The organism is Thalassobacter sp. HA4-2 (assembly GCF_055693705.1).
In genome coordinates, this window is sequence record NZ_JBVFUK010000001.1 from 2,812,848 (window position 1) to 2,865,612 (window position 52,765).

The 52,765-nt window shown below is 64.6% G+C and carries 64 protein-coding genes and 5 pseudogenes (2 of these 69 only partly in view); 38 read left to right on the forward strand and 31 right to left on the reverse strand.

Translation table 11 applies throughout. From position 1 onward, the window contains the following. On the reverse strand, nt 1–265 hold the beginning of the coding sequence (locus ACZ1G0_RS14225) for a TlpA disulfide reductase family protein (protein WP_472737538.1). It extends 296 nt beyond the left edge of the window; the window shows 265 of its 561 coding nt (coding positions 1–265); its start codon is at nt 263–265; its stop codon lies beyond the left edge, outside the window. A gap of 25 nt (nt 266–290) precedes the next feature. On the opposite strand from ACZ1G0_RS14225, the gene argH reads away from it, so the two are divergent. The 3 genes from argH to ACZ1G0_RS14240 all read left to right on the forward strand — a co-directional run bounded on the left by argH (nt 291) and on the right by ACZ1G0_RS14240 (nt 3,402). Then, nucleotides 291–1,679 carry an argininosuccinate lyase gene (gene argH / locus ACZ1G0_RS14230; protein ID WP_472737539.1) on the forward strand — a complete coding sequence of 463 codons (1,389 nt, stop codon included), beginning with the start codon at nt 291–293 and terminating at the stop codon, nt 1,677–1,679. 216 nt (nt 1,680–1,895) lie between these two features. After that, nucleotides 1,896–2,363, forward strand: coding sequence for a transcription elongation factor GreA (gene greA / locus ACZ1G0_RS14235; protein WP_472737540.1), 468 nt, complete (start codon nt 1,896–1,898; stop codon nt 2,361–2,363). A gap of 61 nt (nt 2,364–2,424) precedes the next feature. Next, entirely contained in the window at nt 2,425–3,402 is a 978-nt protein-coding gene (locus tag ACZ1G0_RS14240; protein WP_472737541.1) for a hypothetical protein, read from the forward strand. Nucleotides 3,403–3,417: 15 nt separating this feature from the next. On the opposite strand, the gene ACZ1G0_RS14245 is transcribed toward ACZ1G0_RS14240, so the two are convergent. Together ACZ1G0_RS14245 and ACZ1G0_RS14250 are read right to left on the reverse strand one after the other, a co-directional pair. Beyond that, nucleotides 3,418–3,798, reverse strand: coding sequence for an HIT domain-containing protein (locus ACZ1G0_RS14245; RefSeq protein ID WP_472737542.1), 381 nt, complete (start codon nt 3,796–3,798; stop codon nt 3,418–3,420). A gap of 15 nt (nt 3,799–3,813) precedes the next feature. Further along, nucleotides 3,814–5,390: pseudogene (locus tag ACZ1G0_RS14250) on the reverse strand (DUF5928 domain-containing protein). Nucleotides 5,391–5,528: 138 nt separating this feature from the next. On the opposite strand from ACZ1G0_RS14250, the gene ACZ1G0_RS14255 reads away from it, so the two are divergent. Continuing rightward, on the forward strand, nt 5,529–6,347 hold the full coding sequence (locus ACZ1G0_RS14255; RefSeq protein ID WP_472737543.1) for a sulfotransferase family protein: 819 nt from the start codon (nt 5,529–5,531) through the stop codon (nt 6,345–6,347). Between the two features lie 91 nt (nt 6,348–6,438). On the opposite strand, the gene ACZ1G0_RS14260 is transcribed toward ACZ1G0_RS14255, so the two are convergent. Next, nucleotides 6,439–7,416, reverse strand: coding sequence for an adenosine kinase (locus tag ACZ1G0_RS14260; protein WP_472737544.1), 978 nt, complete (start codon nt 7,414–7,416; stop codon nt 6,439–6,441). Beyond that, on the reverse strand, nt 7,413–8,057 hold the full coding sequence (gene nth, locus ACZ1G0_RS14265; RefSeq protein WP_472737545.1) for an endonuclease III: 645 nt from the start codon (nt 8,055–8,057) through the stop codon (nt 7,413–7,415). Before nth ends, ACZ1G0_RS14260 begins: the two co-directional genes overlap by 4 nt. An 83-nt stretch (nt 8,058–8,140) precedes the next feature. Here nth and ACZ1G0_RS14270 point away from each other — a divergent pair, with 83 nt between their 5' ends. From ACZ1G0_RS14270 to ACZ1G0_RS14280, 3 genes are all read left to right on the forward strand, one after another. Continuing rightward, nucleotides 8,141–8,962 (forward strand): methylated-DNA--[protein]-cysteine S-methyltransferase, encoded by an 822-nt coding sequence (locus ACZ1G0_RS14270; protein WP_472737546.1) that lies wholly within the window; start codon nt 8,141–8,143, stop codon nt 8,960–8,962. A gap of 102 nt (nt 8,963–9,064) precedes the next feature. Then, the gene (locus tag ACZ1G0_RS14275; protein ID WP_472737547.1) at nt 9,065–9,718 is read left to right on the forward strand and encodes a YiaD family glycine zipper/OmpA-like lipoprotein; all 654 of its coding nucleotides are present in this window, start codon (nt 9,065–9,067) and stop codon (nt 9,716–9,718) included. Between the two features lie 54 nt (nt 9,719–9,772). Then, complete coding sequence (locus ACZ1G0_RS14280) at nt 9,773–10,543, forward strand: FadR/GntR family transcriptional regulator (protein WP_472737548.1); 771 nt, start codon at nt 9,773–9,775, stop codon at nt 10,541–10,543. Here the strand turns inward: ACZ1G0_RS14280 and ACZ1G0_RS14285 are convergent. Together ACZ1G0_RS14285 and ACZ1G0_RS14290 are read right to left on the reverse strand one after the other, a co-directional pair. Beyond that, nucleotides 10,540–11,771, reverse strand: a pseudogene (locus tag ACZ1G0_RS14285) (mandelate racemase/muconate lactonizing enzyme family protein). The gene ACZ1G0_RS14280 and the pseudogene ACZ1G0_RS14285 sit on opposite strands and share 4 nt — an antisense overlap. After that, nucleotides 11,768–12,811: an alcohol dehydrogenase catalytic domain-containing protein gene (locus tag ACZ1G0_RS14290; RefSeq protein WP_472737549.1), complete on the reverse strand. Its 1,044-nt coding sequence runs from the start codon at nt 12,809–12,811 to the stop codon at nt 11,768–11,770. Before ACZ1G0_RS14290 ends, ACZ1G0_RS14285 begins: the two are co-directional and overlap by 4 nt. 143 nt (nt 12,812–12,954) lie before the next feature. Here ACZ1G0_RS14290 and pcaD point away from each other — a divergent pair, with 143 nt between their 5' ends. The 3 genes from pcaD (at nt 12,955) to ACZ1G0_RS14305 (ending at nt 15,694) form a co-directional block, all read left to right on the forward strand. Then, entirely contained in the window at nt 12,955–13,725 is a 771-nt protein-coding gene (gene pcaD / locus ACZ1G0_RS14295; protein WP_472737550.1) for a 3-oxoadipate enol-lactonase, read from the forward strand. Further along, entirely contained in the window at nt 13,725–14,399 is a 675-nt protein-coding gene (locus ACZ1G0_RS14300) for a lyase family protein (RefSeq protein WP_472737551.1), read from the forward strand. Before pcaD ends, ACZ1G0_RS14300 begins: the two co-directional genes overlap by 1 nt. 71 nt (nt 14,400–14,470) lie before the next feature. Continuing rightward, complete coding sequence (locus ACZ1G0_RS14305) at nt 14,471–15,694, forward strand: TCR/Tet family MFS transporter (RefSeq protein ID WP_472737552.1); 1,224 nt, start codon at nt 14,471–14,473, stop codon at nt 15,692–15,694. On the opposite strand, the gene ACZ1G0_RS14310 is transcribed toward ACZ1G0_RS14305, so the two are convergent. The 3 genes from ACZ1G0_RS14310 to ACZ1G0_RS14320 are packed head-to-tail and all read right to left on the reverse strand — an operon-like array spanning nt 15,691 to nt 18,196. Further along, nucleotides 15,691–16,656 (reverse strand): threonine ammonia-lyase, encoded by a 966-nt coding sequence (locus tag ACZ1G0_RS14310; RefSeq protein WP_472737553.1) that lies wholly within the window; start codon nt 16,654–16,656, stop codon nt 15,691–15,693. The genes ACZ1G0_RS14305 and ACZ1G0_RS14310 overlap by 4 nt on opposite strands. A 42-nt stretch (nt 16,657–16,698) precedes the next feature. Next, nucleotides 16,699–17,517, reverse strand: coding sequence for an alpha/beta fold hydrolase (locus ACZ1G0_RS14315; RefSeq protein WP_472737554.1), 819 nt, complete (start codon nt 17,515–17,517; stop codon nt 16,699–16,701). Beyond that, nucleotides 17,510–18,196 (reverse strand): haloacid dehalogenase type II, encoded by a 687-nt coding sequence (locus tag ACZ1G0_RS14320; protein ID WP_472737555.1) that lies wholly within the window; start codon nt 18,194–18,196, stop codon nt 17,510–17,512. Before ACZ1G0_RS14320 ends, ACZ1G0_RS14315 begins: the two co-directional genes overlap by 8 nt. Nucleotides 18,197–18,275: 79 nt before the next feature. Here ACZ1G0_RS14320 and ACZ1G0_RS14325 point away from each other — a divergent pair, with 79 nt between their 5' ends. After that, complete coding sequence (locus ACZ1G0_RS14325) at nt 18,276–18,671, forward strand: VOC family protein (protein ID WP_472737556.1); 396 nt, start codon at nt 18,276–18,278, stop codon at nt 18,669–18,671. A 45-nt stretch (nt 18,672–18,716) separates the two neighbouring features. Here the strand turns inward: ACZ1G0_RS14325 and irrA are convergent, their stop codons facing one another. Continuing rightward, complete coding sequence (gene irrA / locus ACZ1G0_RS14330) at nt 18,717–19,163, reverse strand: iron response transcriptional regulator IrrA (RefSeq protein ID WP_472737557.1); 447 nt, start codon at nt 19,161–19,163, stop codon at nt 18,717–18,719. Nucleotides 19,164–19,279: 116 nt separating this feature from the next. On the opposite strand from irrA, the pseudogene fabA reads away from it, so the two are divergent. From fabA to ACZ1G0_RS14345, 3 genes and pseudogenes are all read left to right on the forward strand, one after another. Further along, a pseudogene (gene fabA, locus ACZ1G0_RS14335) lies at nt 19,280–19,788 on the forward strand (bifunctional 3-hydroxydecanoyl-ACP dehydratase/trans-2-decenoyl-ACP isomerase). A 7-nt stretch (nt 19,789–19,795) separates the two neighbouring features. After that, nucleotides 19,796–20,266, forward strand: a complete 471-nt coding sequence (locus ACZ1G0_RS14340; RefSeq protein WP_472737558.1) for a CIA30 family protein — start codon at nt 19,796–19,798, stop codon at nt 20,264–20,266. A gap of 27 nt (nt 20,267–20,293) precedes the next feature. Further along, complete coding sequence (locus ACZ1G0_RS14345) at nt 20,294–20,656, forward strand: hypothetical protein (RefSeq protein ID WP_472737559.1); 363 nt, start codon at nt 20,294–20,296, stop codon at nt 20,654–20,656. Here the strand turns inward: ACZ1G0_RS14345 and ACZ1G0_RS14350 are convergent. The 4 genes from ACZ1G0_RS14350 to ACZ1G0_RS14365 form a co-directional block, all read right to left on the reverse strand. Further along, complete coding sequence (locus ACZ1G0_RS14350) at nt 20,653–20,979, reverse strand: VOC family protein (RefSeq protein ID WP_472737560.1); 327 nt, start codon at nt 20,977–20,979, stop codon at nt 20,653–20,655. The genes ACZ1G0_RS14345 and ACZ1G0_RS14350 overlap by 4 nt on opposite strands. A gap of 26 nt (nt 20,980–21,005) precedes the next feature. After that, on the reverse strand, nt 21,006–21,617 hold the full coding sequence (locus tag ACZ1G0_RS14355) for a DUF998 domain-containing protein (protein WP_472737561.1): 612 nt from the start codon (nt 21,615–21,617) through the stop codon (nt 21,006–21,008). Nucleotides 21,618–21,732: 115 nt separating this feature from the next. After that, the gene (locus ACZ1G0_RS14360; RefSeq protein WP_472737562.1) at nt 21,733–22,605 is read right to left on the reverse strand and encodes an SDR family oxidoreductase; all 873 of its coding nucleotides are present in this window, start codon (nt 22,603–22,605) and stop codon (nt 21,733–21,735) included. A gap of 4 nt (nt 22,606–22,609) precedes the next feature. Further along, entirely contained in the window at nt 22,610–22,780 is a 171-nt protein-coding gene (locus tag ACZ1G0_RS14365) for a hypothetical protein (RefSeq protein WP_472737563.1), read from the reverse strand. Between the two features lie 102 nt (nt 22,781–22,882). Here ACZ1G0_RS14365 and ACZ1G0_RS14370 point away from each other — a divergent pair, with 102 nt between their 5' ends. Next, nucleotides 22,883–23,749, forward strand: coding sequence for a LysR family transcriptional regulator (locus ACZ1G0_RS14370; protein WP_472737564.1), 867 nt, complete (start codon nt 22,883–22,885; stop codon nt 23,747–23,749). An 80-nt stretch (nt 23,750–23,829) separates the two neighbouring features. Beyond that, nucleotides 23,830–25,059 carry a beta-ketoacyl-ACP synthase I gene (fabB, locus tag ACZ1G0_RS14375; protein WP_472737565.1) on the forward strand — a complete coding sequence of 410 codons (1,230 nt, stop codon included), beginning with the start codon at nt 23,830–23,832 and terminating at the stop codon, nt 25,057–25,059. Between the two features lie 19 nt (nt 25,060–25,078). On the opposite strand, the gene ACZ1G0_RS14380 is transcribed toward fabB, so the two are convergent. After that, nucleotides 25,079–25,648, reverse strand: a complete 570-nt coding sequence (locus ACZ1G0_RS14380; protein ID WP_472737566.1) for a hypothetical protein — start codon at nt 25,646–25,648, stop codon at nt 25,079–25,081. Nucleotides 25,649–25,887: 239 nt separating this feature from the next. On the opposite strand from ACZ1G0_RS14380, the pseudogene ACZ1G0_RS14385 reads away from it, so the two are divergent. Continuing rightward, nucleotides 25,888–26,672: pseudogene (locus ACZ1G0_RS14385) on the forward strand (enoyl-ACP reductase FabI). A gap of 211 nt (nt 26,673–26,883) precedes the next feature. Beyond that, a complete protein-coding gene (locus ACZ1G0_RS14390; RefSeq protein ID WP_472737567.1) occupies nt 26,884–27,330 on the forward strand; it encodes a hypothetical protein in 447 nt (148 codons plus the stop codon). On the opposite strand, the gene ACZ1G0_RS14395 is transcribed toward ACZ1G0_RS14390, so the two are convergent. From ACZ1G0_RS14395 to ACZ1G0_RS14415, 5 genes are read right to left on the reverse strand one after another with little or no spacing between them, the layout of a single operon-like run. After that, a complete protein-coding gene (locus ACZ1G0_RS14395) occupies nt 27,327–28,574 on the reverse strand; it encodes a molybdenum cofactor synthesis domain-containing protein (protein ID WP_472737568.1) in 1,248 nt (415 codons plus the stop codon). The genes ACZ1G0_RS14390 and ACZ1G0_RS14395 overlap by 4 nt on opposite strands. Then, a complete protein-coding gene (locus ACZ1G0_RS14400; RefSeq protein WP_472737569.1) occupies nt 28,571–29,458 on the reverse strand; it encodes a hypothetical protein in 888 nt (295 codons plus the stop codon). The genes ACZ1G0_RS14395 and ACZ1G0_RS14400 overlap by 4 nt, the downstream gene beginning before the upstream one ends. After that, entirely contained in the window at nt 29,442–29,933 is a 492-nt protein-coding gene (mobB, locus tag ACZ1G0_RS14405; RefSeq protein WP_472737570.1) for a molybdopterin-guanine dinucleotide biosynthesis protein B, read from the reverse strand. The genes ACZ1G0_RS14400 and mobB overlap by 17 nt, the downstream gene beginning before the upstream one ends. After that, the gene (gene mobA, locus ACZ1G0_RS14410; protein WP_472737571.1) at nt 29,930–30,538 is read right to left on the reverse strand and encodes a molybdenum cofactor guanylyltransferase MobA; all 609 of its coding nucleotides are present in this window, start codon (nt 30,536–30,538) and stop codon (nt 29,930–29,932) included. The genes mobB and mobA overlap by 4 nt, the downstream gene beginning before the upstream one ends. Next, nucleotides 30,531–31,394 carry a formate dehydrogenase accessory sulfurtransferase FdhD gene (locus tag ACZ1G0_RS14415; protein WP_472737827.1) on the reverse strand — a complete coding sequence of 288 codons (864 nt, stop codon included), beginning with the start codon at nt 31,392–31,394 and terminating at the stop codon, nt 30,531–30,533. Before ACZ1G0_RS14415 ends, mobA begins: the two co-directional genes overlap by 8 nt. A gap of 45 nt (nt 31,395–31,439) precedes the next feature. Between ACZ1G0_RS14415 and ACZ1G0_RS14420 the strand changes: the two genes are divergently transcribed. The 4 genes from ACZ1G0_RS14420 (at nt 31,440) to ACZ1G0_RS14435 (ending at nt 34,340) form a co-directional block, all read left to right on the forward strand. After that, nucleotides 31,440–32,153, forward strand: a complete 714-nt coding sequence (locus tag ACZ1G0_RS14420) for an AzlC family ABC transporter permease (protein WP_472737572.1) — start codon at nt 31,440–31,442, stop codon at nt 32,151–32,153. A gap of 38 nt (nt 32,154–32,191) precedes the next feature. Beyond that, nucleotides 32,192–32,479 (forward strand): AzlD domain-containing protein, encoded by a 288-nt coding sequence (locus ACZ1G0_RS14425; RefSeq protein WP_472737828.1) that lies wholly within the window; start codon nt 32,192–32,194, stop codon nt 32,477–32,479. A gap of 100 nt (nt 32,480–32,579) precedes the next feature. After that, nucleotides 32,580–33,950 carry a DEAD/DEAH box helicase gene (locus ACZ1G0_RS14430; protein ID WP_472737573.1) on the forward strand — a complete coding sequence of 457 codons (1,371 nt, stop codon included), beginning with the start codon at nt 32,580–32,582 and terminating at the stop codon, nt 33,948–33,950. A 93-nt stretch (nt 33,951–34,043) separates the two neighbouring features. Further along, the gene (locus ACZ1G0_RS14435; protein ID WP_472737574.1) at nt 34,044–34,340 is read left to right on the forward strand and encodes a hypothetical protein; all 297 of its coding nucleotides are present in this window, start codon (nt 34,044–34,046) and stop codon (nt 34,338–34,340) included. Here ACZ1G0_RS14435 and ACZ1G0_RS14440 read toward each other — a convergent pair. The 3 genes from ACZ1G0_RS14440 to meaB form a co-directional block, all read right to left on the reverse strand. Beyond that, entirely contained in the window at nt 34,322–34,744 is a 423-nt protein-coding gene (locus tag ACZ1G0_RS14440) for a low molecular weight protein-tyrosine-phosphatase (protein WP_472737575.1), read from the reverse strand. The genes ACZ1G0_RS14435 and ACZ1G0_RS14440 overlap by 19 nt on opposite strands. A gap of 105 nt (nt 34,745–34,849) precedes the next feature. After that, nucleotides 34,850–35,128: a 50S ribosomal protein L28 gene (rpmB, locus tag ACZ1G0_RS14445; RefSeq protein WP_472737576.1), complete on the reverse strand. Its 279-nt coding sequence runs from the start codon at nt 35,126–35,128 to the stop codon at nt 34,850–34,852. Nucleotides 35,129–35,293: 165 nt separating this feature from the next. Further along, a complete protein-coding gene (meaB, locus tag ACZ1G0_RS14450; protein ID WP_472737577.1) occupies nt 35,294–36,268 on the reverse strand; it encodes a methylmalonyl Co-A mutase-associated GTPase MeaB in 975 nt (324 codons plus the stop codon). A gap of 120 nt (nt 36,269–36,388) precedes the next feature. Between meaB and ACZ1G0_RS14455 the strand changes: the two genes are divergently transcribed. Together ACZ1G0_RS14455 and hrpB are read left to right on the forward strand one after the other, a co-directional pair. Further along, nucleotides 36,389–37,096, forward strand: coding sequence for a DUF3108 domain-containing protein (locus ACZ1G0_RS14455; RefSeq protein WP_472737578.1), 708 nt, complete (start codon nt 36,389–36,391; stop codon nt 37,094–37,096). Then, nucleotides 37,096–39,455, forward strand: a pseudogene (gene hrpB, locus ACZ1G0_RS14460) (ATP-dependent helicase HrpB). The gene ACZ1G0_RS14455 and the pseudogene hrpB overlap by 1 nt, the downstream one beginning before the upstream one ends. A 92-nt stretch (nt 39,456–39,547) precedes the next feature. Here hrpB and ACZ1G0_RS14465 read toward each other — a convergent pair. From ACZ1G0_RS14465 to ACZ1G0_RS14490, 6 genes are all read right to left on the reverse strand, one after another. Continuing rightward, nucleotides 39,548–40,321, reverse strand: a complete 774-nt coding sequence (locus ACZ1G0_RS14465) for an alpha/beta hydrolase (protein ID WP_472737579.1) — start codon at nt 40,319–40,321, stop codon at nt 39,548–39,550. A 217-nt stretch (nt 40,322–40,538) separates the two neighbouring features. Beyond that, nucleotides 40,539–41,096 carry a F0F1 ATP synthase subunit B gene (locus ACZ1G0_RS14470; protein WP_472737580.1) on the reverse strand — a complete coding sequence of 186 codons (558 nt, stop codon included), beginning with the start codon at nt 41,094–41,096 and terminating at the stop codon, nt 40,539–40,541. Between the two features lie 4 nt (nt 41,097–41,100). Beyond that, nucleotides 41,101–41,646, reverse strand: coding sequence for a F0F1 ATP synthase subunit B' (locus ACZ1G0_RS14475; protein WP_472737581.1), 546 nt, complete (start codon nt 41,644–41,646; stop codon nt 41,101–41,103). An 81-nt stretch (nt 41,647–41,727) separates the two neighbouring features. Next, nucleotides 41,728–41,952: a F0F1 ATP synthase subunit C gene (locus ACZ1G0_RS14480; protein WP_472737582.1), complete on the reverse strand. Its 225-nt coding sequence runs from the start codon at nt 41,950–41,952 to the stop codon at nt 41,728–41,730. A 60-nt stretch (nt 41,953–42,012) separates the two neighbouring features. Next, nucleotides 42,013–42,762, reverse strand: coding sequence for a F0F1 ATP synthase subunit A (locus ACZ1G0_RS14485; RefSeq protein WP_472737583.1), 750 nt, complete (start codon nt 42,760–42,762; stop codon nt 42,013–42,015). Further along, nucleotides 42,752–43,090, reverse strand: coding sequence for an AtpZ/AtpI family protein (locus ACZ1G0_RS14490; protein ID WP_472737584.1), 339 nt, complete (start codon nt 43,088–43,090; stop codon nt 42,752–42,754). The genes ACZ1G0_RS14485 and ACZ1G0_RS14490 overlap by 11 nt, the downstream gene beginning before the upstream one ends. 223 nt (nt 43,091–43,313) lie before the next feature. Between ACZ1G0_RS14490 and ACZ1G0_RS14495 the strand changes: the two genes are divergently transcribed. Beyond that, nucleotides 43,314–43,637, forward strand: a complete 324-nt coding sequence (locus tag ACZ1G0_RS14495; protein WP_472737585.1) for an ArsR/SmtB family transcription factor — start codon at nt 43,314–43,316, stop codon at nt 43,635–43,637. On the opposite strand, the gene ACZ1G0_RS14500 is transcribed toward ACZ1G0_RS14495, so the two are convergent. Beyond that, nucleotides 43,634–44,527, reverse strand: coding sequence for a LysR family transcriptional regulator (locus tag ACZ1G0_RS14500; RefSeq protein WP_472737586.1), 894 nt, complete (start codon nt 44,525–44,527; stop codon nt 43,634–43,636). The genes ACZ1G0_RS14495 and ACZ1G0_RS14500 overlap by 4 nt on opposite strands. Before the next feature lie 149 nt (nt 44,528–44,676). Here ACZ1G0_RS14500 and ACZ1G0_RS14505 point away from each other — a divergent pair, with 149 nt between their 5' ends. From ACZ1G0_RS14505 to rpmE, 13 genes are all read left to right on the forward strand, one after another. After that, nucleotides 44,677–45,258: an FMN-dependent NADH-azoreductase gene (locus tag ACZ1G0_RS14505; protein WP_472737587.1), complete on the forward strand. Its 582-nt coding sequence runs from the start codon at nt 44,677–44,679 to the stop codon at nt 45,256–45,258. An 85-nt stretch (nt 45,259–45,343) separates the two neighbouring features. Then, nucleotides 45,344–45,853 carry a hypothetical protein gene (locus tag ACZ1G0_RS14510; protein WP_472737588.1) on the forward strand — a complete coding sequence of 170 codons (510 nt, stop codon included), beginning with the start codon at nt 45,344–45,346 and terminating at the stop codon, nt 45,851–45,853. Nucleotides 45,854–46,049: 196 nt separating this feature from the next. Then, nucleotides 46,050–47,540 (forward strand): signal recognition particle protein, encoded by a 1,491-nt coding sequence (ffh, locus tag ACZ1G0_RS14515; protein ID WP_472737589.1) that lies wholly within the window; start codon nt 46,050–46,052, stop codon nt 47,538–47,540. Then, the gene (locus ACZ1G0_RS14520) at nt 47,541–48,128 is read left to right on the forward strand and encodes a GNAT family N-acetyltransferase (protein ID WP_472737590.1); all 588 of its coding nucleotides are present in this window, start codon (nt 47,541–47,543) and stop codon (nt 48,126–48,128) included. Next, the gene (locus ACZ1G0_RS14525; RefSeq protein WP_472737591.1) at nt 48,125–48,649 is read left to right on the forward strand and encodes a GNAT family N-acetyltransferase; all 525 of its coding nucleotides are present in this window, start codon (nt 48,125–48,127) and stop codon (nt 48,647–48,649) included. The genes ACZ1G0_RS14520 and ACZ1G0_RS14525 overlap by 4 nt, the downstream gene beginning before the upstream one ends. Further along, complete coding sequence (locus ACZ1G0_RS14530) at nt 48,649–49,254, forward strand: GNAT family N-acetyltransferase (RefSeq protein WP_472737592.1); 606 nt, start codon at nt 48,649–48,651, stop codon at nt 49,252–49,254. Before ACZ1G0_RS14525 ends, ACZ1G0_RS14530 begins: the two co-directional genes overlap by 1 nt. A gap of 118 nt (nt 49,255–49,372) precedes the next feature. Further along, entirely contained in the window at nt 49,373–49,669 is a 297-nt protein-coding gene (locus ACZ1G0_RS14535; RefSeq protein WP_472737593.1) for a chorismate mutase, read from the forward strand. A 48-nt stretch (nt 49,670–49,717) separates the two neighbouring features. Next, on the forward strand, nt 49,718–50,092 hold the full coding sequence (gene rpsP, locus ACZ1G0_RS14540) for a 30S ribosomal protein S16 (protein WP_472737594.1): 375 nt from the start codon (nt 49,718–49,720) through the stop codon (nt 50,090–50,092). Nucleotides 50,093–50,141: 49 nt separating this feature from the next. Further along, a complete protein-coding gene (gene bluB, locus ACZ1G0_RS14545) occupies nt 50,142–50,723 on the forward strand; it encodes a 5,6-dimethylbenzimidazole synthase (RefSeq protein WP_472737829.1) in 582 nt (193 codons plus the stop codon). Further along, nucleotides 50,720–51,238 carry a ribosome maturation factor RimM gene (gene rimM / locus ACZ1G0_RS14550; RefSeq protein WP_472737595.1) on the forward strand — a complete coding sequence of 173 codons (519 nt, stop codon included), beginning with the start codon at nt 50,720–50,722 and terminating at the stop codon, nt 51,236–51,238. Before bluB ends, rimM begins: the two co-directional genes overlap by 4 nt. After that, nucleotides 51,228–52,061 carry a tRNA (guanosine(37)-N1)-methyltransferase TrmD gene (gene trmD, locus ACZ1G0_RS14555; RefSeq protein ID WP_472737596.1) on the forward strand — a complete coding sequence of 278 codons (834 nt, stop codon included), beginning with the start codon at nt 51,228–51,230 and terminating at the stop codon, nt 52,059–52,061. The genes rimM and trmD overlap by 11 nt, the downstream gene beginning before the upstream one ends. Before the next feature lie 171 nt (nt 52,062–52,232). Further along, the gene (gene rplS / locus ACZ1G0_RS14560; protein ID WP_472737597.1) at nt 52,233–52,607 is read left to right on the forward strand and encodes a 50S ribosomal protein L19; all 375 of its coding nucleotides are present in this window, start codon (nt 52,233–52,235) and stop codon (nt 52,605–52,607) included. A gap of 11 nt (nt 52,608–52,618) precedes the next feature. Continuing rightward, nucleotides 52,619–52,765, forward strand: partial view of a 50S ribosomal protein L31 gene (gene rpmE, locus ACZ1G0_RS14565; RefSeq protein ID WP_472737598.1) — the 5' portion only. The gene runs 75 nt beyond the window's last position; 147 of the gene's 222 nt are visible here — the first part of the coding sequence; the start codon lies at nt 52,619–52,621; the stop codon falls past the right edge of the window.

Genomic DNA, 52,765 nt, shown 5'->3' on the forward strand with positions numbered 1-52,765 from the left:
TCAGCATGGGCATTTCCTTGCGGCACGGCACGCACCACGTGGCCCAGAAGTTGATCAGCACATGTTTGCCCTGCCAATCCGCCAAATCCAAAGGCGCCCCGTCGATGGTCTGAAACCCCGTCACGGCGGGGACAGTGGGGTCCATGAACTGCAACTTCACCATGTCGCCTGTGCGCAGGGCCTTGGCTGCGTCCACATCGGCGTGGGCGATGTTTGCAACCCATAGGGCTGCCACGTATAGAACCGACCAAAGCGCCGTGCGCATGACGTTTACCTTTCAGGGGCCAGCGATGACCAAGACTTCGAACAAAATGTGGGGCGGCCGTTTCAGCGAAGGCCCGGATGCGATCATGGAGGCGATCAATGCCTCGATCGGGTTTGACAGGCGCATGGCGCGTCAGGACATCGAAGGCAGCCGGGCCCACGCCGCAATGTTGGCCGCGACAGGTATTGTGACAGATACCGATGCTAGGGCCATCCGGGAAGGGCTGCTCACGGTCTTGTCAGAAATCGAGAGTGGGACCTTCGCATTTTCCACCGCCCTTGAGGATATCCACATGAATGTGGAGGCGCGGTTGACGGATCTGATCGGCGCGCCTGCGGGGCGGCTGCACACGGCCCGGTCGCGCAACGATCAGGTGGCGCTGGATTTCCGCATGTGGGTGCGGGATCAGGCGGATGCGGCGATTGACGGGTTGCAGGCCCTGATGGCGGCCCTGGTCGCCCAGGCAGAGGCGGGGGCGGACTGGGTCATGCCCGGGTTCACCCACCTGCAAACCGCGCAACCCGTGACATGGGGCCACCACATGCTGGCCTACCGCGAAATGTTCAACCGCGACATGGGCCGGATGCAGGACGCGCGCAAACGGATGAACGAATGTCCCCTGGGGGCGGCGGCGCTGGCCGGGACCAGCTTCCCGATTGATCGGGACATGACGGCGCAGACCCTGGGCTTTGACCGGCCCTGCGCCAATTCGCTGGATGCTGTGTCGGACCGGGACTTTGCCCTGGAATTCCTGAGCGCGGCCAGCATCTGTGCCATGCACCTGTCCCGCCTGGCCGAGGAATTGGTGATCTGGTCGTCGGCACAATTCCGGTTCGTGACCCTGTCGGACAAATGGACCACAGGGTCCTCGATCATGCCGCAAAAGAAAAACCCCGATGCCGCCGAATTGCTGCGCGCCAAAATCGGGCGGATCTTTGGGGCGCAGACCGCGCTGCTGATGGTGATGAAGGGCCTGCCCCTGACGTATTCGAAGGACATGCAGGAAGATAAGGAACAGGTGTTCGACGCGGCCGATTCGCTGATGCTGGCGTTGGCGGCGATGACCGGCATGGTCAGCGACATGACCGGCAACCGCGCCGCGTTGGAGGCGGCGGCGGGCTCGGGCTTCTCGACCGCCACCGATCTGGCGGACTGGCTGGTGCGCACCCTCGACATGCCCTTCCGGCAGGCGCACCATGTCACCGGCGCGCTGGTCAAACTGGCCGAGGATCAGGGATGCGATCTGCCGGACCTGACCCTGGACCAGATGCGCGCGGTCCATGACGCGATCACGGACGATGTGTTCTCGGTTCTGGGGGTGCACAATTCGGTCGCCTCGCGCACCTCTTACGGCGGGACGGCTCCGGCGAATGTGCGGGCGCAAATTGAACGGATAAAAGGCGACTTGCTGTGAAACATGCACGAGTCGCGGGGGATTGGTCATGAAACTTGCACGAGTCGCGATCCTGCTGTTGGCCCTGTCCGCCTGCGGGGTCGATGGTCCACCGGTGCCTCCGCAACTCTTTGCCGACGGGGCCGTTAACCCGATGTAAGGGACGTTGCGTGCAAGGGTTCGCGGACCTACAGTCACGGGCAACACCCCGGAAGAAGTCCGGGAAGGAGTATGACAATGGAAAAATTTCCTATGACCCCCAAGGGGTTCGAGGCGTTGAACGTCGAATTGAAGCAGTTGAAATCCGTGGAACGCCCCGCCATCATCAAGGCTATCGCCGAGGCGCGCGAACATGGGGACCTGTCGGAAAACGCCGAATACCATTCCGCCCGCGAAAAGCAGTCCTTCATCGAAGGCCGCGTGAAGGAGTTGGAGGGCATGATCGGTTTGGCCGAAGTCATTGATCCCGCTAAACTTTCTGGCGCCGTGAAGTTCGGGGCGACCGTCACGATCGTGGACGAGGACGACGTGGAAAAGACCTATCAGATCGTGGGCGAGGCCGAGGCGAACATCGAGGGCGGATTGCTGAACATCAAGTCCCCCATCGCCCGCGCGCTGATCGGCAAAGAGGAAGGCGACAGCGTCGAGGTGCGCACCCCCGGTGGCCTGAAGGACTACGAAATCCTGAGCGTGGTCTACAAGTAGCCCCATGACGGACACTCCGACCCCTGCCCCGCCGACACCCCCCACCCCCAAGGGGTTGGACATGGGTGTTTACGGGCGACCCAAACAGGACGGCTGGATTTCCACTGTCGAGATTGTGGCGCTTGTCCTAAGCGCTATGTGGTTGATTGCAGTGGGTTATGTGTTCCTTGGCACCGATGCAGGATCGGAAATGGAGTCCACCCCGCTGGGGTTCGTGATGACCATCATGGCGGTGTTCTTGCCCGTGGCGTTGATCTGGGTCGCGGCCTCTGCGGCGCGCACGGCCCGCACCATGCGCGAGGAAAGTGCCCGCTTGCAGGCCGCCATCGACGCCATGCGCCACGCCTATGTGGAACAACAGCAGATGGCCGGCATGTCGATCCGCCGATCCGTCGAGGACAAGATCGAAAGCCTCGCCCAAGCCCAGCAACGCGCAGACGCCGCCATCGCGGGCATGGCGCAATCGGTGGAACAGCCCGCCGTAACACCCGCCGCAGCCCCCGCCCCCGCCGACACGCAACCGGGCTTGGCGCTGGAAACCCCCTCGGACGCCGCCGCCGGATTGGAACCCATGGAGGTGGCCGAAATCATCAAGGCCGTGAACTTCCCCGAAAACGAGAACGACAAGGAGGGGTTCCGCACCCTGCGCCGCGCCCTCAAGGATCGCGGCATCTCGCGCCTTGTGAACGCCAGCCAAGACGTGCTGACTCTGATGAGCCAAGACGGCGTCTACATGGACGATCTGGTGCCCGACCGCGCAAAACCGGACATCTGGCGCAAGTTTGCCCAAGGCGAGCGGGGGCGCGAGATCGCAGCCCTTGGCGGTATCCGGGACCGATCCTCGCTGGCGCTGTGTGCCGGACGGATGCGGTCGGACCCTGTGTTCAAGGACGCCGTTCACCACTTTTTGCGCCAGTTTGACCGCAGCTTTGCGGACATCGCAAACCGCGCCACGGACATGGAGCTGTCGCAGTTCGCCAACACCCGCACGTCCCGCGCCTTTATGTTGCTGGGGCGCGTGACGGGGACGTTTGACTAGGGCGACTGGGGTCGCCTAGGCCGGTTGCAGGATGCGACCCAAGGGGCGCCCACCCAAGATATGTACATGAAAATGCGGCACTTCTTGCACGGCATCGGCACCCGCGTTGGCAATCGCACGGAACCCGTTGCCCCCCGCGCCCGGCTGCACCCCCATGATACGGCACACCTCGCCCACGGCACGGGTGAAGCCGATGATCTCGGCATCCGACGCCTCTTGTGCGAAGTGGTCGTAACAGACGTAAGCGCCTTTGGGGATCACCAGCACATGGACGGGGGCCTGTTCGCTGATGTCGTGAAAGGCCAACGCATGTTCCGTATCCAACACGGTCTTGTTCGGGATTTCACCGCGCAGGATTTTGGCAAAGATGTTCTGATCGTCGTAGGTGTAAGGCATGCAGCCTCCGGCAGGTTAGTCTTGGAAAAGATGGGGCGTCTGGGCCAGCAGGTGGGCGTCCGCCTCGGTCACGCCAAAAAACTTGCCCATCACATCCGCCCATACGTCCGGGCCGTCGGACTGGTTGATCCGGTAGACCTGCGGAAACTCGGCGCTGCGCAAACGCTCCGCCTCGTAGGCGAAGTCATAGCGCAGGGTGGGCAGTAGGCGATCAATGGTGTCTTGCGGCGTCTTGTCCCCGGCCAGCCCGACCCTTTGGGCGTGACCGCTGAGGTAGGCATCATCGAAATCACAGGCCAGTTCCAGCGTGCGCACAGTGGCGCTGTCGGCATAAAAGTCCTGCAAAACCGCAAAGTTGGCCGGATCAAGACACAGGATCATCCGATCCGATCCCTGCATCTGAAACACCATGCGCATCATGGCGCGGCGGTGGCGGTTGCGCTTGGCCAGGTTCGATTCGATTCCACCTAGGGCGGGTAAGGGCGACCCGTCCTCGTCAAACACATATTGGTAGGTGGGGATGCCCGTCACCTCGGCGGCCCGGCGGGCAAGCCGTTTGGCCACGTGCCACTTCTTGCACACAAGGATCAAAAGCTCGCGGTCCCGGCCAAGGCTGGTCTCATTCTCCCAGAAACGGGGCGCGAAACGGCGCCCAACCCGCCCCCGCCCGGTCAGGAACGAAAACAACCGCCGCCCATCGCCGGAGATCGGGAAATCCGTGCGTTCACTTTCCCACAGATCGCCAAGGCGCTGCTTCAGGTCCATCGCCTCGGGCGAGATTTTGCGGGCGAACAGAAAATCCTGACTGAGCAGCAGATCGTAGTGGTCGTTGTAGAAGGTGGCAGGCATCCCGTAGTCCGTGAACATCAGGAACGTCAGGGTGCGGGTGTCGATTTCATCCCGGGGCACGAGGTGGCGCACGATGGTTTGAAAGAACGTCTCGTCCGGAATCCATGTGGTTTTGAAGAAGCGCATGACGTCCCGACGGGTGCGGGCAAAGTCCAGCACCGCTTCGATCGTGGCGCGGCGCAGGCACCACCATTGAGACCCGATCATCATTTCCAGATCGGCGGGCACATTGCGCGACAGGCCCAGTTTCCGCTGCGCGTTCAGCAGCCAATAGAACAGGCCCTTACTGTTGCGTTCGTTGACGAAGTGGCGATAGATCAGCCGGTCTTCCTTCATGCCGGTCTTGATCCAGTCGGACCGGAAAAAGTCAAAGCTTTCAATGTAGTCCACATCGCGGCCATCAAGGAACGCATGGGCGAAGGCCGCCGATTTTGTGGGTCGGCAATCGCCCGACAGCATGTAGAAATGCGTGGCCCTTGGGAAGGCCTCGACGGCTGTTTCAAGGGCATTCAGGGTGGCGCGGACCAAGGACCACTCCCCCAGCCGCATTTCACCCGCTTTGCGGCAAAAGCCACGCCGGGATTGTCCGCAAGGGTGCTGGTGATTTCGTCGTAAGCTTTGGCAGACGCCCGTCCGTCGAAATGGATCGACACGAAATCCCCCATTGCCGTCAGGCGTTGGGCTTGGGCGATGATCGCCTCGGGGTCCTTGTGACATAAAAGGATGAACGCGATGCGTGCCATTAACGAAACAGATGCTCTGGTTATGATTTATTGTTTCCATACCTAAACCAAAGGTATGTTGAAAAAACAGTGCACATTTGGTTAGCCTAGGCACAAAAAGCGCGAGGGCACGGCCCCGCCACAAGTTGGAGCAGCAATATGGGTTTCCCAGGCACCTGGATGACACAGTCCGAAAGCGTCGTGTACCGCGTGGTGCCCAAGTGCGCCTGTTCGAGTATCGGGCAGATCATGCACTACAGCGACAAGGGCCGGTTCTTTGACGGCGACATCCACGACGACGAAGAGGGCCTGCACAAATGGGCCCTGGAGGCCAGCCAGCCCGTGATCTCGGCCAATGTGAAGGCGCACAAAAGCTATGCCTTTACCTGCGTGCGCAACCCCTACACCCGTATCCTGTCGTCGTTTTTTGACAAGATTTGCGGCATCCAGCGCAACGGCAAACGCTATCGCGGCAAGATGGTGCCGATGTTGATCCAGAAGTACGGGATTGAGGTAGGCGACCCTGAAACAGGGTTCGAGTTCGACCAAATCCAGAGCTTCCGGCGGTTCTTGTTATTCGCCCGGGACACCATCCGATTCCGTCGCCCCATGGATCCAGACATCCACTGGTCCGCCATGTCCGGGCATGTCTCGACCTTCATTGCGAACGGCGGGACCTACGACAACATTTTCTTTACGGAAAAGTTCAACGAAGGGATGCAGAGCGTTCTGGACGCCATCGACACGCCCCATCCCGTTGATCTTGCCAAAATCCCTCGGTTCAACGAATCCGAAGGCCACGGTCCCAAACGCGCCCATCCGGTCGAGGATTATTTCGACGACCTATCCCGGCACCTTGTGTGGGAAATGTATCACCGGGATTTCAAACTGTTCAAATACAGCTTTGACGACCCGTCGAACAAAATGCCCGTAGGCGAAATTGATCTGGACGAGGTCCACGCCAAGCTGGGGTCCTGATGGTTTTGCGCTGCGCCTGCGGCGCACCGCGACGTTGGGGGAGGCGCTGCCTCCCCCAAACCCCCACCGGGGTATTTGTCACCCAATGAAGTTATAGGCCGGCCTGCTTGAAAAGCGTTTTGATATCCACTGCCGGACGCGGACCGATGTGGCCGATCACCTCGGCGGCGCAGACGACACCCATACGGGCGGCGGTTTCCAGATCGCGGTCCGTGGCGAGGCCATATAGGAAACCTGCCGCGAACTGATCACCTGCACCCGTGGCATCCACAGGCGTGACTGGGGTCACGGGCGCCTCGACCCGTTGGTCCCCGGACCAGACCCAGACCGGGTCACCGGACCGGGTACAGGCAACGATATCGCAAACGGCGGCAGCTTGGGTCAATGCAGCCTGTAGGTCGTCGGTTTCGTAAAGGGTCATCCACTCGGCGTCATTGCCGATGGCGATGTCCATATCCTCGGCGATCAGGCGTTTGAAATCTTCGCGGTGGCGTTCGGCACAGAACGGATCGCTGATGGTGATGCAGGACCGGCCTCCGGCGGCTTTCATCTTGGTGGCTGCCTCGGAGAAGGCGGTTTTGCCTTCGTCCTTGTCGAACAGATAGCCTTCGAGGAACAGCAAGCCGCCGCCCGCGAAAACGTCAGGCACATCGGCCGAGGAGATATCCGCCCCTGCGCCGAGGTAGGTGTTCATCGAACGCTCTCCATCCGGGGAGACGAAGATCATGGAGCGTGACGTGGGCAGGTCGGTGTTTTGCGGCGGCAGGGGAAAGGCGGTCCCGGCCTTGGCCAGCGCATCGGCGTAGAATTGCCCCAAGGCGTCGTCCTTCACCTTGCCGATGAAGGCCGTGTTCAGGCCAAGCGCCCCGATCCCTGCGATGGTGTTGGCCACGGACCCACCCGGCGCCTCGGTCCGGTCAGACATCGACGCATAGAGCAATTCGGCACGGTCTCTCTCCACCAACTGCATGATGCCTTTTTCGATGCCCATCTGGTCGAGGAACGTGTCGGGTGCCGTGGTGATCACGTCGACCATGGCGTTGCCGATGCCGATAATGTCGTAGGTCATTGGGTTTTATCCTCGTAGGGGCAAAGATCATTGATAATGCAGGTGCCGCACATGGGTTTGCGCGCCTTGCAGACGTAGCGCCCGTGCAGGATCAACCAGTGGTGGGCGTGGTGCTGATAGTTGACCGGCACGTGGTCTTCAATGGCGCGTTCGACCGCATCCACGTCTTTGCCCGGACAAATGCCGGTCCGGTTGCCGATGCGAAAGATGTGCGTGTCCACGGCCTGCGCCGGGTGACCCCACCACATGTTCAGCACCACGTTGGCGGTCTTGCGCCCCACACCAGGCAGGGACACAAGGGCTGCGCGGCTGTTGGGCACCTCGCCGCCGTAATCATCGACCAGAATCTGCGACATCTTCATCACGTTCTTGGCCTTGTTGCGATACAGGCCAATGGTCTTGATATGCTCGGTCAGGGCCTCGATCCCCAGATCCAGCATCTTTTGCGGGGTGTCTGCGATCGTGAACAATTCGGCCGTGGCGCGGTTGACGCCCACGTCCGTGGCTTGCGCGGACAGGGCCACGGCCACCACAAGCGTGTAGGCGTTGGTGTGGTGCAGCTCGCCCTCCGGCTCCGCCTCTTGGGCCTCGAACCGTTGGAACACTTGCTGCAGGGTTTGGAAATTCATCTGTTTTGCCATGGCGCTTTGTGCCCCGGGGCGACCGCCAGTGCAATGCGCAGGTTCCGGGTCGCGCAAGGGCCCCGGGGACGGTAAGCAGGGGCATGGATGAAGACCGTTACCACTATCACGTCATGGCCCGCGCGATCGAAGAGATCGACGCCGCTGGCCCAGACCTGACCTTGACCGAATTGGCCGCCCGGATGGATATGAGCCCGGCGCATTTCCAACGGGTGTTCAGCGCGTGGGCGGGTGTGTCGCCCAAACGCTATGCCCAGTACCTGACACTGGACCACGCCAAGACCCTGCTGCGCGACCGCTTCACGACCCTGGAGACGACGCAGGCCACGGGCCTGTCCAGCCCGGGCCGCCTGCATGATCTGTTCCTCCGGTGGGAGGCGATGAGCCCCGGCACCTATGCCTCGGGCGGGGCGGGTCTGGTGATCCGGTGGGGCTGGGCAGAGGGGCCGTTTGGTCCCGCGCTTGTCATGGCCACGGAAAAGGGCATTTGCGGCATGGGCTTTGCCGCCGAGATGGGGCGCGACGCGACCTTTGATGACCTTGCGCGGCGCTGGCCCAACGCCACCTTTGTCGAGGACGCCGCCCATATCGCGCCACTGGCATCGGAGGCGTTCGGCGGCAAGGCAACGTTGGCCCTGATTGGCGCGCCGTTTCAGATCAAGGTGTGGGAGGCCTTGTTGCATATCCCCTCTGGCCACGTGACCACCTATTCCGCCATTGCACAGGCCGTGGGCAACCCCAAGGCCGTGCGCGCCGTGGGCACCGCCGTGGGCCGCAACCCGATCAGTTGGCTGATCCCCTGCCACCGCGCCCTGCGCAAATCCGGCGGCTTGGGAGGCTATCATTGGGGCCTGCCCCTGAAGCGCACGATGTTGGCCTACGAATCCGCCCGGGCCGAGGACTAGGCAGAATCCCATAGGCAGAAACCCGCGTGACGCGAGGGCGTGGCTGGAACCCGAACGCCCCCTCGGGCATTGTCTGTAAAACAGCCACGAAGGGCCCCTACCATGAGCAGCCGCATCCTGATCCTCTCTGCAACTTGCCTGTCCCTGACAGCCTGCGCCGATTTCGCGGAAACCACTGGCACGAACCCCGCCAACGAACGCGCCAACATCGGGGCGCTTGTGGGCGCGGCGGTCGGGGCTGTGGTGGCCAATGATTCTGGCAACAATGGCGGGCTACAAACGATTGCCGGGGCCGCCATCGGGGCAGGCATCGGCGGGGCCATCGGCAACGCGCTGGACCGGCAGGCCGCCGATCTGGAACGCGAGCTAGGAAACCCTGACGTCAAGATCGTGAACACCGGGGATCGCCTTGTGGTGACCCTGCCCCAAGACATCCTGTTCGCCTCGAACAGTGCCGCCCTGCGGCCCGACCTGACCAACGACATCCGCGCCTTGGCCCGCAACCTGCAGGCCTACCCCAACACCAATGTCCGCGTGCTGGGCCATACGGATTCCACCGCCAGCGCGGAATACAATCTGGACCTGTCTGCACGTCGCGCGGCGGCTGTGGCGGCGGTTCTGTTTGACAACGGCATCCCCTCTAGCCGCGTGCGCGCCATTGGCCGGGGCGAGGAAGAACCGGTTGCGACGAACCTGACCGAGGCGGGCAAGGCCCAGAACCGCCGGGTCGAGATCGTGATCATCCCGACCACCTGACCCTTGCCGACCTTGCGAATTGGTCATACCATTTGACCAATTCGCGGAGGTTCCATGCCATTCACCAAGATCGAAGCTGAAAAGCTGTCCAGCGCCGTGGTGCGCCAGATCGAGCAGTTGATCCTGCGCGGCATCCTGCGCCCGGGCGACCGCCTGCCATCAGAGCGGGAGCTGGCAGACCGCCTTGGCGTCTCGCGTCCCTCTCTGCGCGAGGCTGTCGCGGAATTGCAGACTACCGGGCTGTTGACCGCCAAGGCAGGGGCCGGGATTTTTGTGGCCGATGTGCTCGGCTCTGCCTTCTCGCCCGCGCTGACCCGCCTTTTTGCCAGCCATGACGAGGCCGTGTTCGACTACATCGGATTTCGAAGGGACATGGAAGGGCTGGCCGCCGCCCGCGCCGCCCGCAAGGGCTCGGACACGGATTTGGCCGTTGTCGACACGATCTACAAAAAGATGGAGGCCGCCCATGGCAAGCGCGACCCGTCCGACGAGGCCGCGCTGGACGCCGAGTTCCATATGGCCATTATCGAAGCCAGTCATAACGTGGTCATGTTGCATATGATGCGGTCCATGATGGACTTGCTGCGCGAGGGGGTGTTTTACAACCGCCAGATCATGTTCCGCCAACGCACGACCCGCGACACCCTGTTGGGCCAGCACCGCGCCATCAACGACGCCCTGCAGGCCCGCGACGCGGGCGCCGCGCAACAGGCCGTGGTGACCCATCTGGATTATGTCCAAGGATGCCTGAGGGACGAACACGCCGCCGCCGCGAACGAGGAAATCGCCCGCCGCCGCTTGCAACACGAACAGGCCAAGGCCTAGTCGACCTTTACGGGCGATCCCCCGGCGAACAGGTTGCCGCCGGTGTAGTTGCACGGGGCCTCTTGCATGTTCAGGTGCAGGCCCGTGCCCGTCCAAGGGTGCGCGCGGGCAAGGTCTTCGTCAAAGGTAATGCCCAACCCCGGCGCCGTGGGTGCGGTGACATAGCCCCTCTCGACCCGGAGGGTGCCGCCAATCAACTGGTCATGGAAGGGCGTCTCGATGGTTTCGGCCATCAACAGGTTCGGGATCGACACGGCCAGCTGGATGTTCGCCGCCCATTCCACGGGCCCGGCGTACAGGTGCGGGGCCATCTGCGCGGTGAAGGCCTCGGCAAGGATGGCCAGTTTCTTGCCTTCCCAAATGCCGCCAAGCCGACCCAAGGCCGGTTGCAGGATTTCGGCGCCCCCCGCGCGCAGCAGGGTGGCGAATTCGGCCTTGGTACACAGGCGTTCCCCGGTGGCGATGGGCACGCGCACAGCCCCTGCCACACGCGCCATGTCGAGCGGGCTGTCTGGGGGGATCGGCTCTTCGTACCAAAGGGGGAATAGGGCTCCAGCGCTTGGCCAAGGCGGATCGCCCCGGCCACGTTGAATTGGCCATGGGTGCCGAACAAAAGGTCCGCACGGTCACCCACCGCCCCTCGGATCGCTTTGCAGAACGCCACCGACAGAGAAATGTCGGACATGGCAGGCATATGCCCACCCCGGATGGTGTAGGGGCCAGCGGGGTCGAATTTGACCGCCGTGTAGCCCTTTTCGACCATGGCCAACGCCGCCTCGCCCGCCATCTCGGGGCTGACCCAGAAATCAGGCAACACGTGTTCGGGCTGCGGGTAAAGGTAAGTATAGGCGCGCACCCGGTCGTTCATCTTGCCGCCCAGCAGTTTCCACACGGGCACATCGTGGGCCTTGCCCAGAATGTCCCAACACGCGATCTCCAACCCCGCAAAGGCCCCCATGACCGTGGGGTCGGGACGTTGGGTGAAGCCTGCGGAATAGGCACGGCGGTACATCAACTCCACGTTGGCAGGGTCCTCGCCCACCATGTGGCGCGCGTACACGTCCTCGATGACGGCCACCATCACCTCGGGGGCGACGGTGCTGGCATAGCACTCGCCATAGCCGACGATGCCACAGGCCGTGGTCAGGCGCGGGAATATCCAATACTGCCCGCCCCAGCCCGGGGCCGGGGGTGCGACGACAAAGACTTCGAGATCTGCAAGTTTCATGTGTCGAACACGATCACATTGCGCCGCGCCGCGCCAGAGCGGGTGGAGGCAATCGCCTCATTGATCTGGTCCAGCGGGTAGCGTGCGGTGATCAACTCGTCCAGCATCAGCCGGCCCTGTTGATACATATCCACCAGCCACGGGATATCCCGGGCCAGCACTGTGTCCCCCATGCGCGTGCCTTTGATCGCCTGCCCATAAAACCCATAGTTCACCGGGTCATAGGTCGCGGTTGCGCCCACATGGGGCAAGCCCACCAGATAGACCGTACCATGGGGGGCAAGGTAGTGCGCCGCCGCCTCGATCGCCGGGACAGAGCCTACGGAGACGAACACATGATCCGCCTTGCGGGTCAGCGCGCCCCACGGGTCGGGATCACTGGCCAGCGCCACATCCGTTGCACCAAAGTCGCGGGCGGTATCCAGCTTGTCCGGCACCATGTCCACGGCCCAGATGCGGGCGGCCCCGGCGATGCGCGCGCCCTGGATGGCGTTCAGGCCCACGCCCCCTGCCCCAATCACCACAACGTGGTCGCCCGGGCGCACCCGCGCGGTGTTCACCGCAGCGCCCAGCCCTGTGATAACCCCACACGACAGCAGGCTGGCGGCATCCATGGGCATATCGGCGGGGATCGCGGCAAGTTGGCTTTCGTCGATCACCACCCGTTCGGCAAAGGCGCCGCAGTTCATGGCCGCCAGAACCGGGGTGCCATCGGGCAAGGACAGGGGGGCCTGCCCGCCTTGGTCGTCGCATTGGGTGGGCCGTCCACTGGCGCAGGGCGCGCAGTGCCCGCAATGACGGATCAGCGTTACCAACACCGCATCCCCCACGGCATAGCGGCTGCCCTCGGGTGCGGCGGTGACATGGCCCGCAGCCTCATGCCCATAAACCGCTGGCAGATCGCCGCCAAAGCCCCCGTCCAGATAGCTGATGTCGGAAAAGCAGATGGCGCAGGCCTTCAGGGTCACTTCGACCTCACCCCGCTGAGGGGCGCGCAATACGACGTCTTCGATGGTCAGGGGGTGCCGAACGCCCGGCATACGGCGGCTTTGATTGTGGTCATGGTCTTCTCCCGTTTGGGACAGGTTGCGACGGCGCGCGGCCCGTGCCCATCCCAAAAACGACTTGTGACGCCGCGAAAGTCCTATGGACCTGGGGCGTGTATAGGGGCACAAGCCGGGCCATGGATTTGGCCTTTGACGATGTGACCTTGCGGGTGGACAGCCGCGGCGACGGGCGGCCGGTGGTCTTTGCCCACGCCCTTGGCCTGTCGGGGGCCATGTGGGAGGCTGTTTGGGACCTGCTGCCACCGGGTCTGCGCCTGATCCGCTGGGATGCGCGCGGACATGGGGCGTCCAGCATACCGCCCGCGCCCTACGCCATGGGGACCCTCGTGCGCGATGCAGAACGTGTCTGCGACGCGCTGGAGGTGCGGGACGCGATCTGTGTGGGCCTGTCCATGGGCGGGCTGGTGGCGCAGGGGCTGGCGATCAAGCGCCAGGACCTGATCCGCGCGCTGATCCTGTCGAACACGGGCCTGAAGATCGGGACCAAGGCGCAGTGGGCCGACCGGGCGGACACGGTTTTGCGCGACGGGATGTCGGCATTGGTGGAGCCGACCCTGGACCGCTGGTTCCCTAAATCCTTTGCCGACCGCGCGGCCACCCACGCGGCACTGACGGCCTGCGCACCCGAAGGCTATGCCGGGTGCTGTGCCGCGATCGGCGGGGCGGATTTCATCACGCCGACCTCGGGCCTACGTCTGCCCACACTGGCGATTGCCGGGGGGCACGACCGATCCACCCCACCCGACATGGTGCGCGAGCTGGCGGATGTGATCCCGGGCAGCCGGTTCAAGCTGATCCCCCGCGCAGGCCACGTGCCGCCCATCGACCAACCTGCCGCCTTTGTCACCGCCCTGACCGAATTCCTAACCGCTCAAGGACATATCTGATGGCCGTCACCCCCTTTGACAGCGCGATGTACCGCGACACCTACCGCGATGCGGAACTGGGCACCCTTTTCACCGACACTGCCGCCGTGCGCGCCATGGTCCTGACCCTTGGCCGTCTGGCCAAGGTGCAGGGCGATCTGGGCCAGATCCCCGAAACCGCCGCCGCCTTCATCGCCCGCGCGGGAATGGAGGTGCAGATCGACCCCGGCGGGTTGGCCGCTGGCACGGCACAGGACGGCACGCCGATCCCGGCCCTGATCGCGGCCTTTGGCAAAGCGATGGAGGCCCCGGACTTTGCCCCCTACCTGTGCCACGCCACCCCGGCCCAAGCGGTCGAGGACACGGCCCTTGCCCTGCGCCTGCGCCAAGCGGTGGCCCTGCTGGAACAGCGCGCAGGGCGGGACGCACCGACCGACGCCCGCGCGGGCGCCCTTGTGGCCAGCCACCCGGACCCGGCGACCCGCGCCGCACTGGCGGGCGCTTTGCGTCTTGGGGACGGGACACAGGACTTGACCTTGCTGGGCGATTGGCTGGCAGCGCTGGCCCAGAACGGCGATCCGGTTTTCGGCCTGCATGCCACCGCCCTGAACGTGACCCTTGCCAGCGGCGCGCCCGGCGCGCGCACACTGGTGCTGGGGCAGTTGGTGATGACGGCGGCGGCCGCCTTGCGCTAAAGCCGCGAAAGCCCCTTCGCATCGCGCAAAAAACACTGTAGCTGTCGCGCAGATTGCAGGAACCTATCAAGATGACCAAGACCGCCCCCACCACATTCATCCTTGTGACGGTGGTGCTTGACGCCATGGGCATCGGTTTGATCCTGCCTGTCATGCCTGACCTGCTGGCCGAAATCCAAGATGTAAGCATTGGCGAGGCCGCCGTCTGGGGCGGTATCCTGTCGGCGATCTTTGCCTGCATGCAGTTCCTGTTTTCGCCCACCGTTGGCAACCTGTCCGACCGGTTCGGGCGGCGCCCCATCCTGCTGGTGTCCACGGCGATCCTGTGTCTGGACTACATCCTGATGTCCGTGGCCGGCACCATCTGGTTGCTGATCGTGGGCCGCATCATCGGCGGGATCTGTTCGGCCACCAATTCCACGGCCAATGCCTACATGGCCGACATCTCGCCGCCGGAAAAGAAATCCGCCAACTTTGGCCTGATCTCGGCGTGCTTTGGGCTGGGGTTCATCCTTGGCCCCGTGGTGGGCGGGCTCTTGGCCGAATTCGGGCCCCGCGCGCCGTTCATCGCCGCCGCCATCCTTGCTGGGCTGAATTTCATGTACGGGTATTTTATCTTGCCCGAGACCTTGCCCGTCGAGAAACGCCGCCCCTTTTACTGGCGGCGCGCGAACCCCTTGGGCGGGTTCAAGTACATCGGGGCCATCCCCGGGGTCGGCGCGCTGTTGGTGGTCTTTCTGTTCTACCAGCTGGCCAACATGGTCTATCCGGCGATCTGGGCCTACTACACCAAAGAGGCCTTTGGCTGGGACCCCGCCATGGTCGGCATCTCGCTGGCGGTCTACGGCATCTCGATTGCCGTGACCCAAGCAGGCCTGATCCGCGTGATCATCCCCAAACTGGGCGAGGCGCGCACGGTCTATGTGGGGTTGGCCTATAACGCTGCGATCCTGTCGATCATCGCCTTCATCTGGGAAGGCTGGGTTTTGATGGCTCTGATCCCCCTGTCCGCCGTGGGGGCCGTCGTCGCCCCCGCCCTGCAATCGGTCATGAGCCAGCGGGCCAGCGACGACCAACAAGGCGAATTGCAGGGCGTGCTTTCGTCCCTGTCGGCGGTGGGCACCATCATCACGCCGCTGGTGATGACCTACATCTTCTTTACCTTCACCGCCCCTGACACGCCGATCTACCTGCCCGGGGCCAGCTTTCTGGCGGCAGCGGTTCTGATGGTGGTCAGCTTTGTGATCTATGCCGCCTCCGTGCGTGTCCCCACGGGGACATCCAGGGCCGGCTAGGGCTGCGTCGCCAAGGCCCGCGCAAAGACATCCGTGTCCACGTTCCCGCCCGAGGCCACGCAGATGATGTCGCTGTCGCCGGTGCTGTGGAACAAGGCCGCGGCCAGCGCGATGGCCCCGCCCGGCTCTAGCGTGACCTTCAGGCGGTCCCACGCCAGCGCCATGGCGCGCAGGCAATCCGCCTCGGGCACGACAACGCCCGGGCCGGACAGGCGTTGCAGGATCGGAAAGGTGATCTGCCCGGGGCTGGGCGTGATGATCGCATCGCAGATCGAGCCGGAGGTGCGAGCGTTCACCTCGCGCCGCCCGCTGATCAGGGAGCGTGTGACGTCGTCGAACGCCACAGGTTCCACGGGGCGGACGGTCATGGGGGTGTCAGCCAAAGCGATGGCAATGCCGCTGGTCAACCCGCCACCGCCGCAACACACCAGAACCTCGTCGGCCTGCACGCCCGCCTGTGCTGCTTGGTCCGCAATCTCCAGCCCCACGGTGCCCTGCCCCGCGATCACCATTTCGTTGTCGAAAGGTTTGATCAGGGTCAGACCGCGCTCCGCCTGTAGGCGCGCGCCGATGGCGTCGCGGTCGTCCCCGCCGGGACGGTCATAAAGCACCACCTCGGCCCCGAAAGCGGCGGTGTTGTCGATCTTTACCTGCGGGGCATCGTTGGGCATGATGATCGTGGCGGGCACCCCGTGGCGGGCGGCCGCCAGCGCCACCCCTTGGGCGTGGTTGCCACTGGAAAAGGCCAGTACCCCACGCGCGCGGGTGTCGGGGTCCAACGCAGAGACCGCCGACCACGCGCCGCGAAACTTGAAACTGCCGGTCAGCTGCAGCGCCTCGCATTTCACGAAAACCCGCCGCCCCGCGATCCGATCCAGCATGGGATCGTTCAACAGGGGCGTCACCCGTGCGTGTCCCATCAGGCGGACGGCGGCGGCATGAATATCAGCGATTTCAACCATGTACGGACCCCCGGTAGGGCGGGACTTGTCCCGCCGCCCCGTTCACAGAACCATAAGCCATTCGTTCAGCGCATCCAGCGCTTCGGGCTCGTCCAGAAACGGCACATGGCCCCGGCCCTTGACCTCGGCAACGATCATCTCGGGGTGGGCTTTGCGCATCTTTTCTACGGTGATCATGGACAAAAGGTTGCTGTTCACACCCCAGATCAGGGCCGTGGGCACGGCGCGCAGCGCCTCGAACAGGGGCCAAAGGTCGGGCACAGGCTGCGCGCCTGCCTCCAGCACGGCATCGCGCAATTTGGGGTCGTAGTTGATGCTAAGCCCTTCATCCGTCTCGATATAATGCCGCTCCGCCTCTTCGCGCCAGCGGGTCTCGGGCACGCCGTCGAAGCCGGGCAGGCGCGCGCCGGCGGCTGCCGCCTCGTCCAAGGTGGCAAAGGTGGGCGGCTCGCCCAGGTAATCCTTGATGCCCTCCAACCCCTCGGCCTCGATCACCGGGCCGATGTCGTTCAGGCAGACGCCCAGGATGCGGTCGGGAAAGGCCATGGCCAGCCCCATGGCGATCAGCCCCCCGCGAGAGGTGCCAAGGATCGCCACTTGCTCAAGGTCCAAATGTGCAAGCAATTCAAGCACATCGCGGCTTTCCACCGGGATGGAATAGCTGGTGTAATCCTTGGCCCAGTCCGATTGCCCCCGCCCGCGATAGTCCAGCCGGATGATCCGGTGCCCCTCCAGGTAGGGTGCTACATAGTCGAAATCGCTGCTGTTGCGGGTCAGGCCCGCAAGGCACAGGATCGGCGTGCCCTCGCCCTCGTCCGTGTAATACAGGGACAGACCGTCGGATGTTTTGAAGTCAGGCACGGGCGATCTCCGCTATTGTGGTCAGGTCTGGAAGGACGGTGCGCGGGGCCGGGTCCAACCGGTCCATGGGTAGGCCAGCGCGGTTCACCCAGACCGTGTTGAACCCATAGGCCGTGGCGGCCCAAGCGTCCCAACCATTTGAACTTACGAACAAAACTTGTTCCGGCGTGCAATCGAACGCGGTGCCGACCATGTCGTAGACCGCGCGCGCGGGCTTGAACACGCCGACACTTTCGACGCTCAGGACATGGTCCAGATGCCGCGCAATGCCCGCCGATTGCACCGCCCCCGCCAGCATGTCGGGCGACCCGTTGGACAAGATGCCCGTGGCCAGCCCATCGGCCTTCAACGCCTCCAGCATGGCGGGGACCTCGGGGTAGGATTGCAACTCCCAATACAGCGCCATCAGCCGCTCACGCAGGGCCACATCCCCGCCGAACCCGGTATGTTCCAGCGCCCAGTCGAGACTATCCCCGGTGATCGCCCAGAAATCCCGGTGGTCCCCGGACACCGCACGCAGCCATGTGTACTGCAACTGCTTGTCCCGCCACGCGTGCGCAATCTGGGGCCAATCGTCTTTGACTCGTGCATAGTCTGGATCAAGTGCCGCCTGCCGCGCCGCTGCGGTGACATCGAACAGGGTGCCATAGGCGTCGAAGATACACGTGGTGATGGTCATGGGCGCACCATGGACAAATCGCGCCATTGGTACAAGCACGAGGTGTGATAGATTGAGCCAATCAAAGAGGAGGCCGATCATGGCAGCACATGGGACCATCGTCTGGAGCGAGGTGATCACCCGCGACCCCGAAGGGACAATGGAGTTCTACACCAAGACCGCAGGGTGGGACATCCAATCCATGCCCCTGCCCGGCACGCCGGAGGAGGCGGGTCAGCAGTACCACATGGGCATGGTGGGGGAAGAGATGGTGGCCGGCATCATGGACATGAACACCATGGAAGGGATGGAGGGCGTCCCCGACCATTGGATGACCTACATCGCGGTGGATGACGTGGATGTTGCAGCCCAGGCCACAACTGCGGCGGGGGGCGAGGTGATCCAGCCACCCATGGACGTGCCCGGCGTGGGGCGCATTCTGATGGTGAAGGATACGGGCGGCGCGGTGATCGGGATGATGACGCCTAGCGACTGAAAGCGGGGGCGCGACGGGGGCGGCGGGACAAGTCCCGCCCTACCGTTACCCGTTGCGCTTGGGGCGCAGGCGGATCACGACGTCGACCTTTGCGATCTCCATCCCCTCGGGCGGGGTGGGCAGCTCTGCGATGCGCAGCTGATCGGCGGGGGCGTCGGTCAGGCGCTGGTCGTCTTCGAGGTAGAAATGCGGGTGATCTTCGGTCCGGGTGTCGAAGTAGGACCCTGACCCATCCACGGTGATTTCCTGCACCAGACCCGCATCCGTAAAGGCACGCAGGGTGTTGTAGACCGTGGCGAGGGACACTTTGTCGCCAGAGGCCACGGCCGCGTCGTGCAGCCATTCCGCCGTGACATGGCGGTCCTGTCCGTCGCCCTTCAGCAGACTTGCCAAAAGGACGCGCTGGCGCGTGGGGCGCAGGCCAGCGGTGGACAGCCATTCGGTGCCGCGGCGGCGGGCGTCGTCGCCCGTGGGGATCGTGTGTTCCGTCATGCCCTACATATATCGCCACTTGCGACCGATTTTCAATGGTGGCCTGCAGACTTGCGGCCAAATGCGCGCCGGTGGTACGCACGACCCAACCAGATAGCCCTAAGGATACCAGTGCAATGACAACCTTCCCCACCTCTTTCGACAAGGACGACCTGCTGAAATGCGCCCGGGGGAGCTGTTCGGCGCAGGCAACGCGCAACTGCCCGCCCCGCCCATGCTGATGATGGACCGCATCACCGAGGTCAGCGCGGACGGCGGCGCCCACGGCAAGGGCCACATCACGGCGGAATTCGACATCACCCCGGACCTGTGGTTCTTTGACTGCCACTTTCCCGGCAACCCGATCATGCCCGGCTGCCTGGGCCTGGATGGCCTGTGGCAGCTGACGGGGTTCAACCTGGGCTGGCGTGGCTGGCAGGGGCGCGGCTACGCGCTCGGCGTGGGCGAGGTCAAACTCACGGGCATGGTACGGCCCGACCGCAAGATGCTGACCTACAAGATCGACTTTACCAAGGCGATCCAGACCCGCCGCCTGACCATGGGCGTGGCCGATGGCATCGTCGAGGCGGACGGCGAAGTCATCTATCAGGTCAAGGACATGAAAGTGGCCCTGAGCGAAAGCTGATCCCGCGATGGACCTGCAACCGGACTGGGAATACGTGTCGGACGGTGTGATGGGCGGGGTGTCGCGGGGCAGCCTGCACCAGATGGCCTACCTTGGCCGCCCGGCCACGGTCCTGCGCGGGCAGGTGTCCTTGGACAACAACGGCGGGTTCGTGCAGATCGCCTTTGACCTGCGCCCCGGGGGCGGGCCGTTTGACGCCAGCGCCTGGACAGGGTTGGAGTTGGACATGGCGGGCAATGGTGCGGCCTATGACGTGCGCCTGCGCACCTCGGACCTGGCCCGGCCCTGGCAGTCGTTCCGCCAACAGGTGACCGTCGCGCCCGGCTGGTCCACCTACCGCCTGCCCTTTGCCGCGTTCGAGGCGCACCGGACCGAGGCCACCTTTGACCCCGCGCAGCTGCGCCGCGTTGGCATCCTTGCCATTGGTCGGGAATTTCAGGCCGAGGTGGCCGTGGGGGCGGTGCGTCTGCTAGAGTGATCCAAAACGGGCCAAAAGGAGCACAACATGAAAATCAAGTACCGTCAAATGCGCCTGATCGCCGTGGGCCTTGCCGCCTGCGGTGTCTGGGCCTGCAACACGATCGAGCCGCCGGTGCCCCATACCTTGGGCTATGGGCCAGAGGCGACGCGCACCGATTACACCCCGCCCGCGGCGTCGGGTCTGCGTGCCGTGCGCCCCTACCCCGGTCCGCGCGACGTGTGTCAGGTGGTGGGCGAAAACGATCTGACGATTGATTTTCTGGACCACACCGCCACCCTGATCGCCTGCCCGAAACACGAACGCGGCGCGATCGCCAACCGCATGGCAGAGGGCGGGCAGGTCATGGGCCACGCCCGTCATTGGACCCTGATCAGCATCCCGGACTAGGCGTCCACGCTCCAGACTGCCATGGCGGTGCCGCCGGGTTCGCGGAATTCAAACCGTTTGCCGCCGGGAAAAGCAAAGATGTCCTTGGTGATTTCGGCCCCGGCGGCGCGGACCTGGGCCAGCGCCCCCTCCAGATCATCGGAGCGCAGCACGATCAACGGAGCCGTCAGGGGCGCGCGTTCCACCCCGCCCCCGACCCCGGACCCCTGAATGTCGCGGTAGTCGGGGCCGTAGTCGATGAACGACCAGCCAAAGGCCTTGGCAAAGAAATCCTGCGTTTCTTCCAACTTGGGCGAGGCGAATTCTACATAGTCGATGTGCATGGGGCGGCTCCTTTTTGTGCGCCACCCTAGCCGCGCATCCGGCGCAGAAACAAGCGCGCCAGCAACGCCACGAAGACAAGGGCGATCAGGCCCAACCCCCGTTCGTAGATGCCATCCACCGTATCTGGCAGGATAAAGAACACCGGGGCGCACAGGGTCCACACCACCGCGATCCACCGAAACGCGCGACCGTATCCAATGGCCATGCGCCGCGCCCCGTGGGACATGACCCACGGCACAACCGCCATCAGCAGACCAATCCCGTAGACGAGGTAAATATGGATCACCACGCCCTCGCTGTCGTTGTCGCCATATTCGTTCCGCGCGCCCACCAGAAACACGATCAACCCCAGCAGGGCGAGGCCGCACAGCCCAACGCTCCAGCCCCGGCCACCGGGGTGCACATGGGCTGCGGCCAGCGCAAGGCAGACCAGACCACCGGAAAAGGCATAAAGGCCCGTATCCACGATGAACTCATACCGCCCGGCCCCAAGGTCGCTGATCGTATCGGCGATCCAATCGTGATCGGGCACGACCGCATCGGCAATCAGGACGCTGGCGACAAAGGCCACGCAACCGGCAAGGGCACAACAGGCAAGCGTCCGGACAAGGCCGGGGCGGATTTCGGTGGTGTGCATCGCAGGCTCCTTTCGGGGTGAACGCCCCTGCGCCCCGCCCCGTTCCCGCCTGCGCATACGGCATAGGGTGCGCCCGCCACCGCGCGCGCACCCTTACGTGTCTGCAAAGATCCACCTACCGCGTCAGGTAACCGCCGTTGACGAACAGGGTCTGACCATTGGTCCACTGCCCCTCTGGCACGACAAGGGAGGCCAGAACCGGCACCACATCCCCCACGGCGCCCAAGCGTCCCTCGACCGCCAATCCGGTCGCAAAGGCCGCGCTTTGGGGCGTTTCGGCGGCGTGGAAGAATGGCGTGTCCAACGGCCCGGGGGCAATGTTGTTGACCGTGATCCGCCGCGCGCCCAGCTCTTTGGCCAGCATCCGGGTGAATTCCTCCACCGGGGCCTTGGTGCCGCCATAGGCGGCATAGCCCGGGGCCGCACCTGCCGTCAGCGACGTGCCCACCGCGATGATCCGACCGCCGTCGCGCAGGCGGCGCGCGCCTTCGCGCATGGCGTAGAAGGTGGTCTTGGTGTTGTCGTTCAAAAGCTGCTCGAACTCGGCGTCGGTGAAATCTGCCACAGGTTTCTTGATGATCCGGCCCGAGGTGTGGACAAGGATATCCACGCCGCCAAATTCAGCCTCGGCCAGATCGAACAGACCCGTGACCGTGGCACTGTCGCCCAGGTCGCCGGAATAAAGCACCGCGCGGCGGCCGGCCTCGCGCACCAGACGGGCGGTTTCCTCGGCCTCGTCCCGGGTTTCTGTGCGGTGGTAATGCACGACCACATCAGCCCCCATCTGGGCCATACGCCGGGCAAAGCCCCGGCCCAGATTGTTGCGTGCGCCGGTGACGATGGCGACCTTGCCATCCAGCGGCCCGGAGGGCGTGGAGGTCTGGGCGGCGGCACCGGTTGCGGCCAGCCCGCCAGCGGCGGCGGCACCGGCGGCCATGATCATTGCACGGCGGCCCATCTTGATCGAAGAAACGGGAGATTTAGTCATCAGTTCAGTCCTTTGTTGCAAGTGTGGATTGCGGCGCAGCGCACAGGCAGATGATCGTGACGCCCCCGATCAGGGTGATGGTGCGCTGACCTTCGACCTTGGCCTGCACGGGGGCGAAGATCGCGCCCGTGACCAGCACGGTGAAGGCAAGTGTCAGAGCGAGGGCGGTTTGCATGGCGCTGTCCTTGGTCTTGGTTTCGATGGACAGACTATGGCCGTTGCGATATTCGCAGTATATTCCCGCAATAGACCAAACAGAATTGCGAAATGCGCACGAATGGATGATGACGCCCTTTTCCTCGCCGTTGTGGATGGCGGCAGTTTTCGCGCCGCCGCGCAGACCTGTGGCCTTGATGCCAGCCGGGTCAGCCGCCGGATCGCCGCGCTGGAGGACCGCCTTGGCGTCAAGCTGTTGAACCGGACCACGCGGGCCTCTTCGGTGACAGAGGCCGGGGCGCGATATGCCGCCGGGTTGCGCCGCCTTGTGGCCGCGCGCGCCGCCCTGCTGGCCGAAGTGACCGAGGGCAAGGACACCCCCAAGGGCCGCCTGCGGATCACCGCCCCCGTCGATTTCGGCACCCGGTTTGTGGTGCCCGTCGTCTCGCGCATGGCGCAGGACTTTCCCGATCTGTTCGTGGACCTGCGCCTTGGGTCCGCCAACCTGAACCTGCTGGCCGAAGGGATCGACATCGCGGTGCGTGTGGGCACCCTGGGCGACAGCGGACTGACCGCGCGCCGCCTGGGCCTGTCGCGCAGGGTCTTTGTCGCCACGCCTGAACTGGCCGCCCGGATCAAGGACCCTGCGGATCTGCCGACCCTCAACATGGTGTCCTACCGCCCCGGCCTGACGGACGTCCCCGCGCGCTTTACCTATCAGGGGCAAGAGCATGTGGTGCGGATGCCCTGCCAGATCGGGGTCAATTCCATGTCCGCCGTGCGGGCCCTTGTGCTGGCCGGGCGCGGGGCGCACCTTGGCCCGGTCTGGGCCTTTGCCCCGGATCTGGAGGCCGGGCGCCTTGTGCATCTGCTGCCCGGGGCCAGCTATCAGGCCTTTCCCGTGCACGCGCTTTGGCCGCCCACGCCGTTTCTGCCCGCCGCCGCGCGCACCTTTGTGGATCGGATGGTCGCGGAACTCGGCCTTTAGCCACGGGCCTGCGCCCTTGCCCCCCACGCGCCCCTCCCATAGATGTGTGACGGACCGGAACACGCCCCGAGGAGGCCCCCATGCGCAGAGTCGTCGTTACAGGTATTGGTATCGTATCCCCCATCGGCAATACGCCAGACGAGGTCGAGGCGTCCCTGCGCGCGGGCAAATCGGGCATCACCTTTTCCGACAGCTATGCCGAACACGGGTTCCGCAGTCAGGTGCACGGTGTGCCGGACATCGTGCTGGAAGATCACATCGACAAGCGCCAGCTGCGGTTCATGGGGCCGGGGGCGGCCTATAACTTCATCGCCATGGAGCGCGCGATTGCCGATTCCGGTCTGGCCGAGGATGAAGTATCCAACGAACGCACGGGGCTGGTCATGGGCTCTGGCGGGCCGTCCACGTCAAACTTTTTCACCGCCTTTGACACGGTGATCAACAAGGGCAGCCCGAAACGCATGGGCCCCTTCATGGTGACGCGCTGCATGTCGTCCACGAACTCCGCCTGTCTGGCCACGCCGTTCAAGATCAAGGGCGTGAACTATTCCATCACATCCGCCTGCACCACGTCCCTGCACTGCATGGGCAACGCCACGGAACAGATCCAGTTCGGCAAGCAGGACATCGTGTTCGCTGGCGGCGGGGAGGAGGTCGACTGGACCCTGTCGTGCCTGTTCGACGCCATGGGCGCGATGTCCAGCAAGTACAACGACGCGCCCGAAACCGCCTCCCGCCCCTATGACGCGACCCGCGACGGGTTCGTGATCGCCGGCGGTGCCGGTGTTGTGGTGCTGGAAGAACGGGAACGGGCGATTGCGCGCGGGGCCAGGATTTACGGCGAGGTCACGGGCTATGGCGCGACATCGGACGGGGCGGACATGGTGGCCCCCAGCGGAGAAGGCGGGGAGCGTGCGATGCGCCTTGCCCTGTCCACCCTGCCCGAAGATCGCAAGATCGACTACATCAACGCCCACGGCACCTCGACCCCCGTCGGCGACATCAAGGAAATCGTCGCCTGCCGGAATATCTGGGGCGAGGGCAACACGCCCCCCGTCGGCTCCACCAAATCCATGACCGGCCACTCCCTGGGTGCGACTGGCGTGCAGGAAGCGATCTATTCCATGATCATGATGAACAAGGGCTTCATCGCGCCGTCGATCAACGTGACGCAACTGGATGAAAACCTGGCCCCGGCCGAGATCAACACAGAGCTGAAAGAAGGGGCCGAGATCGACAGCATCCTGTCCAACTCCTTCGGGTTTGGCGGGACCAACGGGACGGTGATCATTTCAAAGCACCGGGGGTGAGCGGAACAGGCGCGGCTGGCTAGAGGCCCCGCCGCGCAACCTCTTCGTCAAGAAGGCGTAGCCGCTCAATTCCGAACTCTTGATTTGCAATAGAATGATCCAAATAGTCGGCGGGCGTGGACATATTCAATGACGCGTTGTTTAGCGTCGTTTGGACACTGCTTACGGGGATATTCAACGCAGTTGCCAGTTGCTCTACCGTCACTGTATCCGGATTGAGGGCGACCAGATTGTCGTACCTTTCCTGATACGAAGTAAGTGACTTGTAAAAATTATGATACGCGAGCAACGAGGAATCGTTCAAATTCAACAAAGCAATCGTGTTGTCGAAGTGCGAAGACATGACATTGCCCAGACCATTCATGCGGTGGTCAATCCGGGAGACGATCGCATAAAGGTCGCTGTATTCCATCTGCTCGAAGGACGTTGCAATCAATTGCGATGAAAGCTGTGTGTTTACATCCTCGCTCGCATCTTCCACGCCGCCGCTCACTACAGACATCGCCGCCAACCCTAGGCCCACAAGCCCCGCCGTCAGCACGACCCAATCCACGGTTACTGCACCGGATTCATTTACAAAAAATTTCATTGTTCTTCTCTCAACTCAGTGTTCAGTATGCGCGCAAATCGTGGCGTCATTGGGGCAACGTGTGCGAAACATCATGTTCCTGCCAGTTTTGCACGCACTGCGACCGAGTCACTTACAGTAAGTGCGACGAACGGGGTCCGGGGCGGTTTTGCGGCCATGGGCAACGTGTTCACGCGCCAAAACCTTGACCATGCGTCGCCCCTCGCCTAAGCCCGCCCAAAGAAATGAAGGAGCGTCCCATGGGCCTGTTAACCGGAAAACGCGGACTGATCATGGGGGTCGCGAACGAGCGGTCCATCGCCTGGGGCACGGCAAAGGCCATGGCGGACGAGGGCGCGGAGCTTGCCTTTTCCTATCAGGGCGAGGCGTTTGGCAAACGGGTGCAGCCCCTTGCGGCCTCGGTCGGGTCGGACATTCTGGTGGACGTGGATGTGACCGACGAGGCCAGCGTGGCCGCCCTGTTCGACACCCTTGGCACCCATTGGGATAGCCTTGATTTCGTCGTCCACGCCATTGCCTTTTCTGACAAAAACGAACTGACCGGCCAGTTTCGCAACACCAGTCGCGCGAACTTTCTGAACTCCATGGATATCTCGTGCTTTTCTTTGATTGACGTGGCGCGGCGGGCGGCCCCGATGATGGTGAACGGTGGCACGATCCTGACCATGACATTCCAGGGCGCGCGCAAGGTGACCCCGAATTACAACGTGATGGGCGTGGCCAAAGCCGCGCTGGAGGCGTCGGTGATCTATCTGGCCAACGACCTTGGCCCCGAGGGGATCCGCGTGAACGCCATCAGCCCCGGGCCCATGAAAACGCTGGCGGGTGCGGCCATAGGGGGGCGCGCAAGACCTATCGCCACGCCGAGGAAAACGCCCCCCTGCGGTCCAACGCCGCCCTGTCCCACGTGGGCGGTACGGCTGTTTATCTGGCGTCAGACTACGGCGCGGCCACCACCGGCGAGACGATCCACGTGGACGGCGGCTATCACGTCATGGGGATGCCTGCGGCGGATAATCTGTAAGGACACCAACGCCGCACGCCGGGGCATGGGGCCGAGTCGCCCCGGCGGAATGCCTTTGGCACTATTCGGAAACAATCCGATCCGGTGAGATTGATCGTTTCCACAATACCCCCCGCAGCCGCAAAATTTACCCAAATTGAGCCCCGCCGCGCCTCATTACCGCCCCGCCTGCCCGTTAGAAACATGCCAAGTTAACCTTAACGAGGCAGTCATGGGTATCGACAGTTTCATTCAAGACGACAGCGGCGGCGTGACCGTGGACTGGGTCGTTCTGACCGCCGCGCTTGTGGGCACCGGTCTGGCTGTGATGTCGACGGTCAGTCAGGGCATTTCCAACCTGACGTCCGATGTCAGCGGGTCCATGCGGGGGCAGATCATCCGCACCACCTTCAGCCAAGACCTGTGCGAAGGCGGTCTGTACAAGCTGCAACTGCGCGAAGACGCCCGCGTGGCCTCGGCGATTGCGCGGGGCGAAGATCCATCGGCAATTGACGTGGACCAGTGGATGTCCGTGGCGCACGGCAACTCCGACGATGACGATCTGATCAAAGAGTATCAGGACGCCTTGGCAAGCATTGATCCCGATGCCGATTGGGACCGCGCACGCACGATCCTGGGCACCATGGAATGTGAACTGGCCAAACGCGGCTTGCTCTAGAGCGACAGCAGCTCGCCGTAGGGTAGAAATCGCACGGGCGCGCCCGGTGCGATTTTGACGCCTGCGTCGGGCAGTTCCACCAACCCCTCGGCCCATGTCAGGCCAGAGACCCGGCCCGAACCTTCGCTCTCGAACCGCTCTGCGCCGTCCGGGCCAAGACGCGCGCGCAGGTATTCCCGGCGGCCCGGTTTCTTGGATTTGGCAAATGCGGCGGGCACCATGATGCCGCGCGCCGCGCGCCAACCTGCGCCCGCCAACAGCCCAAGGGCCGGGCGCGCAAACAGCATCGCCGTGACGCCAGCGGCCACCGGATTGCCCGGCAGGCCGAACACAGGCACGCCGTTCCACAGGCCAAGCGCCAAGGGCCGCCCCGGTTTCACCGCGATCCGCCACAGGACCTGGGTGCCCGTGGATTGCAGCAGGGCAGACATGTGGTCTTCGTCCCCGGCGCTGGCCCCGCCGCTGGTCAGGATCGCGTCGCAGCGGGTGGCGGCGGCGTCCAGCATGGCGCGCAGGGTGTCCCGGTCATCGGGGGCGCGGCCAAGGTCCACGGCCTGCATCCCCCACCCGGCAATCAGCGCGCGCAGCATCGGGCCATTGGCGTCAAAGATCTGATCCCCGCGCGGGGTGGACCCCGGCGCGGCCAACTCGTCCCCCGTGGACAGGACACCGACCCGCAGGCGTTTGCGCACGGACACTTGCCCATGCCCGGTGGCGGCCAGCGTCGCCAAATCCGGCGCGCGGATGACATGACCGGCGGGCAGGACCAGATCACCGACCTGTTTATCCTCGCCTGCCTTGCGGGTGTTGGCACCGGGCTTGACCGTGCCGGGGATGTGCAGGGTGGTGCCTTCGACGGTCACATCCTCCTCCAGCACGACCGTATCCACCCCTTGCGGCAAAGAGGCCCCGGTAAGGATCCGCACCGCTGTCCCCATGGGGACAGGCTGGCCCAAGGGGTCCCCGGCGGCGGCGCGACCGGGCATCAGGGGCATCTGGGTGGCCATATGCGCATGGGCAAAGCCGTAGCCATCCACCGCGCCGTTGGGTTGCGGCGGGTTGGCGCGCAGGGCGTGGATATCCTCGGCCACGATCCGGCCCAAGGCCGCGTCCAGCGGGACCGTTTCCGCGCCCGTCACCGCATGCAGGTTGTCCCGCAAATGGGCCAGCGCGTCATCCACGGGCGTCCAGTGCACCCCTTGGGGCAAGGCGAAACAATCGTTGGGCAGGGGTTTGGGGGTCATGGGTATTGTCTACGGGCAGAGGCGCCGAAAATCCAACCCTCTTCGGCCGGGTCGCCTTGCCCGCGGAACATCGTGGGCCAGTCGGGCGTGGCTTGGGCGGCAAGAACGGTCTCTACCACGTCGCGAACCTGCACGGCGTCGGGGATATCGTACATCTGATCCGGGTATTCCGTGGCCAGAGGGGTGGAGCGGGGCCGTGTCATCATGCTGGGATAAATCTCGGCCAGGGTGATCGGGGCCTCGGGTTCGCGCCAGCCGCTGTCCAACGGCCAGACCGACAGCGCAGCACCGTAGCGGGCACGCAAGCGCGCAAGGTGCGGCAGTCCCAGCAGAGTTTGGGAGCCGACGGACCCGGTGGTAAACAGCTTCCACACCGGCTGGGCAGAGCGCAACACCTCCTCGACCCGGCGGCGCGGGGCCATCCCGTGACCATGGCAGAGCGTCCCCTTGGCGGGCACCTCGGGCGCGTGCAGCGTCGCGGGCCGCCCCCACAAGGGCCCGGTCCCGGGCAAGGCGCGGTTCATCTGGGCCGCCACGTCAAAGCGGTTGTTGGCGTTGTCCGGGCCGTCCGCTATCCGATCCGCCAGCCAGTCCCAGATCGCCAACGCCCCGGGCTGCCCCGTCAGCGCCTGCGCGAACCCCGCCGGATAGCCAAAGGCGAAATCAAAGCCGACAAAGACCCGTTCGCCCTGCGCCAACGCATCATCCATCAGCCCCTGCACATGGTCCATCGCCCCGGCCCGCGTCCGGTGATAGGTCGGGTGATCCGGGGCACCGCGCCACCCTGTGCAGATGTAGATTGCATCCTTGGTGGGGCGCATTGGGCTGGGTTTGGACCGGGCGGACCAATCCACCGCGATCACAAGGTCATAGGCCAAGGTCATCGGCGATGAAGGCCGCGATGCCCGCGATATCATCCAAGGCAAAGGTGGGCACGGGGGCCGCCACATCGTGGTCCGCAGCCACCGCCCGGATCGTGTCATCCTCGCCCGCGCGAGGGGTGGTGCCCGTGGCCGCGCGGGAGACTTCGATCTTGGGGTGCAGCTCGCGTTTGTAGCCTTCCACCAGCACCAGATCGACCGGGTCCATCTGCGCCATCAGTTGCGCCACGGTCGGTTCCGGCCCTGTGCGCACCTCGGTCATCAGGGCCCACCGCGCGTCCGAGGCCAGCATGACCTGCGCGGCGCCCGCGCTGCGGTGTTTGTGGGTGTCGGTGCCCGGGCGTTCCAGATCCACATTGTGGTGGGTGTGTTTGATCGTGCTGACCCGCAGCCCTTGCGCCGTGAAATGCGCCACCAGTTGCGCGGTCAGGGTGGTCTTGCCGCAGTTCTTCCACCCGGTGATGCCATAGACCTTCATACCATCGCCTCTGCCGCTGCCAGATCATCCGGCGTGTTGATGTTGAAAAACGGGTCGCCCCGGTCCGTGGGGAACACGGCCGTGCCTGCGCCGTGGCGGTCTGTCCAGCGGACCACCTTGCGCAAGCCACCTTCGAGCGCCTCGCGCAGGTCCTCGCGCAAGCTGACGGGCCATAGGCCGAACGTGGGGTGGTGCCAGACCTTGTCCCCCTCGCGCGTGGCGGCCAGTGCCAGCCCCGACCCTTCGGCGGCCAACAACAGGCGCGGGACAAGGTCCATGGGAAAGAACGGGGTGTCGGCAGCGACACTGACCACGTGGGTGGCACCGCGCGCCGCCGCCCAGTCCAGCCCCGCCAGCACGCCCGCAAGGGGGCCGGGGTAGTCCGCGACACTGTCGGCCACCACGGGCAGGCCCGTGTCCGCCCACCGGGCCGCATCACCATTGGCGTTGATCGCCAGCCCCGCCACCTGCGGTTCGATCCGGTCGATGACGTGGGAGATCAGGCTGCGTCCGCCCACAGGCAACCGCCCCTTGTCGCCGCCACCCATGCGCGTGGCCTGTCCTCCCGCAAGGATAATGCCGTAGGGTTGCTGAAGCTCAGTCATGCTGGGCGCCCTTACGGCGGTGCTTGCGGTCCTCGTCCGCGCCGGTCACAGGGGCGTCATAGACAAGGCGGTCCGCGCCTGACAGGCACATGAACCGCTGCCCGCGCAACCGGCCCACCACCGTCAGGCCGATGTCGCGCGCGATTTCCACGCCCCAAGCGGTGAAGCCGGACCGGGACACAAGGCACGGGATGCCCATCAGGGCGCATTTGATCACCATTTCCGAAGTCAGGCGGCCGGTGGTGTACAGCGCCTTGTCCCCCGGCGCTGTCCCCGTGGCGCGCAGCCAGCCCGCGATCTTGTCCACGGCATTGTGGCGGCCCACGTCCTCCATATACACCAGCGGGTCTGCCCCTTGGCACAGGACGGTGCCGTGGATCGCGCCGGCCTCCAGGTACAGGCTGGGGGCGGTATTGATCGCCTTGGACAAGGCATAAAGGTCAGAGGTCCGCAGTTGCGTGGGCGGCAGGGTCACGCCCTCCAACCCCTCCATCATGTCGCCAAAGACCGTCCCCACCGCACAGCCAGAGGTGCGGGTGGCCCGGGCGAGTTTCGCCTCGTGATCGGTCTCTACCTCGGTGCGGACCACCACGAGCTCCAGCTCCTCGTCATAATCCACACCTGTGACCACATCGTCCGGGCGCACCATGCCCTGGTTGGTCAGAAACCCAAGGGCCAGGTATTCGGGGTAGTCCCCGATGGTCATGGCGGTCACGATTTCGCGGCTGTTGAGGTAAATCGTCAGGGGCCGTTCCTCGACCACGCGCAAATCCACCTCGGCCCCGGTCTGGTCACGGCCGGTCACGCCGCGGGTCAATCGCGGCAAGCTGGGATCGGGGGCGATGATCACTGGCAACTCCTTTGGTCGGGCGCTAGACACGCGCGACGATAGGAGGAACCGATGCCCCAAGCCAGAGCAAAACGACCCGCCTTCTGGCGCGGCTTTTGGGCCGGTGCGCCGTTCATCCTGATCATCGTGCCCTTTGGCCTGCTGTTTGGCGTGCTGGCGACCGAGGCGGGCCTGCCCCTGTCCCAGGTCATGGGGTTCACGGTGCTGGTGATCGCGGGATCGGCCCAGTTCACCGCCCTGCAACTGATCAACGATGGCGCGCCGGTTCTGATCATCATCATCTCGGCGCTGGCGGTGAACCTGCGCATGGCGATGTACTCAGCCTCTTTGGTGCCGCACCTTGGCAAGGCCCCGCTGTGGCAAAAGGCGCTGGTGTCCTACGTCATGGTCGATCAGGTCTATGCCGCATCCGTCATGGAATATGAGCGTGTGGCGGACATGACCATGGCCGACAAATTCGCCTATTTCATGGGGGCCGTGACCCCTGTGGTGCCCCTGTGGTTCGTGTTCACCTATGTGGGCGCTGTGGTGGGCGAGGCGATCCCGCCGGAATACGCCCTCGACTTTGCGGTGCCGATCACCTTCATCGCGCTGGTGGCCCCGGCCTTGCGCACCCTGCCCCATGTGGTCGCGGCCTTCGTGTCGGCGGTGGCCGCCCTGGCGCTGGTATGGGTGCCGTGGAACCTGGGCCTGATCATCGCGGCCCTTCTTGCCATGGTCGCAGGCGCCGAGGCGGAGCGGCGCGCAGGAGGGACACGCCCGTGACCTATTCCGAAGGCACCATCTGGGTCGTCATCATCGCCATGGGGCTGGGCACCTATGGGTTGCGGTTCGGCTTTCTGGCCCTGCTGGGCAACCGCACCCTGCCCGACTGGGTGCTGCGCCACCTGCGCTATACGGCGGTGGCCGTGATGCCCGCCATCGCCGCGCCCCTGGTGGCCTGGCCCGCCGCAACCGGGGGGCAACTGGACCCCGCGCGCCTTGCCGCCGCCCTTGTAACACTGGCCGTCGGCATGTGGACCAAGAACCTGATCTGGGCCGTCTGCGCGGGGGCTGCGACACTGTATGGGATGCTGTACCTGTTGACGTAGACGCTGCGGTGCCGCATAGGGGGCACTCAATCACGTCTCCCGAGGTGGCCATGGGGCCGCCGATGTCGGTGCAGACGCCCGACATCCAAGGAAAACGTCGATGGATTTTGACATGCTGGGCCTTGCGCCCCGCCTCATCACTGCTTTGAAAACCCAAGGCATCACCGAACCCACCCCCATTCAGGCCCAAGCCATCCCCCACGCCATGAACGGTCGTGACGTCATGGGTCTGGCCCAAACGGGCACCGGCAAGACGGCGGCCTTTGGCCTGCCCATGCTGGACAGCCTGCTGCGCGCGGGCACGAAACCCACACCCAAAACCGTGCGCGGCCTGATCCTTGCCCCCACGCGGGAATTGGCGATGCAGATCACCGACAACCTGCGCGGCTATACCGAAGGCACCCACCTCAAGGTGCAGATGGTCGTGGGCGGCGTCGGCATTGGCCCACAGATCAAACGTCTGGAACGGGGCGCGGACCTGCTGGTCGCCACCCCGGGCCGCCTGATCGACCTTTTGGACCGCAAGTCCCTGTCCCTTTCCGAGACCCGCTTTCTGGTGCTGGACGAGGCGGACCAGATGCTGGATCTGGGCTTCATCCACTCCTTGCGCAAAATCGCGGCCCTGCTGCCCGAGGGACGCCAGACCATGCTGTTCTCGGCCACCATGCCCAAACAGATGGAAGAACTGTCGCGCAGCTATCTGACCAACCCCGTGAAGGTGCAGGTCGCCCCTCCGGGCAAGACGGCCGACAAGATCACCCAGGAAATCCACTTCATCGCCAAGGATGAAAAGCCCGGCCTGCTGATCGAGCTGTTGGGCAAGCACCGCGAAGAGCTGGCGCTGGTCTTCACCCGCACCAAACACGGGGCGGAGCGGTTGATGAAACAACTAACCAAACACGGCTTCAAGGCGGTCTCGGTCCACGGCAACAAATCCCAAGGCCAGCGGACCCGCGCCCTGGAGGCGTTCAAAGCCGAAGAGGCCATGATCATGGTCGCCACAGACGTCGCCGCGCGCGGTCTGGATATCCCGCAGGTGCGCCACGTCTACAACTTCGACCTGCCCAATGTTGCCGAAAACTATGTCCACCGGATCGGTCGGACCGCACGCGCGGGCCGCGAGGGGGCTGCGATTGCCTTCTGTGCCCCCGATGAAATGGCCTGTCTGAAAGACATCGAGAAGGTCATCAAGATCGACATCCCCGTGGCCTCTGGCCGCCGGTGGGACCCGGTCCCCGGTGGGGCGAAGCCTTCGGGCCGGTCCAACGCTGGTGGCGGCGGACGCGGCCGTGGTCGCAACGGTGGCGGCGGCGGTGGTCGCGGGCGTGGTGCGCCCAAGGCGGACACGGGTGCCGCCCCCAAACCCCGCAGCGCCAAGCCCGGTGGCAACAAGGGCCCTGCGAAACCCGCAGGCCCCGCCGCAGGGCAGCGCCGCCGCAAGCCGCGCATCACCGGAAAAGCGCCGAAATAGGCGCGGCGACAACACAGCGTTGCACGGTGGCCGATTCTCGGCCACCTTGGCCCGGCAAGAGATCCCGAAAACGGGACAGCATATGAGGCTTACATGAAACGCATCCTATTGACCGCGACCCTGATCGTCCTGCCCTCGCTGGCCGCAGCTGGCCCGATCGAGCGCGCCTGCATCGCAGCGGACCGTCCCGCCGCAAGCCGCAGCCTGTGTGGCTGCGTCCAGCGCGCCGCCGACGCCACCCTGACCAACCGGGAACAGCGCAAAAGCGCACGTTTCTTCCGTGATCCGCACAAGGCGCAAGAGGTGCGGCAGTCCGATCGGGCGGACAACGAACGGTTCTGGCCGCGCTACAAGAACTTCGCCGCCACCGCTCAGCGGATGTGCAGCTGATCGCGCCACTGGGCAGCCGCCGATTCGATGATGTCTAGCGCCCCGTCGAAATCCCGCGTGTAATAGGGATCGGGCACATCCGCCGCCGCAAACAGCGCCACGCGCGTGGCGTTGCCCGCCGGGCGCAGGGCCTCGATATCGGCAAGGTTCTGGCCGTCCATGGCAAGGATCAGGTCGAACCGCTCGAAATCCGCCACCTCGAATTGCCGCGCCCGTAGCGCCGACAGGTCCAGCCCCCGGGCGCGCGCCGCGTCTTGCATCGGGCCGTAGGGGGCCTTGCCCACATGCCAGCCTGCGGTCCCCGCACTGTCCACCACCGCGTCCGGCAAGGCCGCGGACAGCACGGCTTGGGCCGTCGGTGACCGACAGATATTGCCCAAACACACACAAAGTATCGACGTCATGGCACCGCCCTCCCTCTTCATTGGGTTCCAAATACCCAAGACCACCCTTTCAAAACGCAAAAAGCCCCGGTCACCCGGGGCCCTGCATCGCAACTGGCGATCAGATCAAGCGGCTTTTGCCAACTCTTTCTTGATTTTCAGCGCCTTGTCCGACAGCTCTGCGTCTTTTGCCTTGGCGAGGAACGCATCCAGACCACCCCGGTGATCCACAGTGCGCAGGGCAGCGGCAGAGATTTTCAGCTTGAACGAACGGCCCAGTGCTTCGGACGTCAGGGTGACATCGTTCAGGTTGGGCAGGAACCGGCGACGGGTGCGGTTCTTTGCGTGGCTGACGTTGTTGCCCGTCATCGGGCCTTTTCCGGTGAGTTCACAGACGCGCGACATGGGCCTAACCTCGGTTCAAAAGTTTCAATACAGATCAGGGGCCACAAATGGCCCCATGGGTCGCGCTGTCTTAGGCACATCGCCCCCCTCGTCAAGCGATTCACGCAGCCTTCGCGCAAAGGATGCACAGGGATCGGGATTGGTGCCAAAATATCCCGAAACGCCCTAGGACACGTCCAGCTTTGCCAGCATCTGCGCCGCTGCCGCATCGGGCGAGATCGCACCGCGCTGCACTTGTCCGGCCAGATCCGCCATGGCCTGCGCGGCGTCCCCACGGGTCAGTTGCGCCAGCAGACCGCCGCGCACTTCCTCCTCGAACCAATGGGCCGCTTGGGCGGCGCGGCGTTTGTCCCAGTGGCCATGGGCCTTGCGCCAATCCGCCAGCGCCTGCATGTCGCCCCACGCCCCCTCCAGGCCATCCTCGGCCAAGGCCGACACAGGCAGCGCCTTGGGAAAGCCGTCGGGGTCCTGCGCCCGCTTGCGCAGCAGGTGCAGCGCCCCGGCGTAATCGGACACGGTGCGCAGGGCGGCGGGTTTCAGGTCGCCATCGGCCTTGTTCACAAGAATCAGGTCCGCAATCTCCATGATGCCGCGTTTGACGCCCTGCAACTCGTCCCCACCTGCGGGGGCCATCAGCAGGGTGAACAGGTCGCACATCTCGGCCACCATGGTTTCGGACTGACCCACGCCCACGGTCTCGATCAGGATCACGTCAAAGCCTGCGGCCTCGCACAAGGCGACTGCCTCGCGGGTGCGGCGACTGACGCCACCAAGGTGCGACAGGGACGGCGAGGGGCGGATGAAGGCCAGCGGATCGCGGCTGAGCCGCTCCATCCGGGTCTTATCCCCCAGAATGGACCCGCCGGACCGGGTGGACGACGGATCAACCGCCAGCACCGCGACCCGCAGGCCCTGTCCCGTCAGCATCAGGCCAAAGCTTTCGATGAACGTGGACTTGCCCACCCCGGGCGTTCCGGACAGGCCGATGCGCAGGGCCTGCCGCCCATGGCCGCGTAGATCCTCCAGCAGGGTGGTCGCTTGCACCCGGTGATCGGCGCGCGTGCTTTCCACCAGTGTGATGGCCCGCGCCAGCGCCCGGCGCTGCCCGTCAAGGATGTCCTGCGGCAGGGTATTGCTCATACTGGGTCCTTTCCGGCGAGGTTTCGCCATGGCAGGCGGGGTCCTGTTGACCTGCCCGGCCCTTTACTGCCCTTGTCAGGGCGTCACGTCCATAGGCGTGAGCTACCAAGGACCTTAACGATGATACTGCGTGCCCTCGCCCTTTCGACCCTTCTTGCCCTGCCCGCCGCCGCCCAGACCGTGGATCAGGGGCGTTTCGACGTCTCGATCCGGGGGATCAAGGCCGGCCAACTTGCGTTTCGGGGGGAACAATCGGGCAATCAGTACGCGGTCGCGGGCAAGTTGGTGTCGACCGGATTTGTAGCCATGGTGCGCAAGTTCAGCTACGACGCCACCTCTGCCGGGACGGTGCGCGGCAATCGCTACACCCCGCAGCGCTACACCGAGGCGGCGGATACAGGCAAACGCCAGTCCACCTCGGTGATCCGCTATCGCGGCGGCGTGCCCCAGGTCGAGGAGATCACGCCCCCGCGCGGCCCCGCCCCCTATGACCTGAACCCGGCCAGCCAAGGCGGCACAGTGGATATCCTGACCGCCCTTTATGCCATCCTGCGCGATGTGCCCGCCGCCGAGGCCTGCACCACAAGGCTGGACATGTTCGACGGGCGCCGCCGCACCGCCATCAGCCTGACCAACCCGGTGCCCACGGAAACCGGCCTGACCTGCAGCGGCGAATACCGCCGGGTGGGCGGGTTCTCGCCCGACGACATGGCTGAACGCACACGGTTTCCCTTCACCGCCACCCTGACCCGGGTGGGCGACAAGATGCGCGTGACCGAGGTGCGCACCCCTACAACCCTTGGGGACGCTGTGCTACGCCGCAGGTGATGCTGCCCATTGACCCGATCCTGCCGGACCTGTGCACGGCCCTGACCACCCATGGCCGCGCGGTCCTGCAAGCGCCGCCCGGGGCGGGCAAGACCACCCGCGTGCCCTTGGCCCTGCTGGACACGATCCCCGGAAAAATCGTGATGCTGGAACCGCGCCGCCTTGCCGCCAAGGGGGCCGCCGCGCGCCTTGCCGAATCCCTAGGCGAACCCCTGGGCCAGACCGTCGGCTACGCCATGCGCGGCGACAGCATGCGCGGCGACCGGATCGAGGTCGTGACCGAGGGCATCCTGACCGCCATGATCCAATCCGACCCGGAATTGCCCGGCATCGGCTGCCTGATCTTTGACGAGTTTCACGAACGCTCCATGGCTGCCGACCTTGGCCTTGCCCTCGCCTGGGAGGTGCGCAGCGCCCTGCGCCCGGACCTGAGCCTCCTTGTCATGTCCGCCACCCTGGACGCGGCCCCCGTGGCCGCCCTGCTGGACGATGCCCCGATCCTGACCGCCGAGGGGCGCACCTATCCCATCGACATCCGCTACCGCGACCGCCCCGCGCCCCAAGACCAGCGGTGGGACACCCAGATGGCCATGCTGATCCAACAGGCCATCGACGAGGAACAGGGCGGCATCCTCGCCTTCCTGCCCGGCGCGGGCGAGATCGCGCGGGTGTCGGGCAAGCTGTCCCTGCCCCCGGGGGTTGACCTGCATCACCTCTACGGTGCCCTGCCGTTCAAGGACCAACAGGCCGCCATCCGCCCGTCCGAGGGGCGCAAGGTGGTGCTGGCGACCTCGATTGCCGAGACCTCCCTGACGATCCCGGACATCAGCGTGGTGGTGGATGGGGGCCAAGCGCGCCGCGCCCGGTTTGATCCTGCCCGTGGCATGACCCAGTTGATCACCGACCGCGTCACCCGGGCCGAGGCGACGCAGCGCGCGGGCCGCGCGGGTCGTACCGCCCCCGGCGTGTGCTATCGCAACTGGACCCGCGCCGCCGAAGGGGGGCTGGCCCCCTTTCCACCGCCCGAGATTGCCAGTGCAGACCTATGCGATCTGGCGTTGGAACTGGCCCGCTGGGGTGCCCCGGACGGCGCGGGTCTGGCGTTTCTGACCCCTCCGCCCCCGGGCCCCCTGGCCGAGGCCCAGGAACTGCTGCGCAGCCTTGGGGCGCTCAACGGTGCCTCCGTCACCGATCACGGGCGCGCCCTGGCCCGGGTGCCCCTGCATCCGCGCCTGGCCCATATGGTGCTGACGGGCGGTCCCGGCGCGGCCCGTCTGGCGGCCATCCTGTCGGACCGCGATCCCATGCCCGGCGCAGGGGTGGACCTGTCCGCGCGCCTCGACGCGCCCCTGCCCAAACGGACGACGGCCGAGGCCAAGCGCCTGAAGCGGTTTGAAGCCGGCCCGCCGCAATCCGCCGCGCAACAGGCCGCCCGCGCCTACCCCGACCGCATCGGGTTGCGCCGCGCGGGCGAGGCCCCCGGTGGCAATTGTCCGGCGGGTCCGGGGGCAGGATGCAGGACGGCGATACACTCGCCAGCGCGCGGCTGATCGTGGCCGTCGATCTGGACGGCCAAGGTCGGGACCCCCGCATCCGGCAAGCCCTCCAGATCACCGAAGCCGAGTTGCGCGCGGTCTACGGCGACCAGATCGCATGGCACACCATCTGCACATGGGACAGCCGCACGCGCCGCGTCCTGACCCGCCGACAAGAACGCCTTGGGGCCATTGCCCTGCGCGACGAGACTTGGGCCGACGCGCCGGCGGATGCCATCGCACTGGCCCTGCTGGATGGGATCCGCGACCTCGGGTTGGCATGCTTGAACTGGACCCCCGCCGCCCACCGCCTGCGGGCGCGGGTGGCCCTGTCCGGTCTGGTCGATGTCAGCGACGCGGCCCTGCTGGACCAATTGGAAGTCTGGGCCCTTCCCTACCTGTCGGGCAAGAAAACCCACGGCGATCTCAAGACCTGGGACCCGACAGAGCCTTTGCGCAATTGGTTGGGCTACGGCCTGCTGCAACAGCTCGACGCCCTGTCCCCGCCCCACTACGAAACGCCCCTGGGCCGCAAGGTACCCATCGACTATTCAGGCACCGCCCCAACGGTGGAACTGCGTCTGCAGGAAGTGTTCGGCGAAACGCGCCACCCGGTCACGGGGCCTGACCGCACGCCCCTGCGCATGGTCCTGCTGTCGCCGGGACACAAGCCGATGCAAGTCACCCAAGACCTGCCGGGCTTCTGGGCCACGACCTACGCCGATGTGCGCAAGGACATGCGCGGCCGCTACCCCCGCCACCCGTGGCCCGAGGACCCGACCCAGGCCGACCCCACGACACGGGCCAAGCGGCGCAAGCCCTGACCCCTTCATTGGGTCACAAATACCCCCGGAGTGTGAGGCAGAGCCTCACGGCAGGCATGGCCCCCTCGATGGGGGTCAGGGCTGCCCCCTGGTTACCGGATCAACGCATCCAAAAGTGGCCCATCCACCATATCTTCGATCACATCAAAATGGTGCCGGTGCGGCTGTACGGTCATGGGTTGACCCCAGACGTTGGACAACCAACTCGCCTGCTCCAAAAACGCAGGCCGTTCCGCGCCGCCGACCCAAACGTGCACCTCGCCCCCCCAAAAGTTATCGGCCAGGACCGGGCTTTCCTGCGCCGCCGACACGGGCGTCAGCTTCAGGTTCTCGTTCATCTGCAATTCCAGCAACGGGCGCAGGTCGGACAGGGGGCTGATCGGCACGATCCGTTTCAGGCGCGGGAACAGGTCGCGCGGCCCGTCCCCCATGGCCATACGCGCCACAAGGTGCCCGCCCGCGGAATGCCCTGTCAAAACGATATCGCCCGACACTTCGTCCGCCAGTTTCAGGATCGCGTGGCGCACAAAGGTGGTGATCTGCGGGATCGTCACCTCGGGGGCCAAGGGATAGCCCACGACGGCAAAGGCATAGCCCCGCGCCACGGCCCCCTCGGCCAACCACGACCAATAGCTGGGCCCAAAGGCCTGCCAATAGCCACCATGCACGAATACGATCAGCCCTTCGGGCGCGCCCTCGGGCAGGAACAGATCATAGACCGCCTCAAGGTGGTCATCGTAGCTGACCCCGACCTGACCCTTGGCCTCGGCGCGAAAGGTGGCGCCTCTTTGGGTCCAAACCTGCGGATACTCTGACCCACCTTCGATGTAGGGGGCATTGGCATAAGCATCGTCAAGTTCGGACATGAAGGCAGTTCCTGTATGGCGGCGTGTCACACGCCAGCCTACAGCCCTCAGGCCCCAACAGAAAGGACCGGCCACACAAATGATCGCATTCGCCGCAGGTCGGGCTGCTTTGGGTGGTAGATACCCTCGGGGGCGCGCGGGGAGGGGCAGAGCCCCAAAACAAAAAAGCCCCCGCAGGCGACAGCCGGCGGGGACATTTAGGTCAAACGTGGCGCGCTCAGTGCAGCTTTGCGCCCACTTGCTCGATCGCGTCATCAATGGTCGCGCCAACTTCTTTGGCACCCAACTGTTGGGCGATCACATCACCGGCGGCGGCCACGGCCACTTGCACGGCGCTGTCGCGCACCTCTTTCACGGCAGAGGCTTGGGCAGACGCGATCTGATCCTCGGCGGCTGCCATGCGGCGCGCGACGGATGCGGCCAGATCTTCCTTGGCCAGTTCGGCTGCCATTTCGGCCTCGGACTTGGCGGCGGCGATGATCTTGTCCGCCTGCGCCCGTGTCTCGGCGGCCTTGCGCTCGTATTCCGCCAGCAGCGCCTGCGCCTCGTCGCGCAGGGCCTTGGCTTCGTTCAATTCGCTGCGGATCCCCTCGGCGCGGTTGTCCAGCATCCCGGCCAGCAGGCCCGGCACCTTGAAATAAACCAGCACCCCGATGAAACACAGAAAGCCGATGGTGACGACAAAATCCGTGTTGGCCAGCGAGAAGAAGGGCTTGTCACCCGCCGCGAACGCGGGACCGGCGGCAAGGGTCAAAAGCAGTGTAAGACGTTTCATCGGATTACCCTTTCATCCGCGCTTCGACAGCGGCGGCGACCGCCTTGGCGTCGGCTTTGCCACCCATGGCGCTGGCGATCTCACCGGCGACATCTTTGGCGACTTCGGCGATGGAGGCCGTGGCCCCTGCGCGAATTTCCGCAATCGCGGCCTCTGACTCGGCGGCCTTGGCGGCGATTTCGGCGTCGGCCTTGGCAATTGCGTCGGCCAGTTGCGCCTTGATCTGATCCCGGGTTTCGGCGTTGATTGCCTGAGCCTCGGCGCGGGCATCGGCCAGTGCCTTGTTGTAAGCGGCCTCGGCCTCTTGGGCCTTGTGCTTGAGCTCTTCTGCGGCAGCGAGGTCGTTGGAAATCGTGCCAGAGCGTTCGGCCAGAACTGCGGCGATGCGAGGCAGCGCGACTTTGTTCAGGACAAAGAAAATAACGACGAGGGCCGCAACAAGCCAGAACACCTGGTTGCCGAACCAATCGGCGCAAAGTTGTGGCATCCCGAGCGCGGAGCCTCCTGCGTCAACGCAGGCGCTTGCGGAGGAATGGGTTTCTGTAGCCATGTTGGCCTCCTTCGGGAACCTAGGTCACGTTGGCGGGCCACATCTGCGCCCCGCCTTACGTAAGGATCTTAGTGTGCTATCTTAGACAGCGAACATCAGCAGCAGTGCGACGAGGAAGGCGAAGATGCCCAGAGCCTCGGCGAACGCGATGCCGATGAACAGAGTGGCGGTTTGACCACCAGCAGCAGATGGGTTGCGCAGGGCGCCTGCCAAGAAGTTTGCAGCAACGTTGCCCACGCCGATAGCGGCCAGACCCGTGCCCAGTGCTGCGATGCCTGCGCCGATGTGTGCGAGTTCACCTTCCATGATGTATCTCCTTACGATTGGAAGTTGGTATTCGAAACGAACCGAATGGCCCGCGTAGAATTAGTGCGACGGGTGCAATGCATCTTTCAGATACACGCATGTCAGAATGGTAAAGACGTAGGCCTGGATCGCAGACACCAGCACCTCTAGGGCGAAGATGCCGATCACGCCAAAGATCGCCAGCGGGGCCACGGCAGTGACGGCGGCAAAGGTGGCGAACACCTTGAGAACCGCGTGACCGGCCAGCACGTTACCGGCCAGACGGACGGAGTGGCTGACGGGGCGTACGAAGTACGAGATGATCTCGATAATCGCCAGGATGGGCCGCAGCGCCAGCGGTGCGGAGCTGACCCAGAACAACCCCAGGAACGACACGCCGTTTTTCACAAAGCCCAGGATGGTGATCGCAATAAACACACCAAAGCCCATAACGGCCGTCACACCGATCATCGACGTGGGCGAGTAGGACATGGGGATCAGGGCCAGGAAGTTCGAGAACAGGATGAACACGAACAGGGTAAAGATGTATGGGAAGTAACGCACGGCGTCCTTGCCTGTCACATCCTCGACCATGGTGTAGACAAAGCCGTACATCATCTCGACAACCGACTGCGTGCGGTTCGGCACGATCGCGCGGCCCCGGGTGCCCAGAACGAACAGGGCGATGACGCAGACCACCGCGATGCCCAACCACAGGGTCAGGTTCGTGATGGTGAACATGCCGACGGCGTCCCCTGCGGAACCGCCCAAAGGCTTCACGATGAACTGGTCCATCGGGTGGAAGACCAAGCTGCTCTCTTTATCTGCCATCTGTCGATCCCTCGTCCGTTTCGGCCTGCGCCGCTAGTGTCTGTCGCTGCAACTCCTGCGCGGAACCGATCATGACCTTGATGCCGGCGATAAGCCCCAGCACCGTGAACATCACCATCATCCAAGGCATTGTGCCCAGCAGATAGTCCAACCCATATCCAATCCCAAACCCAAGACCGATCCCGGCCACAAGCTCGGACACCATCCGCCACGCGTGCTGCGCTTGAGAGTAGTGCTCGTCCATGTGGTGCGTGCCCTCGTCGCCCTTGGCGGCTGCGATCTTGGCTTCCAGCGCTTTCAAGCGCTCTGCGTCAGGATCGTTGGACAAAATGCACCCCACTTCGTTAGCGCGGTGTTTATGCACACGGGCACACAGAGTCAACGCAGGGCGCGCCCACTTAAGATTTTGAAAATAAATGACTTTGCAAGAATGCCGCAGATGCACATGCGTCCACCGCCCCCAAACGGCATTCAACGGATAGGTTAAGTAAAGCCCCATCAATCACTCTGACTGCCTTGACCTTACCCCCATCGGGGCGCAGGTCTGGCCCATGACCGATGCGCTGAGCACCACATTCGCGGCCCTGTCCGACCCCACGCGACGGGCGATCCTGTCCATGTTGCTGGAAGACGACATGACCGTGACGGACGTGGCAGACCCGTTCGAGATGTCGCTGGCCGCGATTTCCAAGCACCTGACAATCCTGACCCGCGCGGGCCTGATCTCTCAGGAAAAGCGGGGCCGGGTGAAGTGGTGCAAGCTGGAACCGGGTGCCCTGCGCGACGCGTCGATCTGGATGCAGGGCTTTGGCCAGTTCGAGGCGGTGAACCTGGACGCGTTCGAGCGGTTCTTGCGCCAAGAGCTGGGCGATTAGTCCCCCTCGCAAGGCGGCCACTGCTTGGCCCATTCCTTCAGGAACCGCACCAGCGTCTGCACCTTGGCCGTGCGGTGCAGATCCACGTGGGTCACCAGCCACAGGTCCGTGCACCATTCCGGGCGCGAGGGGGCGATCTTGACCACATCGTCGTTGCCTTGTTCCGCCCAAAGGGTCGAGAACCCGATACCCAACCCGGCCTCGATGGCCGGGCGCACGGCGGTGATCTGGTTGACGCGGTAGGTGATCTGGTCGGCGGGAATGTTCTGGTGCATCCACGCAAAGAAAGGCGCGCGGGGGTTTTCCTCGGCGCTGCCGATAAATCGGTGGCCTGCGGGGTTGTCTAAATCCACCACGTCCCCGTGCCGCGCCACATAGTCCCGAGAGGCATACATCGCCCAAGGGGCGCTATAGAACGCCTGCACGACGTTGTCCGCCTGCCCCGGTGCCTTGCCCGCGCGGATCGCCACATGGGCCTCGCCATACTCAAGACGGAACAACCGCTCGTCCGTCAGCAGCTTGATCGCCAGCTCCGGGTTCTCCTCTTGGAACGCAGCCAGGGCCGGGGCCAGCATGGGGGCCAGCGTGGCCAGCGAGGTGATGATGACCTCGCCCGTCACCTGATCCCCGCGCCCGCGTATCCGACCCGCCAGTTGGGACAGCTGATCGTCGGTGGATTGGGCGACCTTCAACAGGTCTTGGCCCGCTTCGGTCGGGGTGTAGCCCCGGGCGTGGCGCTGAAACAGTTTGGCGCCCAGCTTTTCCTCCAGGCTGTCGATATGGCGGATCACCGTGGCGTGGTGCACCCCCAAGGCGCTCGCCGCCCCGCTGACCGTGCCCAACCGCGCAACCTGATAAGCCGTGCGCACCTCGTCCCAATCGTTGAACATGCATCCCTCCGTTCGTCCGTTTCGCCCAGCGTGGCAGATTGCGGCGCAAGATCAATGCAAAATTGCACAACCTGCGTGCCCTCACGCGTGTTTGGTTATTTTTTGCAATGGACCATACCCACGGCACACAGTTCAAAAGGACTAAGCACATGACACATCTTCTGCGCATCGACGCCTCGCTGCGGACCACCGGTTCCATCACCCGCGACCTCAGCGATCTGGTCGCCGCCAAACTGGCCGCGGACACCACGACCCACCGGGATCTGGCGGCCGACCCCGTGCCCCTGATCGACGAGGCCTGGACCCAAGCCAACTTCACCCCCGAGGGCGACCGCACTGACACGCAGCGCGCCACGCTGGCCACATCCGATGCCCTGATCGCGGAACTGCGCGCTGCCGATACGATCCTGATCGGCCTGCCGATCTACAACTTTTCCGTGCCTGCGGGCCTGAAGGCGTGGATCGACCAAGTGGCGCGGGCGGGCGTCACCTTCCGCTACACCGAAAACGGCCCCGCGGGCCTGTTGGAAGGCAAGCCCGCCATCCTCACCGTCGCCTCGGGCGGCACGCAAGCGGGGTCGGACATCGACTACGCGACCACCTACATGCGCCACGTTCTGGGCTTTATCGGGATCAAAGACGTGGAGATCATCGCCGCCGACCAAATGGCCGTGAACCCCGACGAAACACTGGCAGCCGCCAAGGCGGCGGCCCAGGCCCTGGCCGCATAGTCACCCCGGATAAAACACAATCACGGCCCAAGAAGGCCGTGATTCCCACCTATCCCAAGGGCAACTCAACCTTGGGAGACTTGAAATGACCCGTAGCTTTATCGCATCCGAATCCGGTGCCGTCACCGTGGACTGGGTCGTGCTGACCGCCGCCCTTGTGGGCCTTGGCCTTGCCGCAATGGGCGTGGTGTCGGCAGGTGTCCAAGACCTGTCCGGCGACATCAAGACGGAGCTGGCGGCGGATGACATCATCAACGCATCCTTTCCTGTAGACGCTGAATTGCCCGCCCTGCCTACGCCGTTGGACGCCGCCAGCTTCGCGGCAAAGATGACCTTTCACCGTGAGGTTCTGGCCCGGGACGGGGCACAACAGCACAATGCGAATTATGGGTCCCACATGCAGCAAGTGGCGGTGTTGCTTAAAGAGGACGGCCCCTTCACCCAGAGCAATGCCGCTCTGTACATCGACCACATGATCGCCAACGAAACGCTTGCCCGGGAAATCGAGGCCTACAGCCTGACGCCATGGCCGGACTTGCCCTTTACCGACGCGGCGGGCGCCCGCGCGCTGTATGACGCGCGCTGGCCCAGCTGAACAGGTCTTGCGCCCCGGTTGACTCAGTCGGCTTCGGGGCGTATTGCCCACACAACTCCGGAAGCATTGCCTTCCGGTCCTGGGCCTTGCCAAGGATCGCCCCCCACCAGCGTGTCACGCCCGTGGGGGCGTTTGTGCATTTAGGCTTTGGACCCCATATTCGGGGAAACTGGACTAACCAAGGGGGCCCGCGCCCATGTTTGAGACCCTATCCGATCGCCTGTCCGGCGTCTTTGACCGCCTGACCAAACAAGGCGCGCTGTCAGAGGATGACGTCAAAACGGCGCTGCGCGAGGTCCGCGTCGCCCTGCTGGAGGCGGACGTGTCCCTGCCCGTGGCCCGCGATTTCGTCAAACGGGTGCAGGGCAAGGCCACGGGGGCGGCTGTCACCAAATCCGTCACCCCCGGCCAGATGGTCATCAAAATCGTCCATGACGAGTTGCGCGGCGTCCTGACCGGGGACGAAGACCCCGGCGTTTTGAAAATCGACAACCCGCCCGCGCCGATTCTGATGGTCGGCCTCCAGGGCTCGGGTAAGACCACTACGACTGGCAAGCTGGCCAAACGGTTGAAGGAACGCGAGGGCAAGAAGGTCCTGATGGCCTCCCTCGACATCTACCGCCCCGCCGCCATGGAACAGCTCAAGATCCTCGGCCAGCAGGTCGGCGTCGACGTGCTGCCCATCGTGCCCGGCCAGACCCCCGTGGACATCGCCAAACGCGCCAAGCAGCAGGCGACCCTGGGCGGCTATGACGTCTATATGCTGGACACCGCGGGCCGGTTGCAGATCGACCAGGTGTTGATGAGTGAGGTCGAACAGGTCTCTGCCGCTGTGTCCCCGCGCGAAACCCTGCTGGTCGTCGACGGCCTGACCGGTCAGGTCGCCGTCGAAGTGGCCGAGGAATTCGACGCCAAGGTCGGCATCTCCGGCGTGGTCCTGACCCGGATGGACGGCGACGGGCGCGGCGGTGCCGCCCTGTCCATGCGCGCCGTCACCGGCAAGCCGATCCGCTTTGTGGGTCTGGGCGAAAAGATGGACGCGCTGGAGACGTTCGAGCCTGACCGCATCGCAGGCCGCATCCTTGGCATGGGCGACATCGTGGCGCTGGTGGAAAAAGCCCAAGAGACGATGGAGGCCGAGGCGCAAGAGCGCATGATGAAGCGGTTCCAGAAGGGTCTGTTCAACATGAACGACCTGAAGGGCCAGCTGGACCAGATGAAGAAGATGGGCGGTATGGAGGGTGTCATGGGCATGATGCCCGGCATGGGCAAGATGTCCAAACAGATGTCGGCGGCGGGCCTCGACGACAAGGTGCTGGACCGCCAGATCGCCCTGATCAACTCCATGACCAAAAAGGAACGCGCCAACCCCGCCCTGCTGCAAGCCAGCCGCAAAAAGCGCATCGCCAAGGGCGCAGGGCTGGAGGTGTCCGAGCTGAACAAGCTGATCAAACAGCACCGCCAGATGGCCGACATGATGAAGAAGATGGGCAAGGGCGGCATGATGAAAAAGGCCATGGCCGCCATGACCGGCAAGGGTGGCGGCATGCCCGACCCCAGCCAAATGGACCCCGCCGCCATGGAAGCGGCCGCCAAACAGTTGGGCAAAATGCCCGGCGGCATGGGCGGGATGCCTGGCATGGGTGGCCTGCCCGGCGGCCTGTCGGGCTTTGGCAAGAAAAAGTAGATGTTCCAAACCGCAGAACCTGACCGCCTCGGCCCGCTGATCGTGCCGATGACGCCTGCCACGGTCGCCCAATCGGCGGCTTTGGCCAGCGTTGTGCCTGCCCTGCGCACGGCGCGGCTGGTTCTGCGCGCGCCCCGGCGCGAGGATTTCGTGGATTACGCCGCCATCGTCTGCCACGAGCGGGGCCAGTACATCGGCGGCCCCTTCAGCCACGAGGATGCCTGGGACGACTTTTGCCGCATGACCGCCACGTGGATCCTGCGAGGCCACGGCGTTTGGGTGGTCGAGGCGGGCGAGGACACCGTCGGTTTCGTCATGATCGGCTGCGAACAGGGCGACGAGGCGCACGAGCTGGGCTATCTGTTCAACGGCCGTGGCGAGGGGCAGGGCTATGCCTTCGAGGCCGCGACCGCCGCCCGCAACTACGCCCGCGACACCCTGAAACTGCCCGCGCTGTTGTCCTATTGCGACGTGGAAAACACCCGCGCCTGCGCCCTTGCCGAAAAGCTGGGTGCGACGACACAGGGGCCCACGACCAAGATGGGCTATACCTTCTATCGCTACGTGCATTGGGGGTGGCCCGAATGACCCCCGGCGTCACCATCCCCACCCTGACCACCGACCGCCTGACCCTGCGCGCCCCCGGCCCCCAGGACGCGGAGGCCTATATCGCCTTTTTCGCCAGCCCCCGGTCACGTTTTGTGGGCGGCCCCTTGGGGCGCGAAATGGCGTGGCGCGAGCTGTCCAAGGAAATCGGCCATTGGACCCTGCGCGGCTTTGGCCGTTGGACCGTCACACGCACGGGCGACGACACCGCCATCGGCAATGTCGGCCTGTGGCAGCCCGAAGGCTGGCCCGAGGCGGAAATCGGCTGGGACCTGTTCGACGGCCACGAGGGGCAGGGCTATGGCACCGAAGCGGCGCTGGCCGTGCGCGCCTATGCCTATGATGTGCTGGGCTGGACCACGGTTATCAGCCTGATTGATCCTGCCAATGATGCGTCCCGCGCGCTGGCCTTGCGGATCGGCTGCACCCCCGACGGGACATGGACGAACGAGCGGGTCGGCACCGTGGACATCTACCGCCACCCCAGCCCGGAGGCCGCGTAATGGGACACCGCGACATCCCCACCCTGACCACCCGCCGTCTGGCACTGCGCGGCCCCGAGGCCGAGGATTACCCGGACTTCAAGGCGACCTTCTCCAGCTACCGGGCGCGCTACATGGGCGGGCCTTTGAACGCCTACGAGGCGTGGATGCTTTATGCCGCCGAGATCGGGCATTGGGAAATTCGCGGCTATGGCATGTGGATGATCCACGACCGCCAGACCGACAAGACCCTTGGCATGGCCGGGGCGTGGAAACCCGCCAAATGGCCCGAGGCCGAGCTGGCCTGGATCATCTGGCCCGAGGTCGCGGGCAAGGGCTATGCCCTCGAAGCGACCTATGCCGCGCGCCAGTACCTGTACCAGACCCGGGGCTGGGACGGCGTGGTCAGTTACCTTGACCCCAAGAACCTCGACAGCATCCGTCTGGCCGAACGTCTGGGCGCCAAACGCGACGACACCGCGGCCAGCGTGGATGGCAACGATGTGGTCTATCGGCACCCCGGCCCGGATGCCCTGCGCGGAACCCAACTCGCCCATGGGATCGAGATGGAGATCGCCCACTACGCCGACCCGCTGTTCAAACCGAAAGGCTATGCCCTTGACTGACCGCGTCTGTCACAGCCATGCCACAGGACGCGCGCCCGGGATGTCTTTCGGGGTGGGTTTCGGGGGTGTTTTCGGGGGCCTTTCGGGGTGTCCCAAATCTGCAACAAAGGAGTGTCCCATGAGTGACACAACCACCCGCGCCGCAGAGGTCCTCAAGGGCCACCGCGAAAGCATCGACCGCCTTGATGCGATCCTGATCTACACCCTTGGGGAGCGTTTCGCCCACACCCAAGCGGTCGGCAAACTGAAAGCCGAACACGACCTTCCCCCGTCCGATCCGGACCGCGAAGCGGCCCAGATTGCGCGGCTAGAAGACTTGGCGCAACGCGCCAACCTCGACCCGGAGTTTGCCAAAAAGCTCCTGAATTTCATCATCGCTGAAGTCATTCAGCACCATAAACAACACCAAACGTAGGGTGGGACTTGTCCCACCTCACCCCTGCCATTCATAGGAGAAAACCCAATGGCCATGAAAATTCGTCTCGCCCGTGGCGGTTCCAAAAAGCGCCCCTTCTACCGCGTTGTTGCCGCCGACAGCCGCATGCCCCGCGACGGTCGCTTCATCGAAAAACTGGGCACTTACAATCCCTTGCTGCCCAAGGACTCCGAGGAACGCGTGCAGCTGAACATGGAACGCGTGCAGCACTGGCTGGACCAAGGCGCACAGCCCACGGACCGTGTGGCCCGCTTCCTCGAAGCCGCTGGCGTCCGTGAAAAGACCGAGCGCAACAACCCCAAGAAAGCCAAGCCCGGCAAGAAGGCCGTGGAACGCGCAGAAGAGAAAGCCGCCAAGGCCGCCAAAGCTGCCGAGGCCGCTGCCGCCCCCGCCGAGGAATAATCCTTTGCAGGCGTTCCCCGCTGCCTTTCAGGCAGACTTGTGGGACCTGATGCGGTGGCGGCGCGATGTGCGCCGCTTCCGCACGGACCCGGTCCCCGAGGACATGCTGGACGAATGCCTGCGGGCGTTTGATCTGGCGCCCTCGGTCGGCCTGTCCGAACCGTGGCGCGTGGTGCGGGTGCAAAGCCCGGCTGCGCGCGATGCGGCCCTGACCAATTTCCAGGCTGCCAATGCCGCGGCCCTCGCCACATATTCTGGCGACAAAGCAAACACTTACGCACAACTCAAACTGTCCGGCATGCGCGAGGCCCCGGTACAAATCGCGCTCTATTGCGACGAGGGCACCGCCAAGGGCGCTGGCCTTGGCCGCGCCACCATGCCCGAAATGCTGCGCTATTCCTGCGTGTCGGCCCTGACCCTGTTCTGGCTGGCGGTGCGCGCCAAGGGGCTGGGTCTGGGCTGGGTGTCGATCCTGGACGCCCCGGCGCTGGACCGCGCGCTGGACGTGCCGGAGGACTGGGCCCTTGTGGCCTACCTGTGCCTGGGCTGGCCCGAAGACACATCCCAAACACCCGAGCTGATCACCCACGGCTGGGAAACCCGAACAACGCTGGAGGTCATCACCCGATGAAAGACCATGTTTGCCTTGCCGCTGTGACCGGGTCCTACGGGGTGCGCGGCGACGTGCGCCTCAAAAGCTTTTGCGCCGAACCCTCGGCGGTGGGGGATTATGGCCCCCTGACCGACGACACCGGGACCCAGTACAAGGTCACGATCCTGCGCCCCGTAAAGGGCGGCTATGCGGCGCGAATGACCGGCGTGAAACACAAGGAAGCGGCGGATGCCCTACGCGGCCAAAAGCTGTGGGCGCCCCGCACCGCCCTGCCCGCCCTGCCCGACGACGAATACTACTACACCGACCTGATCGGGCTGAGTGTGTTCGACACCGGCGGCGTCGATCTGGGCAAGGTTCACGCGGTGCACGACCACGGCGCGGGCGACCTGTTGGAACTGCGCATGGCCGGCACCACGGTTCTGGTGCCCTTTACCCAAGCCATTGTACCCACAGTGGATTTGACCGCTTGCCGCATCGTGATCGACCCGCCCCCCGGCCTGATGCCCGGAGATGACGCCGATGACGGATGACGCGCCTAAAGGCATGAAATCCCACGGGATGAAGTCCCGGTCTGTCACCAAATCCCACGGGCGGCTGTCCATCTCGGCCAGCTTGAAACCGCGCGAATTGATGACCCCGACCCCGCAACTGGCGGGCGCGTGGCGGGCACAGATCATCACCCTGTTTCCCGGCGCCTTCCCGGGCGTCCTGGGCGAAAGCCTGACCGGCAAGGCCCTGCAGGCGGGCAAGTGGGCGCTGGACCCCATCGACCTGCGCAGCTTTGGCCTGACCAAGCACCGCAACGTGGACGACACGCCCGCTGGGGGCGGCGCAGGTCTGGTCCTGCGCCCGGACGTGGTCGGCCCCGCGATCGAGGCCGCCCTGGCCGGGGCCGCCCCGGGCACACCGCTGGTTTACCTGTCCCCACGGGGACGCCCCTTTACCCAAGCCCGCGCGGCCGCTTGGGCCAAGGCCCCGGGCGTTGTCATGCTGTGCGGCCGGTTCGAGGGCGTGGATGAACGGGTGCTGGACCACTACGGCATCGAAGAGGTCAGCCTTGGGGATTTCGTCCTGACCGGGGGCGAGATCGCGGCCCAAGCCATGATCGACGCCACCGTGCGCCTGATCCCCGGGGTGCTGGGCAACCATGCCAGCACCGAGGAGGAAAGCTTCTCCGACGGATTGCTGGAACACCCACAATACACCAAGCCTGCCGAATGGATGGGCCGCGAAATCCCGGCCGTTCTGACCTCGGGCGACCATGGCAAGGTGGCGGCGTGGCGGCAGGATCAATCGGAACGCCTGACACGCGAACGCCGCCCTGATTTATGGGCCAAACGCCAAGCGGACTAGGCTTGCGCGGCCCCCCGGCCCCGGCTATACGCGGCGCACTGGAGACCCCGAGGCGACTCGGGGTGTTTATGTTTGGGCACCTTCCCGAACCAACAAAGCAATAGCCGCGTCGGACCAACCGACAAGGACATCATCCGTGGGCAAACCACGCGTATCATAAGGAGAGATCAGATGAACCTGATCGCACAGCTAGAGGCGGAACAAATCGCCGCCCTGGGGAAAGACATTCCCGACTTCAAAGCCGGTGACACCGTGCGCGTGGGCTTCCGCGTGACCGAAGGCACCCGCACCCGTATTCAGAACTACGAAGGCGTCTGCATCGCACGCAACAACGGCAACGGCATCGCCGGGTCGTTCACAGTGCGCAAGATCTCCTTCGGTGAGGGCGTGGAACGTGTGTTCCCCCTGTTCTCGACCAACATCGACAGCATCACCGTTGTCCGCCGTGGCCGCGTCCGTCGCGCCAAGCTGTACTACCTGCGTAGCCGTCGTGGGAAATCCGCACGGATCGCCGAAGACACGACCTACAAACCCAAGAAAGCCTGAGGAGCGACGAGATGAAAAAAGAAATCCATCCCGACTACCACATCATCGACGTCAAAATGACCGACGGCACTGTGGTTCAGATGAAATCCACTTGGGGCGCCGAGGGCGACCAGATGGCGCTGGACATCGACCCCTCCGTGCACCCTGCATGGAATGGC

Coding starts and splice junctions, on each gene's coding strand:
- argH (WP_472737539.1), top strand. CDS start 291: ATGACCAAGACTTCGAACAAAATGTGGGGCGGCCGTTTCAGCGAAGGC.
- greA (WP_472737540.1), top strand. CDS start 1,896: ATGGAAAAATTTCCTATGACCCCCAAGGGGTTCGAGGCGTTGAACGTC.
- ACZ1G0_RS14240 (WP_472737541.1), top strand. CDS start 2,425: ATGGGTGTTTACGGGCGACCCAAACAGGACGGCTGGATTTCCACTGTC.
- ACZ1G0_RS14245 (WP_472737542.1), bottom strand. CDS start 3,798: ATGCCTTACACCTACGACGATCAGAACATCTTTGCCAAAATCCTGCGC.
- ACZ1G0_RS14255 (WP_472737543.1), top strand. CDS start 5,529: ATGGGTTTCCCAGGCACCTGGATGACACAGTCCGAAAGCGTCGTGTAC.
- ACZ1G0_RS14260 (WP_472737544.1), bottom strand. CDS start 7,416: ATGACCTACGACATTATCGGCATCGGCAACGCCATGGTCGACGTGATC.
- nth (WP_472737545.1), bottom strand. CDS start 8,057: ATGGCAAAACAGATGAATTTCCAAACCCTGCAGCAAGTGTTCCAACGG.
- ACZ1G0_RS14270 (WP_472737546.1), top strand. CDS start 8,141: ATGGATGAAGACCGTTACCACTATCACGTCATGGCCCGCGCGATCGAA.
- ACZ1G0_RS14275 (WP_472737547.1), top strand. CDS start 9,065: ATGAGCAGCCGCATCCTGATCCTCTCTGCAACTTGCCTGTCCCTGACA.
- ACZ1G0_RS14280 (WP_472737548.1), top strand. CDS start 9,773: ATGCCATTCACCAAGATCGAAGCTGAAAAGCTGTCCAGCGCCGTGGTG.
- ACZ1G0_RS14290 (WP_472737549.1), bottom strand. CDS start 12,811: ATGCCGGGCGTTCGGCACCCCCTGACCATCGAAGACGTCGTATTGCGC.
- pcaD (WP_472737550.1), top strand. CDS start 12,955: ATGGATTTGGCCTTTGACGATGTGACCTTGCGGGTGGACAGCCGCGGC.
- ACZ1G0_RS14300 (WP_472737551.1), top strand. CDS start 13,725: ATGGCCGTCACCCCCTTTGACAGCGCGATGTACCGCGACACCTACCGC.
- ACZ1G0_RS14305 (WP_472737552.1), top strand. CDS start 14,471: ATGACCAAGACCGCCCCCACCACATTCATCCTTGTGACGGTGGTGCTT.
- ACZ1G0_RS14310 (WP_472737553.1), bottom strand. CDS start 16,656: ATGGTTGAAATCGCTGATATTCATGCCGCCGCCGTCCGCCTGATGGGA.
- ACZ1G0_RS14320 (WP_472737555.1), bottom strand. CDS start 18,196: ATGACCATCACCACGTGTATCTTCGACGCCTATGGCACCCTGTTCGAT.
- ACZ1G0_RS14325 (WP_472737556.1), top strand. CDS start 18,276: ATGGCAGCACATGGGACCATCGTCTGGAGCGAGGTGATCACCCGCGAC.
- irrA (WP_472737557.1), bottom strand. CDS start 19,163: ATGACGGAACACACGATCCCCACGGGCGACGACGCCCGCCGCCGCGGC.
- ACZ1G0_RS14340 (WP_472737558.1), top strand. CDS start 19,796: ATGGACCTGCAACCGGACTGGGAATACGTGTCGGACGGTGTGATGGGC.
- ACZ1G0_RS14345 (WP_472737559.1), top strand. CDS start 20,294: ATGAAAATCAAGTACCGTCAAATGCGCCTGATCGCCGTGGGCCTTGCC.
- ACZ1G0_RS14350 (WP_472737560.1), bottom strand. CDS start 20,979: ATGCACATCGACTATGTAGAATTCGCCTCGCCCAAGTTGGAAGAAACG.
- ACZ1G0_RS14355 (WP_472737561.1), bottom strand. CDS start 21,617: ATGCACACCACCGAAATCCGCCCCGGCCTTGTCCGGACGCTTGCCTGT.
- ACZ1G0_RS14360 (WP_472737562.1), bottom strand. CDS start 22,605: ATGACTAAATCTCCCGTTTCTTCGATCAAGATGGGCCGCCGTGCAATG.
- ACZ1G0_RS14365 (WP_472737563.1), bottom strand. CDS start 22,780: ATGCAAACCGCCCTCGCTCTGACACTTGCCTTCACCGTGCTGGTCACG.
- ACZ1G0_RS14370 (WP_472737564.1), top strand. CDS start 22,883: ATGGATGATGACGCCCTTTTCCTCGCCGTTGTGGATGGCGGCAGTTTT.
- fabB (WP_472737565.1), top strand. CDS start 23,830: ATGCGCAGAGTCGTCGTTACAGGTATTGGTATCGTATCCCCCATCGGC.
- ACZ1G0_RS14380 (WP_472737566.1), bottom strand. CDS start 25,648: ATGAAATTTTTTGTAAATGAATCCGGTGCAGTAACCGTGGATTGGGTC.
- ACZ1G0_RS14390 (WP_472737567.1), top strand. CDS start 26,884: ATGGGTATCGACAGTTTCATTCAAGACGACAGCGGCGGCGTGACCGTG.
- ACZ1G0_RS14395 (WP_472737568.1), bottom strand. CDS start 28,574: ATGACCCCCAAACCCCTGCCCAACGATTGTTTCGCCTTGCCCCAAGGG.
- ACZ1G0_RS14400 (WP_472737569.1), bottom strand. CDS start 29,458: ATGACCTTGGCCTATGACCTTGTGATCGCGGTGGATTGGTCCGCCCGG.
- mobB (WP_472737570.1), bottom strand. CDS start 29,933: ATGAAGGTCTATGGCATCACCGGGTGGAAGAACTGCGGCAAGACCACC.
- mobA (WP_472737571.1), bottom strand. CDS start 30,538: ATGACTGAGCTTCAGCAACCCTACGGCATTATCCTTGCGGGAGGACAG.
- ACZ1G0_RS14420 (WP_472737572.1), top strand. CDS start 31,440: ATGCCCCAAGCCAGAGCAAAACGACCCGCCTTCTGGCGCGGCTTTTGG.
- ACZ1G0_RS14425 (WP_472737828.1), top strand. CDS start 32,192: ATGGGGCTGGGCACCTATGGGTTGCGGTTCGGCTTTCTGGCCCTGCTG.
- ACZ1G0_RS14430 (WP_472737573.1), top strand. CDS start 32,580: ATGGATTTTGACATGCTGGGCCTTGCGCCCCGCCTCATCACTGCTTTG.
- ACZ1G0_RS14435 (WP_472737574.1), top strand. CDS start 34,044: ATGAAACGCATCCTATTGACCGCGACCCTGATCGTCCTGCCCTCGCTG.
- ACZ1G0_RS14440 (WP_472737575.1), bottom strand. CDS start 34,744: ATGACGTCGATACTTTGTGTGTGTTTGGGCAATATCTGTCGGTCACCG.
- rpmB (WP_472737576.1), bottom strand. CDS start 35,128: ATGTCGCGCGTCTGTGAACTCACCGGAAAAGGCCCGATGACGGGCAAC.
- meaB (WP_472737577.1), bottom strand. CDS start 36,268: ATGAGCAATACCCTGCCGCAGGACATCCTTGACGGGCAGCGCCGGGCG.
- ACZ1G0_RS14455 (WP_472737578.1), top strand. CDS start 36,389: ATGATACTGCGTGCCCTCGCCCTTTCGACCCTTCTTGCCCTGCCCGCC.
- ACZ1G0_RS14465 (WP_472737579.1), bottom strand. CDS start 40,321: ATGTCCGAACTTGACGATGCTTATGCCAATGCCCCCTACATCGAAGGT.
- ACZ1G0_RS14470 (WP_472737580.1), bottom strand. CDS start 41,096: ATGAAACGTCTTACACTGCTTTTGACCCTTGCCGCCGGTCCCGCGTTC.
- ACZ1G0_RS14475 (WP_472737581.1), bottom strand. CDS start 41,646: ATGGCTACAGAAACCCATTCCTCCGCAAGCGCCTGCGTTGACGCAGGA.
- ACZ1G0_RS14480 (WP_472737582.1), bottom strand. CDS start 41,952: ATGGAAGGTGAACTCGCACACATCGGCGCAGGCATCGCAGCACTGGGC.
- ACZ1G0_RS14485 (WP_472737583.1), bottom strand. CDS start 42,762: ATGGCAGATAAAGAGAGCAGCTTGGTCTTCCACCCGATGGACCAGTTC.
- ACZ1G0_RS14495 (WP_472737585.1), top strand. CDS start 43,314: ATGACCGATGCGCTGAGCACCACATTCGCGGCCCTGTCCGACCCCACG.
- ACZ1G0_RS14500 (WP_472737586.1), bottom strand. CDS start 44,527: ATGTTCAACGATTGGGACGAGGTGCGCACGGCTTATCAGGTTGCGCGG.
- ACZ1G0_RS14505 (WP_472737587.1), top strand. CDS start 44,677: ATGACACATCTTCTGCGCATCGACGCCTCGCTGCGGACCACCGGTTCC.
- ACZ1G0_RS14510 (WP_472737588.1), top strand. CDS start 45,344: ATGACCCGTAGCTTTATCGCATCCGAATCCGGTGCCGTCACCGTGGAC.
- ffh (WP_472737589.1), top strand. CDS start 46,050: ATGTTTGAGACCCTATCCGATCGCCTGTCCGGCGTCTTTGACCGCCTG.
- ACZ1G0_RS14520 (WP_472737590.1), top strand. CDS start 47,541: ATGTTCCAAACCGCAGAACCTGACCGCCTCGGCCCGCTGATCGTGCCG.
- ACZ1G0_RS14525 (WP_472737591.1), top strand. CDS start 48,125: ATGACCCCCGGCGTCACCATCCCCACCCTGACCACCGACCGCCTGACC.
- ACZ1G0_RS14530 (WP_472737592.1), top strand. CDS start 48,649: ATGGGACACCGCGACATCCCCACCCTGACCACCCGCCGTCTGGCACTG.
- ACZ1G0_RS14535 (WP_472737593.1), top strand. CDS start 49,373: ATGAGTGACACAACCACCCGCGCCGCAGAGGTCCTCAAGGGCCACCGC.
- rpsP (WP_472737594.1), top strand. CDS start 49,718: ATGGCCATGAAAATTCGTCTCGCCCGTGGCGGTTCCAAAAAGCGCCCC.
- bluB (WP_472737829.1), top strand. CDS start 50,142: ATGCGGTGGCGGCGCGATGTGCGCCGCTTCCGCACGGACCCGGTCCCC.
- rimM (WP_472737595.1), top strand. CDS start 50,720: ATGAAAGACCATGTTTGCCTTGCCGCTGTGACCGGGTCCTACGGGGTG.
- trmD (WP_472737596.1), top strand. CDS start 51,228: ATGACGGATGACGCGCCTAAAGGCATGAAATCCCACGGGATGAAGTCC.
- rplS (WP_472737597.1), top strand. CDS start 52,233: ATGAACCTGATCGCACAGCTAGAGGCGGAACAAATCGCCGCCCTGGGG.